This window comes from Microlunatus parietis (assembly GCF_013407955.1).
GTDB classification, from domain to species: domain Bacteria; phylum Actinomycetota; class Actinomycetes; order Propionibacteriales; family Propionibacteriaceae; genus Microlunatus; species Microlunatus parietis.
In genome coordinates this window covers 6716638-6774308 of the sequence record NZ_JACCBU010000001.1, presented here as the reverse complement: position 1 = coordinate 6774308, position 57671 = coordinate 6716638, and the positions used below count along the sequence as shown (strand labels likewise).

The 57671-nt window shown below is 70.7% G+C and carries 51 protein-coding genes and 1 pseudogene (1 of these 52 running past the window's edge); 29 read left to right on the top strand and 23 right to left on the bottom strand.

Translation table 11 applies throughout. The features are described 5' to 3' along the window. Positions 1–11: 11 nt before the first annotated feature. The 7 genes from BKA15_RS32560 (at position 12) to BKA15_RS32530 (ending at position 8432) form a co-directional block, all read left to right on the top strand. Positions 12–2417: an ATP-binding cassette domain-containing protein gene (locus tag BKA15_RS32560; RefSeq protein WP_179757786.1), complete on the top strand. Its 2406-nt coding sequence runs from the start codon at positions 12–14 to the stop codon at positions 2415–2417. Positions 2418–2677: 260 nt separating this feature from the next. Next, complete coding sequence (locus tag BKA15_RS32555) at positions 2678–5437, top strand: FtsK/SpoIIIE domain-containing protein (RefSeq protein ID WP_246322473.1); 2760 nt, start codon at positions 2678–2680, stop codon at positions 5435–5437. Next, positions 5434–6192: a hypothetical protein gene (locus BKA15_RS32550; protein WP_179757785.1), complete on the top strand. Its 759-nt coding sequence runs from the start codon at positions 5434–5436 to the stop codon at positions 6190–6192. Before BKA15_RS32555 ends, BKA15_RS32550 begins: the two co-directional genes overlap by 4 nt. 2 nt (positions 6193–6194) lie before the next feature. After that, a complete protein-coding gene (locus BKA15_RS32545) occupies positions 6195–6455 on the top strand; it encodes a hypothetical protein (RefSeq protein ID WP_179757784.1) in 261 nt (86 codons plus the stop codon). Between the two features lie 13 nt (positions 6456–6468). Continuing rightward, a complete protein-coding gene (locus BKA15_RS32540) occupies positions 6469–6732 on the top strand; it encodes a hypothetical protein (RefSeq protein WP_179757783.1) in 264 nt (87 codons plus the stop codon). After that, positions 6732–7943: a hypothetical protein gene (locus BKA15_RS32535; protein WP_179757782.1), complete on the top strand. Its 1212-nt coding sequence runs from the start codon at positions 6732–6734 to the stop codon at positions 7941–7943. The genes BKA15_RS32540 and BKA15_RS32535 overlap by 1 nt, the downstream gene beginning before the upstream one ends. 15 nt (positions 7944–7958) lie before the next feature. Beyond that, the gene (locus BKA15_RS32530; protein WP_179757781.1) at positions 7959–8432 is read left to right on the top strand and encodes a hypothetical protein; all 474 of its coding nucleotides are present in this window, start codon (positions 7959–7961) and stop codon (positions 8430–8432) included. A gap of 1522 nt (positions 8433–9954) precedes the next feature. On the opposite strand, the gene BKA15_RS32525 is transcribed toward BKA15_RS32530, so the two are convergent. The 4 genes from BKA15_RS32525 to BKA15_RS32510 all read right to left on the bottom strand — a co-directional run bounded on the left by BKA15_RS32525 (position 9955) and on the right by BKA15_RS32510 (position 18298). Then, a complete protein-coding gene (locus tag BKA15_RS32525; protein ID WP_179757780.1) occupies positions 9955–10818 on the bottom strand; it encodes a class I SAM-dependent methyltransferase in 864 nt (287 codons plus the stop codon). 400 nt (positions 10819–11218) lie between these two features. Then, complete coding sequence (locus tag BKA15_RS32520) at positions 11219–14575, bottom strand: ATP-dependent DNA helicase (RefSeq protein ID WP_312879603.1); 3357 nt, start codon at positions 14573–14575, stop codon at positions 11219–11221. Further along, a complete protein-coding gene (locus BKA15_RS32515; RefSeq protein WP_179757779.1) occupies positions 14572–17871 on the bottom strand; it encodes an ATP-dependent helicase in 3300 nt (1099 codons plus the stop codon). The genes BKA15_RS32520 and BKA15_RS32515 overlap by 4 nt, the downstream gene beginning before the upstream one ends. A 79-nt stretch (positions 17872–17950) precedes the next feature. Then, positions 17951–18298 carry a VOC family protein gene (locus BKA15_RS32510; RefSeq protein ID WP_179757778.1) on the bottom strand — a complete coding sequence of 116 codons (348 nt, stop codon included), beginning with the start codon at positions 18296–18298 and terminating at the stop codon, positions 17951–17953. 152 nt (positions 18299–18450) lie between these two features. On the opposite strand from BKA15_RS32510, the gene BKA15_RS32505 reads away from it, so the two are divergent. Further along, positions 18451–18675, top strand: a complete 225-nt coding sequence (locus BKA15_RS32505; protein ID WP_179757777.1) for a hypothetical protein — start codon at positions 18451–18453, stop codon at positions 18673–18675. Between the two features lie 265 nt (positions 18676–18940). Here the strand turns inward: BKA15_RS32505 and BKA15_RS32500 are convergent, their stop codons facing one another. From BKA15_RS32500 to BKA15_RS32485, 4 genes are read right to left on the bottom strand one after another with little or no spacing between them, the layout of a single operon-like run. Beyond that, a complete protein-coding gene (locus tag BKA15_RS32500) occupies positions 18941–19483 on the bottom strand; it encodes a histidine phosphatase family protein (RefSeq protein ID WP_179757776.1) in 543 nt (180 codons plus the stop codon). Positions 19484–19486: 3 nt separating this feature from the next. Beyond that, complete coding sequence (locus BKA15_RS32495; protein WP_179757775.1) at positions 19487–20284, bottom strand: carbon-nitrogen hydrolase family protein; 798 nt, start codon at positions 20282–20284, stop codon at positions 19487–19489. 9 nt (positions 20285–20293) lie between these two features. After that, positions 20294–21478 (bottom strand): phosphoserine phosphatase SerB, encoded by a 1185-nt coding sequence (gene serB / locus BKA15_RS32490; protein WP_179757774.1) that lies wholly within the window; start codon positions 21476–21478, stop codon positions 20294–20296. Next, on the bottom strand, positions 21475–22206 hold the full coding sequence (locus tag BKA15_RS32485) for a pirin family protein (protein WP_312879602.1): 732 nt from the start codon (positions 22204–22206) through the stop codon (positions 21475–21477). The genes serB and BKA15_RS32485 overlap by 4 nt, the downstream gene beginning before the upstream one ends. A gap of 213 nt (positions 22207–22419) precedes the next feature. Between BKA15_RS32485 and BKA15_RS32480 the strand changes: the two genes are divergently transcribed. Together BKA15_RS32480 and BKA15_RS32475 are read left to right on the top strand one after the other, a co-directional pair. Further along, complete coding sequence (locus BKA15_RS32480; protein WP_312879601.1) at positions 22420–22779, top strand: MGMT family protein; 360 nt, start codon at positions 22420–22422, stop codon at positions 22777–22779. Positions 22780–22996: 217 nt separating this feature from the next. Next, complete coding sequence (locus BKA15_RS32475) at positions 22997–23200, top strand: cold-shock protein (RefSeq protein ID WP_179757772.1); 204 nt, start codon at positions 22997–22999, stop codon at positions 23198–23200. A gap of 93 nt (positions 23201–23293) precedes the next feature. Here the strand turns inward: BKA15_RS32475 and moeZ are convergent, their stop codons facing one another. Then, positions 23294–24466, bottom strand: coding sequence for an adenylyltransferase/sulfurtransferase MoeZ (gene moeZ / locus BKA15_RS32470; protein ID WP_179757771.1), 1173 nt, complete (start codon positions 24464–24466; stop codon positions 23294–23296). A 155-nt stretch (positions 24467–24621) separates the two neighbouring features. On the opposite strand from moeZ, the gene BKA15_RS32465 reads away from it, so the two are divergent. Next, positions 24622–25227, top strand: a complete 606-nt coding sequence (locus BKA15_RS32465; protein ID WP_246322472.1) for a TetR/AcrR family transcriptional regulator — start codon at positions 24622–24624, stop codon at positions 25225–25227. A 122-nt stretch (positions 25228–25349) separates the two neighbouring features. On the opposite strand, the gene BKA15_RS32460 is transcribed toward BKA15_RS32465, so the two are convergent. Further along, the gene (locus BKA15_RS32460; RefSeq protein WP_179757769.1) at positions 25350–26024 is read right to left on the bottom strand and encodes a hypothetical protein; all 675 of its coding nucleotides are present in this window, start codon (positions 26022–26024) and stop codon (positions 25350–25352) included. 180 nt (positions 26025–26204) lie between these two features. Here BKA15_RS32460 and BKA15_RS32455 point away from each other — a divergent pair, with 180 nt between their 5' ends. Then, positions 26205–27446, top strand: a complete 1242-nt coding sequence (locus BKA15_RS32455; RefSeq protein WP_179755998.1) for an IS30 family transposase — start codon at positions 26205–26207, stop codon at positions 27444–27446. 254 nt (positions 27447–27700) lie between these two features. Here the strand turns inward: BKA15_RS32455 and BKA15_RS32450 are convergent, their stop codons facing one another. The 3 genes from BKA15_RS32450 to BKA15_RS32440 are packed head-to-tail and all read right to left on the bottom strand — an operon-like array spanning position 27701 to position 28988. Then, positions 27701–28162 carry a pyridoxamine 5'-phosphate oxidase family protein gene (locus BKA15_RS32450; RefSeq protein WP_179757768.1) on the bottom strand — a complete coding sequence of 154 codons (462 nt, stop codon included), beginning with the start codon at positions 28160–28162 and terminating at the stop codon, positions 27701–27703. After that, the gene (locus tag BKA15_RS32445; RefSeq protein WP_179757767.1) at positions 28159–28653 is read right to left on the bottom strand and encodes an SRPBCC family protein; all 495 of its coding nucleotides are present in this window, start codon (positions 28651–28653) and stop codon (positions 28159–28161) included. Before BKA15_RS32445 ends, BKA15_RS32450 begins: the two co-directional genes overlap by 4 nt. A gap of 2 nt (positions 28654–28655) precedes the next feature. Beyond that, positions 28656–28988 carry an ArsR/SmtB family transcription factor gene (locus BKA15_RS32440; protein ID WP_179757766.1) on the bottom strand — a complete coding sequence of 111 codons (333 nt, stop codon included), beginning with the start codon at positions 28986–28988 and terminating at the stop codon, positions 28656–28658. Positions 28989–29011: 23 nt separating this feature from the next. Here BKA15_RS32440 and BKA15_RS36090 point away from each other — a divergent pair. From BKA15_RS36090 to BKA15_RS35140, 3 genes and pseudogenes are all read left to right on the top strand, one after another. Continuing rightward, positions 29012–29194, top strand: a pseudogene (locus BKA15_RS36090) (mycothiol transferase); the annotation flags it as partial. A gap of 85 nt (positions 29195–29279) precedes the next feature. Then, a complete protein-coding gene (locus BKA15_RS36085) occupies positions 29280–29459 on the top strand; it encodes a mycothiol transferase (protein ID WP_312879600.1) in 180 nt (59 codons plus the stop codon). Between the two features lie 43 nt (positions 29460–29502). After that, positions 29503–30444, top strand: a complete 942-nt coding sequence (locus BKA15_RS35140) for a GNAT family N-acetyltransferase (RefSeq protein ID WP_218871671.1) — start codon at positions 29503–29505, stop codon at positions 30442–30444. A gap of 4 nt (positions 30445–30448) precedes the next feature. Here BKA15_RS35140 and BKA15_RS32420 read toward each other — a convergent pair whose 3' ends face one another. Beyond that, entirely contained in the window at positions 30449–31246 is a 798-nt protein-coding gene (locus tag BKA15_RS32420) for a Rossmann-like domain-containing protein (RefSeq protein ID WP_179757765.1), read from the bottom strand. An 86-nt stretch (positions 31247–31332) separates the two neighbouring features. Beyond that, positions 31333–32460, bottom strand: a complete 1128-nt coding sequence (locus tag BKA15_RS32415; RefSeq protein WP_312879599.1) for a pyridoxal-phosphate dependent enzyme — start codon at positions 32458–32460, stop codon at positions 31333–31335. 164 nt (positions 32461–32624) lie between these two features. Between BKA15_RS32415 and BKA15_RS32410 the strand changes: the two genes are divergently transcribed. The 11 genes from BKA15_RS32410 (at position 32625) to BKA15_RS32360 (ending at position 45899) form a co-directional block, all read left to right on the top strand. Continuing rightward, the gene (locus tag BKA15_RS32410; RefSeq protein WP_179757764.1) at positions 32625–33878 is read left to right on the top strand and encodes a toxic anion resistance protein; all 1254 of its coding nucleotides are present in this window, start codon (positions 32625–32627) and stop codon (positions 33876–33878) included. A 5-nt stretch (positions 33879–33883) separates the two neighbouring features. Next, positions 33884–34438 (top strand): hypothetical protein, encoded by a 555-nt coding sequence (locus tag BKA15_RS32405; protein WP_179757763.1) that lies wholly within the window; start codon positions 33884–33886, stop codon positions 34436–34438. Positions 34439–34445: 7 nt separating this feature from the next. Then, positions 34446–36185, top strand: a complete 1740-nt coding sequence (locus BKA15_RS32400) for an AAA family ATPase (protein ID WP_179757762.1) — start codon at positions 34446–34448, stop codon at positions 36183–36185. Continuing rightward, positions 36182–37519 carry a GlnX family signal transduction membrane protein gene (locus tag BKA15_RS32395; RefSeq protein WP_179757761.1) on the top strand — a complete coding sequence of 446 codons (1338 nt, stop codon included), beginning with the start codon at positions 36182–36184 and terminating at the stop codon, positions 37517–37519. The genes BKA15_RS32400 and BKA15_RS32395 overlap by 4 nt, the downstream gene beginning before the upstream one ends. Further along, on the top strand, positions 37516–38493 hold the full coding sequence (locus BKA15_RS32390; protein ID WP_179757760.1) for a glutamate ABC transporter substrate-binding protein: 978 nt from the start codon (positions 37516–37518) through the stop codon (positions 38491–38493). The genes BKA15_RS32395 and BKA15_RS32390 overlap by 4 nt, the downstream gene beginning before the upstream one ends. Further along, positions 38490–39686 (top strand): hypothetical protein, encoded by a 1197-nt coding sequence (locus BKA15_RS32385; RefSeq protein ID WP_179757759.1) that lies wholly within the window; start codon positions 38490–38492, stop codon positions 39684–39686. The genes BKA15_RS32390 and BKA15_RS32385 overlap by 4 nt, the downstream gene beginning before the upstream one ends. After that, positions 39683–42139: a serine/threonine-protein kinase gene (locus tag BKA15_RS32380; RefSeq protein ID WP_179757758.1), complete on the top strand. Its 2457-nt coding sequence runs from the start codon at positions 39683–39685 to the stop codon at positions 42137–42139. Before BKA15_RS32385 ends, BKA15_RS32380 begins: the two co-directional genes overlap by 4 nt. 89 nt (positions 42140–42228) lie before the next feature. Beyond that, on the top strand, positions 42229–43335 hold the full coding sequence (locus BKA15_RS32375) for a PP2C family protein-serine/threonine phosphatase (RefSeq protein WP_312879598.1): 1107 nt from the start codon (positions 42229–42231) through the stop codon (positions 43333–43335). Positions 43336–43461: 126 nt separating this feature from the next. Beyond that, a complete protein-coding gene (locus tag BKA15_RS32370) occupies positions 43462–44739 on the top strand; it encodes a vWA domain-containing protein (RefSeq protein ID WP_179757756.1) in 1278 nt (425 codons plus the stop codon). A 4-nt stretch (positions 44740–44743) separates the two neighbouring features. Then, positions 44744–45565, top strand: coding sequence for a double zinc ribbon and FHA domain-containing protein (locus BKA15_RS32365; RefSeq protein ID WP_179757755.1), 822 nt, complete (start codon positions 44744–44746; stop codon positions 45563–45565). Between the two features lie 109 nt (positions 45566–45674). After that, the gene (locus BKA15_RS32360; RefSeq protein ID WP_179757754.1) at positions 45675–45899 is read left to right on the top strand and encodes a DUF3107 domain-containing protein; all 225 of its coding nucleotides are present in this window, start codon (positions 45675–45677) and stop codon (positions 45897–45899) included. A gap of 962 nt (positions 45900–46861) precedes the next feature. On the opposite strand, the gene BKA15_RS32355 is transcribed toward BKA15_RS32360, so the two are convergent. Genes BKA15_RS32355 through BKA15_RS32340 form a run of 4 tightly spaced genes read right to left on the bottom strand, consistent with a single transcriptional unit; the run spans position 46862 to position 51261 of the window. Then, the gene (locus BKA15_RS32355) at positions 46862–48079 is read right to left on the bottom strand and encodes an ABC transporter permease (protein WP_179757753.1); all 1218 of its coding nucleotides are present in this window, start codon (positions 48077–48079) and stop codon (positions 46862–46864) included. Continuing rightward, positions 48076–48804 carry an ABC transporter ATP-binding protein gene (locus BKA15_RS32350; RefSeq protein ID WP_179757752.1) on the bottom strand — a complete coding sequence of 243 codons (729 nt, stop codon included), beginning with the start codon at positions 48802–48804 and terminating at the stop codon, positions 48076–48078. Before BKA15_RS32350 ends, BKA15_RS32355 begins: the two co-directional genes overlap by 4 nt. Then, positions 48801–50267, bottom strand: coding sequence for a peptidoglycan-binding protein (locus BKA15_RS32345; RefSeq protein WP_179757751.1), 1467 nt, complete (start codon positions 50265–50267; stop codon positions 48801–48803). The genes BKA15_RS32350 and BKA15_RS32345 overlap by 4 nt, the downstream gene beginning before the upstream one ends. Before the next feature lies 1 nt (position 50268). After that, positions 50269–51261, bottom strand: a complete 993-nt coding sequence (locus BKA15_RS32340) for a hypothetical protein (protein WP_179757750.1) — start codon at positions 51259–51261, stop codon at positions 50269–50271. Between the two features lie 145 nt (positions 51262–51406). Between BKA15_RS32340 and BKA15_RS32335 the strand changes: the two genes are divergently transcribed. Then, positions 51407–52066, top strand: a complete 660-nt coding sequence (locus tag BKA15_RS32335) for a response regulator transcription factor (RefSeq protein ID WP_179757749.1) — start codon at positions 51407–51409, stop codon at positions 52064–52066. A gap of 5 nt (positions 52067–52071) precedes the next feature. Beyond that, positions 52072–53370, top strand: a complete 1299-nt coding sequence (locus BKA15_RS32330; protein ID WP_179757748.1) for a sensor histidine kinase — start codon at positions 52072–52074, stop codon at positions 53368–53370. Here BKA15_RS32330 and BKA15_RS32325 read toward each other — a convergent pair. Then, positions 53254–53934 carry a ferritin-like fold-containing protein gene (locus BKA15_RS32325; protein WP_179757747.1) on the bottom strand — a complete coding sequence of 227 codons (681 nt, stop codon included), beginning with the start codon at positions 53932–53934 and terminating at the stop codon, positions 53254–53256. The two genes, BKA15_RS32330 and BKA15_RS32325, sit on opposite strands and share 117 nt — an antisense overlap. A 130-nt stretch (positions 53935–54064) precedes the next feature. Here BKA15_RS32325 and BKA15_RS32320 point away from each other — a divergent pair, with 130 nt between their 5' ends. Then, positions 54065–55675 carry a DEAD/DEAH box helicase gene (locus tag BKA15_RS32320; RefSeq protein WP_179757746.1) on the top strand — a complete coding sequence of 537 codons (1611 nt, stop codon included), beginning with the start codon at positions 54065–54067 and terminating at the stop codon, positions 55673–55675. A gap of 225 nt (positions 55676–55900) precedes the next feature. On the opposite strand, the gene BKA15_RS32315 is transcribed toward BKA15_RS32320, so the two are convergent. The 3 genes from BKA15_RS32315 to BKA15_RS32305 all read right to left on the bottom strand — a co-directional run. Next, the gene (locus BKA15_RS32315; protein ID WP_179757745.1) at positions 55901–56305 is read right to left on the bottom strand and encodes an NUDIX hydrolase; all 405 of its coding nucleotides are present in this window, start codon (positions 56303–56305) and stop codon (positions 55901–55903) included. 29 nt (positions 56306–56334) lie between these two features. Next, on the bottom strand, positions 56335–56763 hold the full coding sequence (locus tag BKA15_RS32310; protein WP_179757744.1) for an NUDIX hydrolase: 429 nt from the start codon (positions 56761–56763) through the stop codon (positions 56335–56337). 157 nt (positions 56764–56920) lie between these two features. Beyond that, positions 56921–57671: the 3' portion of an ABC transporter permease gene (locus tag BKA15_RS32305; protein WP_179757743.1), read on the bottom strand. Its footprint extends 122 nt past the window's final position; only the last 751 of its 873 coding nucleotides appear in the window; its start codon lies off the right edge, out of view; the stop codon is at positions 56921–56923.

Sequence of the window (57671 nt, the reverse complement as noted above, 5' to 3'; positions counted from 1 at the left end):
ATGGAGACCCGATGAGCACGGCCACCAGGACCCGGAAGCAGACCGCCCGCAAGGAGACTCCGGACCGGCACCCGGCGGACAGCCATGATCTGATCCGCGTCCACGGCGCCCGGGAGAACAACCTCAAGGACGTCGACCTGGAGATCCCGAAGCGCCGGCTGACCGCGTTCACCGGAGTCTCCGGGTCCGGCAAGAGTTCCCTGGTCTTCAACACGATCGCGGCCGAGTCGCAGCGGATGATCAACGAGACCTACAGCACGTTCGTGCAGGGGTTCATGCCGACGCTGGCCCGGCCCGAGGTGGACGTACTGGACGGGCTGACCACGGCGATCATCGTCGATCAGGAACGGATGGGCGCCAACCCGCGCTCGACGGTCGGCACCGCCACCGACGCCGATGCAATGCTGCGGATCCTGTTCAGCCGGCTCGGCAAGCCGCACATCGGGTCCCCGAAGGCGTACTCCTTCAACGTGGCTTCGATCAGCGGGGCCGGCGCGGTGAACTTCGAGAAAGGCGGCCGCACCGTCAAGGAGCGCCGCGATTTCAAGATCATCGGCGGCATGTGCCCGCGCTGCGAGGGCGTCGGCCGGGTGTCCGACTTCGATCTCAGCCAGCTCTACGACGACACCTTGTCGCTGAACGAGGGCGCGCTGCTGGTGCCGAACCACACCGGGGACAGCTGGTACGGCACCATCTACAAGAACTCCGGCTTCCTCGACGCGGACAAGCCGATCCGCAAGTACACCAAGAAGGAGCTGGAAACCCTGCTCTACAAGGAGCAGACGCGGATCAAGGTGAACGGGGTCAACGTCTGGTTCATGGGCCTGATCCCGCGGATCCAGCAGTCCATGCTGTCCAAGGAGCGGGAGGGCATGCAGCCGCACATCCGTGAGTTCGTGGACCGGGCGATCACGTTCCAGACCTGCCCCGACTGCGACGGCTCCCGGCTGAGCGAACTGGCCCGGTCGTCCAAGATCAAGAAGATCAGCATCGCGGCCGCCTGCGCGATGGAGATCAGCGAGCTCGCGGACTGGGTGCGCGGGTTGAAGGAACCGTCGGTCGCGCCGCTGCTGACGAAGCTGCAGGAGACCCTGGACTCGTTCGTCGAGATCGGCCTCGGCTACCTCTCGCTGAACCGCTCCTCCGGCACGCTGTCCGGCGGCGAGGCGCAGCGGACGAAGATGATCAGGCATCTCGGCTCGTCGCTGACCGACGTCACGTACGTCTTCGACGAGCCGACCATCGGCATGCATCCGCACGACATCCAGCGGATGAACAACCTGCTGATCCGCCTTCGGGACAAGGGAAACACGGTCCTCGTCGTCGAGCACAAGCCGGAGGCGATCGCGATCGCCGACCATGTTGTCGATCTTGGTCCGGGCGCCGGCTCGGCGGGCGGCGAGATCGTCTTCGAGGGTACGGTCGACGATCTGCGCAAGAGTGACACCCTGACCGGCCGGCATCTGGACGACCGGGCATCGGTCAAGGGATCGGTCCGGTCGGCCAAGGAGGTCCTCGAGGTACGCGGAGCGAACGCCAACAACCTGCGCGATGTCGACGTCGACATCCCGCTCGGAGTGCTGTGCGTGATCACCGGCGTCGCCGGCTCGGGCAAGAGTTCCTTGATCAACGGCTCCGTGTCCGGCCGGGACGGTGTGGTGACGATCGACCAGAGCGCGATCCGCGGCTCCCGGCGGAGTAACCCGGCCACGTACAGCGGGCTGCTGGAACCGATCCGGAAGGCGTTCGCCAAGGAGAACGGCGTCAAGCCGGCCCTGTTCAGCGCGAACTCCGAGGGCGCCTGTCCCACCTGCAACGGCGCCGGCGTGATCTACACCGACCTGGCGATCATGGCCGGTGTCTCGACCGTCTGCGAGGAGTGCGACGGCAAGCGGTATCAGGCCGAAGTGCTGGAGTACAAGCTCGGCGGCAAGGACATCAGCGAGGTGCTCGCCCTGTCCGTCACCGACGCGGCCGAGTTCTTCGCGACCGGACCCGGCGCGACGCCCGCCGCGCAGAAGATCCTGGACCGCCTCGCCGACGTCGGCCTCGGCTACCTCACCCTCGGCCAGCCGCTGACCACCCTGTCCGGCGGCGAACGGCAGCGGCTCAAGCTGGCCACGCAGATGGGTGAGAAGGGCGGTGTCTATGTCCTGGACGAGCCGACCACCGGCCTGCACCTGGCCGACGTCGAGCAACTGCTCGGGCTGCTGGACCGCCTCGTCGACGCCGGCAAGTCGGTGATCGTCATCGAACACCACCAGGCCGTCATGGCGCACGCCGACTGGATCATCGACCTCGGCCCCGGCGCCGGCAACCAGGGCGGCACGATCGTCTTCGAGGGCACCCCGGCCGACCTGGTCGCCGGCCGGTCCACCCTGACCGGCGAGCACCTCGCCGACTACGTCGGCGCCTAGTTCCGAACGCATCCGCGACCGCTCCACGCATCCGCGGCTGTTGCAACGGTCGCAGATGCGTGCAACGGTCGCGGATGCGTGGGGCCGTCGCGGACGGGTGCGTGGTCGCGGATGCGTGGGGCGGTCGCGGACGGGTGCGTGGTCGCGGACGCCTACCGCGGCCGACTCCGACCTGCTGTCATTCCCGGCCGGTATGCTCAGGCGTTCGTACGGCACCCCGGCCGAGGGACCTGGGGACGCGGGCACGGAAGGGTCACTCGATGCGCTTTGGACCGATGGAGTGGTTTGCGGGCAGCACCCTCCAGGCCCGACTGCGCGGACTCGGTGTGCTCGCCGGCCAGGTGGCTCAGCAGGCCCGCCAGGTCGCCGACGACGAGCACCGCTCAGCGCTGGACCGGGAGGCTGCGGCCCGCCACTCGATCGAGTCGGCCTCGGCCGGCGACGCGCTGATCCGGCAGGCCATGATCGATGCGGCCCGGACGGCTGCGCCGACCATCGACGAGGCGGTACGCCAGCTGGCGCCCGGCCTGGCCTCGCTGGCCCCGGAAGCACCGGCCTGGCGCAGCCCGGAGTCCGTCGGAGGCCGTACCGCCGAATGGGTGCGGGTCGGCCACTTCGCGCTGCCGGGCGAGCGGGCGCTGCCGGTGATCGCCCCGTTGCTCGGCACCAGCGGCTGGTCGGTGATCGCCGACCAGGCGGGCTCGGCCCACCGGCTGCTCAGCTCGGTCGCGGTCCGGCTGCTCGCGGCGGCCCAGCCGTGGCTGGTTCGGATCGACACCTACGATCCGCAGTTGACCGGAGCGATGGGCGTGTTGCGGTCGGTCAGCAGCGAACATCCGGACCTGCTGCCGCGACCGGTCCGAGCCCCGGCCGACCTGCGCACCGCGGTGGACGGGCTGATCGACGTCTCCGCCGCCCGGGCCGCCCGGCTCGCCGAGACCGGCTTCGCCACGTTCGGCGCGATGATGGCGGCGCAGGGCTGGAACCTCGATCCGTACCGGGTGCTGTTGATCTTGGACTATCCGGCCGGGATCGACGAGGCGATGCAGCAGGACCTCTTGCGGCTGGCCCGCACCGGCGCCGGCCGCGGGATCACGTTCCTGGTCGGCTGCGACACCACGGTCACGCCGGAGCGCGGCGTCGATCCGTACGAACTGATCGACCTGTTGTCCCCGGTCGAGATCCGCGGCGACGCGATCTCACTGAACTGGCTGCCGGACGTGCCGGTACGGATCGACGCCGACCTGGACGCCGCGACGACCGCCGGAATCGCCGAGTCGATCATCGGGCTCGCGACCAGGGCCGAGCTGCCGGTCGCACCGTTCGAGAACACGCTGCCCGGGCCGACGCCGTGGTGGCAACCGGTGGACGACGAGCTGCGGACTGTGGTCGGTCTGGACGACCGGGACCAGGTGGAGCTGCGGCTGCGCACGGGCAACCCGGCCCTGCCGCACGTGCTGATCGGTGGCGCGGTCGGGCAGGGCAAGTCCAACCTGCTGCTGGTGCTCATCCACGGGCTGGCGGCTCGCTACGCGCCGTCCGACCTCGAGATGCAGCTGCTCGATTTCAAGCACGGGCTGGAGTTCTCGGCGCTCGGACCCGGTCGGGACCGGGAGTTCTGGCTGCCGCACGCCCGGGTGCTCGGCGTGCACAGCGACCGGACGTTCGGGCTCGCCGTGCTGCGGCACGTGACCGAGGAGATGACCCGGCGCAGTGATCAGTTCAAGCAACGCGGCGTGACCGATCTCTCCGACTACCCGCCGGAGCCGGACCGGCCACCGCGGATCCTGCTGGTGCTGGACGAGTTCCAGGTGATGTTGGAGGACGACGACGACATCGCCGAGGAGGCCGCCCGGCTGCTGGAGCGGCTGGCCCGGCTGGGCCGTGCCTACGGCGTGCATCTGGTACTCGCGACACAGACGCTGGACGGGATGAGCCGGCTGGCCACCCGGCGGGGCTCGATCTTCGGCCAGGTGCCGATCCGGATCGCCCTGAAGACGACCTCCGCCGACTCACAGGCGATCCTGCGCGAGGGGAACCGCGCCGCCGGGCTGCTCCGGTTCCGCGGCCAGGCGGTGCTGAACCAGAACTTCGGCGATCCGGACGACAACCGGCAGATCCTGGTCACGTTCGCCGACAAGCCCAAGCTCGCCGAGCTGCGGCGGCAGTTGTTCGCCAAGGCCGGCCCGGCGGTACGGCCGCCGCGCATCTTCCACGTCGGCGAGCCGGCCCGGCTGCTCGACCTGGCCGCGGCGCCGCAGCCTGCCGCCGGTGCCGGGGTCGCCGCCTGGGCCGGGATGCCGATCGCGGTGACCGAGCAGCCGGTGACGATCGACGTACGACCGGAGCCGGGCGCCGGCGTGGTGGTGCTCGGCGACGGACCGGCCGACGCCTGGGGCGTGCTGAGCGGGCTGGCCGTCTCCTCGGCGCTCGCCGAAGCCGGCCGCCGGCCGGAGTTCGTGATCATGGACGCGGTCGCCGGCGATCCGGAGCTTGATCAACATCGGCAGGCCTTGATCAACGTCCTGACCGGGCTCGGCTGCGGGGTCGAGGTGGTCCAGGGTCCGGCCAAGATCATCGATGCGATCTTCGAGCTGCGGACCAGGCTCCGGGAGGGCCGGGTCAACCAGCCCAGCCACCTGCTCGCGTACGGACTGCACGCCGTGCCCCGGATGGCGGTCCAGCTTCCCGGTGCGTTCGTCAGCCCGAAGGACGCGCTGCAGGAGATCGTCCGGGAAGGCCCGGCGAGCGGCCTGATCACGTTCGGCTGGTGGAACCGGCTGCCGGTCGCGACCTCACAGCTCAGCTACACCAGGGCCGACGTGAGTGCCGCGGTGTTCCTGCGCCATCCTCAGGACGGCGTCCGCAGCGTCTGCGGTCCGCGGGCCCGGTGGGGTTCGGAGCCGTACCGGGCGCTGGTCTGGGACGGGATCAACCCGGAACCGATCCAGGTGGTGCCGTTCGCGCCGCTGACCTCCGCCGACGCGGACCACTTGGTGCGACGATGGGCGGCGTCATGAACGAACCGTACGATGCCGAAACGCACGGGCGCCTGTATGCCGAGAGCCTGACCCGGATCATCCGGGCCGGAGAGCGGGAGCGGGACCGACAGCACCGCGACGCGACCGGTCACCGGCTCGAGCTGGACGGCGCGGAGACGGCCGCGGCGAGCGCCGGCCGCCGGCGTGAGCAGCTGCGGCAGAACGCCGACGAGCTCGAGCAGTTCGCCGCCGACCTCCTCGCCCGGGCCCAGCTGCCCGTCGAGGGCGAGCGGATGGTGCTCGAACCGCCCGTGATCACCACGACCGCGGAAGCCGAGACCGCGATCCGCCGGATCGCCGACGAGATCGCCGTGACGGCCGAGGAGGTGATCCGCGAGCGGGAGGACCGGACCCGGAAGCTGCGCCTCGCGATCGTGATCGCCAGCTGGATCGTGCTGCCGGGAAGTCAGCTGCTCTGGGCCGTGCTGTCGTCGGGCAGCTGGTTCAACGGCATCGTCGGCGCGGCGCCGATCCTGCTGGCCATGTTGGCCGCGCGCAAGGCCGGGCTGGAGCTCGGTCAGGCGATCACCGGGCTCGCGGTCATCGCGGCGTTTGTGCTGTCGTTCCTGATCGGCGGATCGTTCCTGTCGACCCTGCTGATCCTCTTCCTGATCGTGGCCGGGATCGTCGCGGTGATCAAGATGCCGCGAGACTGGGTCCTGAGGCGCCGTCTGGCCGCGCAGAACCGTACGAATCCCGGCGGAACCGAACCCTGGAACGAAAGTGAGGTCTGAACTTGTCCGATCTCGAACAACTGAAGCAGGCGCTGTACGAGGTGGCGTCGTCGGCCAGGCAGACCGCCGGCGGGCTCGGCGACTTCAAGCAGAACTTCAGCCAGCACTCGGCCCGGATCGAGTCCTTGATCTCCGGCACGTCCACCGGCGCCGACCGGCAACTGGTCGAGCTCCTGGACGGTGCGAACAAGGCGATCGAGGCGGCTGCCCAGGCCCTGGACGCCGCGGCCTCCGGCGCCACGGGTTACGCCGACCAGATCTGACCCGCCGCAGCCCGTGGACCTCGAACCGGAGCTGACGGCTCTGGCCGCCGAAGCCCGTGGGATGGCCGGCCGGGTGGCCGCCTCGACGCCGGACCTGACCGGACTCGGCGACCGGGTCGCCCAGGTCCTCGGCGGCACCGTCCGGCGCTCCGACATCGCGATGGCCGGCCTGATCGATGGGACGTCGGGCCGGCTCAACGAGGCCGTGGCCGCATTGGCCGAGGCGGCGGCGAGGGCGGACGCGGAACTCGCCGCCCGCGCCCGGGGCGGTTCCTGATGGCGTCGTCCGACCTGCAGTCGATCATCGACGACCTGTCCGGCCTGCTGGCCCGAACACCCGCGCTGACCCAGGACTGGGCAGCCGTCGCCCGCTGGTGCGAGCACAAGATCGACGTGCTGTCGGCCCGGTCCGGCGAACCCGGCCTCGGCCCGATCCTCGCCGCCCTGGAACAGGCCGCCGTCGCGCTGCACCAAGCGATCGGCGACCACAGCTCGGGCCACCCGGGACTCGCCGAGGTGCACCGGGTCGGCACCTGGTGGATCGCGGAGACGCAAGCCACCGGCATCCCGCAGACCGGCGCTCCCCCGGCGCACTGGAGTCCCGGCGGATCCGGCTCGACCGAAGGCCCATCCGGAACCGCGGGTCCCGCAGGTCCGGCGGTGCAGCCCGGCCCGCCGGCGCCGCAGTTCCGGCTGAGTCGGGTCGTCACCCGCCCCGGCGGCTTCTCGGCCCCGAGCGGCGGCTATCTCACCGCCGAGGACCTGGTCACCAGCTTCGACCCGGCCAAAGACGCCAACCTGCCGCAGGTGACCCACGAGGACGCGACGAAGTATCTGGACGCGCACCGCGCCGACCGTCCCTGGCTCGACTTCACCGCGAACCCGCACCCCGACCTCGACCATCCAGATGTCCTCCGAGCCCTGGTCGCGATCGACCAGGGCGGCGGCCACGCCCTGTCCCGCCACGAGGGTTTCGCCGCGAGCGGTGACCGGCTGAGTCTCCGAGTCGCCGCGCTCGAGGATCCAGCCCAGACCGATCCGGCCAAACGACGTGCGGGTGTCGACGCCTTCAAGGCCGGGCGCCTGTCGCACGTCTGTCAGACCAGGGCCACCGCGATCACCGACCCGATCGCGTTCCTGACTGCGTATATTCACGCAACCAAACATCCGGACGTGCGCGCGATCCTGGATTCCGGTGTAGTACGTGGTACTCGTCCTTGGGTGGTTCTCCCCGTGCTGGATCTGCTCGGCGCCAACGGTCATCGATTCTGCGCCGGTGTTCAACTCGAATCCGACAACGGTGACCTCAAGCTTGCACGAGCACGCCGGGTTCGGTGGATCAAGTCTGGGCGCCCAGCCGGAGATTCGACTCAACCGGAACCAACCACGTCGCGAATCCCGGACTTCTCCGGAGCGGATGTCGTGATCGCGCTTGGTGTAGGCGCCAAGGGCAAGGCCGAAATCCGCACGCTTTATGTCGACCTATGAAGGAGGAGTGAGACTGTGAGGTTCAGAGACCGACCATGGGTCAACGGAAACCCCGATGAGATCGAGTACGGCTGGCTCTACCGCATCTTGGAGAACTATCTCAACCCGGAGATCAACGACTTCGAGGAGTTGCAAGGTTTCGTTCAGTCTGGTGATCCCCTATCGAATGTCTTCAAACGACAGCTACGGGATGCGATGGAGGGTTTCAACGACGGGATCGAAGAGAATATTGGCTCCATAACAGCCTTTGACGACGGATCTGGGATGCTCTACCTGCGCCGCCTGTGGCGCGACCTCTACCCCGGGGAGCCCGTGCCTGGTGGCGACGACGAGTTCCGCGAAACCCTGCGCCGGACCATTCTCCAGGACCTGGATGAACTGCCGGAAATGCTGATCCACTACATCGACTTCGACCTACCGGATTTCCGCCCAGCCGCCCGCGCCCTCTGGGAACGCCACTTCCCCGACGAACCCGTACCGCAATCCTGAACGTCGGCACGCGCACGTCGACTCTGACGTCAACGACGCCGAATCGGGATTTCAACCTGTTCCGGATTCGGGACACTCGGTTGCTGGTCCGTGACTTCATCGAGCGGACGCGTTGACCGGCGGAATCGTTCGAAATCGGGGTCAACGCGTCCACTCAGTGATGGGCCGGTCGGGCGGACTGCCCGCGCGGCTGGTCGAGCCGTCGAGGCGACCACCTGCGGTGAATTTCAGGGTGGAACTGCGACAGCCGAAATCTCAGAGGATGACGCCCGCGGCCCGCATTCTGCAATAGGCTCGTTCGGCGTTAGGAATCGACACAGTCGGTGTTCGAACCGGGCCCGCCATTCGCGGGTGAAGGTGGGTGGGTCCGCGGTATCCGCGTTCGGTCAAGGATCGCGTGGACCGTTTCGGCGGTCTCGGGAAGGTCCGGCATCCGGCCGTGGGTGACCCGGACGATCCGGTATCGGGCGGCCTCGTGTCGTGCAATGTCGCGACTCCATTGCATCGGGTCGGTCCGGTGCTGGTCTCCGTCCTACTCGACGATGATCATCAACTCTTCGAGGCGAGGTCCATCCCGGTCGATCGGCACGTCGACGCCGATCCTCCGATTACGGGCGGGCTCCGGGAGACCGGCCGACGTGAGCAGCAGCCGCAGTTCGTTCCCTCGGCGAAATCGACCCCGGTCCGGGTCGGCGCAGCCGCACGCCGGGCCAGGCGGCCCGCGACCCGACGCCCGCTCGGCCCGATCCCGGAGCCGGTCCGAAACCGCCCGTCCGAACCCGGACCAGCCAGTCCGCCGGAGCCACGGCGGCCACGGGATCGCGGTCGGCGCAGGCGGCGAGCCAGGCCGTCGGCCGCCGGCAACCGGGCGACTCAATCGTCTTCGAGGGCACCCCGGCCGACCTCGTCGCCGGCCGCTCGACCCTCTCGCCGACGACGTCGACGCCCAACTCCGAACGCATCCGCGACCGCTCCACGCATCCGCGACTGTTGCAACCGTCGCGCATGCGTGGGGCGGTCGCGGATGAGTGCGTGGTCGCGGGTGCGTGACGTGGCCGCGGATGTGGTGGGGGTCGCGGATGCGGGGAGGTTCGCGGACGTGAGGTGGTCGCGGACGCCCGGACGGTCCCAGATGGGTGAGGCGGTCGCGGACGCCCGGACGGTCCCAGATGGGTGAGGCGGTCGCGGACGCCCGGACGGTCCCAGTGGGTGAGGCGGTCGCGGATGCACGGACGATCGCGAAAACACGAGGCGGTCGCGGATGCGGCGGCGGTCGCGGACACCCGGGGTCCCAGATGGGTAGGGCGGTCGCGGACGCCCGGACGATCGCGAAAACACGAAGCGGTCCCAGATGGGTCGGGCGGTCGCGGACGCCCGGACGATCGCGAATGCACGAAGCGGTCGCGAATGCACGAGGCGGTCGCTGATGCGGCGACGGGCGCGAATGCGCGGACGATCGCGAATGCGGGCCGGTGGCGAGCCGGGGTCGCTCGTGGACGGGTCGCGGTTCGGCGAACTGCGGTTACGCTGCTCCGGTGATCGGGTGTGCGACGGAGTAGAAGTAGCCGAGGTCTTCGGGGTAGCGGCCGTCCGGGTGCCGGGCCAGGAGGCGTTGGCGCAGGTCGGCTTCGAAGTCGGCGGCGTTCGGGCCGAGGGCGCGGCGGGTCGAGTTCGAACGCGAATAGACGTGGCCGATCACTTCGTCCAGCGTGCGTTCCCGGGCCACGACGAAGGAGCGGTGGCTGACGCGGTAGCCCTCCTCGACCAGCAGGTCCTCGTGGGAAACCTTTCGCTGATCGGGCGGGCTCTGGTCGGAGGTCGGAGTGGCCGGCGGATTCGACTGGTGCCAGTCCCGGATCGCCGTCCGGACCACGGATTCCCAGTCGGGCAGGGGCTCGCCCGGGATCCGTCCGGAGCCCATGATCACCAGCGCTCCGCCGGGCCGCAGCCAGCCCCGTGCCGACCGGGCGACGGCTCGCCGGTCGAGGCGGTGGAAGGCGTTGGCGACGGTGATCAACTCCAGATCACCGTCGGTGATCGAGAGTCGTTCCGCGCTGCTGCAGGTCCAGCGGATCTCGACCCCGGCCCGGGCCGCTTCCGCCGCGCCGACCTTGATCATGTCCGGCTCCTGGTCGACGGCCCACACCGTACGGAACCGCCGTGCCATCGGGATCGCCACCTGGCCGGTACCGCAGGCCAGGTCCAGCAGGACCCCGTCGCCCGTCGCGCCGGCCACGCCGACGATCTCGTCCAGCATCGCGTCGGGGTAGCCGTCGCGATAGCGCGCGTAGTCCTCCCCCGCACCGGCGAAGAGATCGGGAGCGAACTCCGGACGCAACGGGAACTCCGGCCGTGGGCGGGTGGGTTCGGCGTCCGCGGTGGTCATCGTCGAAGTCTAGGTTGGTGCTGTGACCGAGGCAGAGGAGGTTCTCGCGGTCGTTCGGCTTCGGGCGGAGGCGCTCGCGGCCGTGATCCCGACCAGTTGCGGGAGCTGATGCACGAAGAGTGTCGCTGGACCTCCTAGGCCGAGCTCGTGCTGGACCGGGACGACTACGTACGGCGCAACACCACAACAGTCAGTTGGGCCGCGCAATCGATCGAGTGGCCGGTGGTCCGCGTCGTCGGTGACTGCGCCGTGGTGACCGGAACGGTGGTCGACCTCGTCATGGACGAGACCGGCCAGCCGGCCGCTGGTGCCTGCTGGCCGGGCACGCCGGTCCCCGGTTCGACGCGGCGCCCGGACCGGGAACGGCGTGAGCTGACCAGCGATCCGCGGAAGCATCGAGTCAGCCCCTGGCGTCTCCGGCGAGGAGGCGTTCCAGTTCCGGGCGGCCGGGGAGGTCGGCGGGGTGTTGCAGGCGGTCGTCGCGTACGTAATAGAAGGCCGCGTCCACCCGATCGAGGGGAAGGCTGGTGAGTTCGGCCCACGCGACCCGGCAGATCGCCAGCTGCAGCGGGTCGGCGTCACCGATCCGGCTGGTCTTCCAGTCCAGGACCTGGAACCGCGGGCCGGTCTCGTCGTCGAGGCGATATACGGCGTCGATCCGGCCGCGGATCAGCCGGCCGCCGAGCAGCAGGGTGAACGGCGCCTCCAGCGCGTACGGGATCACGGCGCCGAACCGGCCGCCGGCGAACCGCTGGCACAGCTCGCGCAGCTCGTCGTCGTCCGCGGCGCCGCTGTCAGCGCGGTCGGGCAGGTCGTCCGGGTCGATCAGCGGCAGCTGGCCGACGCCGCCGGTGCGCAGGGTGCCGGAGAAGTGCTGTTCGACCCACTGGTGGAAGCGGGTGCCGAACCGGGCCGCCCGTGACGGCGGGCGTGGCATCGGTCGGGCCAGGTCGGCGGCGAACCCGGAGGGGTCGGCGTTCAGCCGCAGCACGGCCGACGCCGACAGGGTCTCCGGCAGCCGCACCGAACGGTCCGGGGTCCGGGCCGCCCGCTGCTCGGCCAGCAGCCGTTCGATGTCGTCGTCCCAGGCCGCGACGATCTCTTCGTGATCAAGGAGCAGCGGCTCGGTCGACCCGTCGTAAGTCCCGCTTTGTGCCTTCCGCTCCCGGCCCTCGGCCACAGCCGCAGCGGCCGTCCGGCGGCGGCGCAGCGCATCCGGATCGTACGGCTTCGGCCACGGCTGCGGAGCCGCGGCGACAACCAGCGGATTCGCCTCGCCGGGCGGCGGCGCCTCGGCCACCAGCTCGCCCTGCCGGGCCGCCTCCGCCATGATCGTCTGCAGATAGGTCGAGATCACCCGTGGCTTGATCAACTCGGCTCGCCACCAGTGGCCGGACCCGATCAGCAGCTGCTTGGCCCGGGTCGCCGCCACGTAGGCCAGCCGGTCCTCGGACAGCAACTGCTGCTCGGTGAGCTGCCGCTTGTAGTTCCCCATCGCCGAGTTCGTCGTGTCGGCGAGCTGCGGGATCGCGTCGGCGTCGCCGCGCAGGTCGGCCGGCAGCACGGCCGGGTTGGTCACCCAGTTGTCGGTCACCCGGTCGCTCGGGAACGTCCCCTTCACCAACGCAGGAAGGAAAACGACCTCCCATTCGAGCCCCTTCGCCTTGTGCACGGTGAGCAGCTTGACCGCCTCGCGGTCGGTCGGCACCGCCTGGTCGAGCCCGTTTCCTTGATCGATCTCGGCCTGCAGGTACGCCAGCAGACCGGACAGCGAGGCCTCGCCGTCGACGTCCACGTAGTCCGCCACCGCGTCGAGGAACGCCCCGAGTTGATCACGGCGGGCGGACCGGGCGAACTCCGGCGTCGCGGTCAGTTCGACGTCCAGGCCGAGGATGTTGATCACCCGGCGGACCAGGTCGAGCACCGGCTCCTCGGCATGCCGGCGCAGGTACGCCAGCTCGCCGGACAACTGGCGGAACCGGGTCAGCGCCGCCGCCGAGTAGCCGGGGTTGCCGTCCGACCCGAACCGCGGCTCGGCACCGTCCGGCCGGGATCCCGGCTCGTCGTACGGGCCCTCCAGGGCATCCAGCAGGCTGACCACGTCGGTCGGATCCACGTCGGCGACGGCGAGCTCGAGCGACGCCACCAGGTCGTCCCCGTCGTCGGCACCGGAATGATCATGGTCGCGGGCCAGCGCCCTGGCCCGCCGGCCGAGCAGAGCAAGATCACGAGGCCCCACGTTCCACCGCGGCCCGGTGAGCAGCCGGATCAGGTCCGGGTTGGCCGTCACATCGTCGACCGCCCGCAGGGTGGCGATCACGTCGGCGATCTCGGGCAGGTTCAGCAGGCCGCCGAGGCCGACGATCTCGACCGGGATGTCCCGGCTGGTCAGCTCGGCGTAGATCGGCCCGATGTCGGCATTGCGGCGGGTCAGGATCGCGATGTCGGCCCAGGCCTGCACCTGCTGCTCGGACCTGATCATGATCACCTGGTCGGCGATCCAGCGGACCTCCTCCGGCCAGGACTCGAACGTCGCCGCCCGCACCGTGCCCGGCCCCGCGCTCTCCGGTGCCTGCAGCAGGCCCATCCCCTGCGCCGCGTCCTCCGCTCCGGGCAGGGTCTCGGCCCGCAGCGGGCGGCTGAGCACGTTGGCCACGTCGAGGATCGTGTGGCCGCTGCGCCGGTTCACAGTCAGTGCGTAGCGGGGACTGCGCTGGCCCTTGACGGTACGGAACTCGCCGGCGAACTGCAGGATGTTGCTCGCCGCGGCGCCGCGCCAGCCGTAGATCGCCTGGAACGGGTCACCGACCGCGGTGATCGGGTGACCGAGCCCTTCGCTCGGCGTACGCCCCGAGAACAGGCCGCGGAGCATGATCGCCTGCGCCGCCGACGTGTCCTGGTACTCGTCCAGCAGCACCACCTTGAAGGCGGACCGCAAGGACGCCGACACCTGCGGCACCTCGGCCGCGAGCCGGGCCGCGATCGCCATCTGGTCGGCGAACTCGACCACGCCGAGGTGGCGCTTCAGTTCCTGGTAGTCGCGGACCAGGCTGGCCAGTTCGAGCCGTTCCTCGGTGGCGATCATGGCCCGCTTCACGTCCGCGTACACATTGCCGCGGTTGTTCAGCGGAGCGGACGCGAACCCGGTCAGCACGTCCCGGGCGTGCCGGTCCAGCTGCCCCGCGTCGACCAGGTGCTGCTGCAGGTCCGCATCCAGCCGGAGCACCCGGTCGGTCACGGTGCCCGGCCGCAGCCGGGAGATGTACTCGAACGGACCCGCGGCCGCCCGCACCACCCGCGACGCCAGCCGGTACCGGGTCGCGCCGCTGATCATGGTCGGATCGGAGTCGACGCCGATCCGCAGGCCGTGTTCGGACACCAGCCGGGCCGCGAACGCGTCGTAGGTCATGATCAACTGCTCGCCCGACTCGTCGATCCCGCGATCACTCACCACGCCGGCCCGGACCAGCGCCGTCCGGACCCGGTCGGACAGCTCGGCGGCGGCCTTGCGGGTGAAGGTCAGCCCGAGCACCTCCTCCGGGCGGACGGCGCCGATGCCGACCAGCCAGACCACCCGCGCCGCCATCACCGTCGTCTTCCCGGACCCGGCGCCGGCGATGATCACGCTCGGCTCGAGTGGCGCGGTGATCGCGGCCAGTTGCTGGTCGGAGAACCGGATGCCGAGCGCCTCGATCAGGTCGTCGGTGCCCTCGAACCGGCGCGCCGACGCCACCGGGCGGAGCGCGTGAACCGTCACGGGATCACCCGCTGGCCGCCGGACTGGGCCGGGCAGCTGCCGGCGAACGGGCAGTACCGGCAGGACCCGTTGACCGTCGCGTGGAAGGTCTCGGTACGGATCGTGCGGGCCGCCCGGAGCAGCCGCCGGTGCACCCAGGTCGGTTGGCCGGCCAGTTCCGGATCGTCCTCGGGTTCCGGGTCGGCGACCGGGAACGGTACGTCGTCGAGGGAGGCCTGCTGGAACACCTTGGGCAACTCGGCGCCGTCCGCCAGCCGCAGATAGACCAATTCCGCACCGGCCGGGCGGGCGTTCGGGCCGGCCACCTCGGCGAACGCGCCCTGCGCCACGGCCAGCTGGTAGGCCCCGAGTTGATCTTGCAGGGCTACGTCGACCGCGGCCGGCTGGGACCGGCCGGTCTTGAAGTCGATGATCCGGATCCGACCGTCGGGATCCCGCTCCACCCGGTCGGCGACGCCGGTCAGCCGGACCCGGTCCGGACCAAGATCAACTTCGGTCGCGAACTCGACCTCGGTGCCGAGCAGCTGCTGCCCGGTCCGGTACTGCTGCCAGGCGGCGAACCGTTCCAGCGCCGATTCGGCCTCGACACGTTCGGTCGCGGACAGCCACTTGGCGTCGAAGTCGAGCTGGTCCCACACGGTTTCCAGGTGGTCCGACAGGCGGTCCGGGTCGATGCCCTCCCGGGCGCCGTGCTCGGCCAGGACGTGGATCACCGAGCCGAAACCGGCGGCCGAGCCGCGGGCCTGCTCGGCCTGCGCGCGCCGGGACAGGAACCACTGCCGCGGGCAGGCCAGCGCCGAGGCGAGCTGGCTGCCGGACAGCTGGATCGGCGCGTCCGGCGCGACGACCGGCGGAACTTTCGACGGGCCGGGGTCGTCCGGGCCTGGCCCTTCGACAGGCTCAGGGGGCGTCTCGTCGGTGTCGCTGAGCGGGAGCATGCCCCACCAGCGCTGCGGGTCGGCGGCCGGCACCAAGGGCCGGCCGTCGTCGTCGCGGGCGTCCGCCAGTCGGGCCAGCCGGAGCGCGGCCTGCTCGCGGAGCACCGGCGGCAGGTCGGCGTTGACGCTGGCGGCGCGGAGCTCGCCGACCAGGGCCGGCAGGGTCAGCGGCCGGCGCGGCCGGCCGGGCAGATCCCGTACGGTCACGCCGAGTTCGGACAGGAACCGCGACGGCTGGTCGCCCTCCCCCTCGGTGCCGGCGACCGCGGTGATCACCAGCCGGTTCCGGGCCCGGGTGCAGGCGACGTAGAACAGCCGCCGCTCCTCGGCGATCCGGATCGCGGTCGGCACGTCGTCGGCCAACCCGTGCCGGGACAGCCGGTCGGGTTCGAGCAGCGAGCCGCGGCGCCGGACGTCGGGCCAGACGCCTTCCTGCACGCCGGCGACCACGACGAGCGGCCACTCCAGTCCCTTGGACCGGTGCGCTGTCAGCACCCGTACGGCCTCGCCGCGGAGGTCCGCTTCGCGCAGGGTGTCGGCCGGGATCTGCTGGCCCTCGACCTCGGCCAGGAACCCGGTCACGCCGCGCAGCCCGACCACGTCCTCGGACCGGCCGGCCACGTCGAACAGGGCACAGATCGCGTCCAGGTCCCGGTCGGCGCGGCGGGCCGGCTCACCACCGCCGGACGCCTCGCGGCGCAGCTTGTCCGGCCAGCCGGTGCCGGTCCAGAGCAGCCAGAGCGCCTCCTCGGCCGAGCCGCCGTCCATGATCAACTTCTCGCAGTCGATCAGCAGCGCGGCCAGGCCGGCGGCCCGGTCGCGTTCCGGGGCGGCCGGCAGTTCGGCCAGCAGGTCGGGCTCGGTGACCGCCCGGGCGATCAACTCCGGCGACAGCCGGGGCAGGCCGGCGCCGGCCAGCTCGGCCCGTTCGGCGGACCGCAGCGCCCGGCCGAGCCGGCGCAGGCCGAGGCTGTCCAGGCCGCCGAGCGGCGAGGTGAGCAGGGTCTGGGCCTGTTCCTGGTCGATCCGGCGGCCGGTCGCGGCGACCTGCAGGGCCAGCAGCAGCGGCCGTACCGCGAGCTCGGCGGACAGCGGGATCTCGTCGCCGGCCACCTCGATCGGGATGCCGGCCGCGCTGAGCGCGCGGCTGAGCGTGGGGATGCTGCGCCGGCCGGACCGGACCAGCACCGCCATCTCGGACCAGCGGACCCCGTCCCGCAGGTGGGCGCTGCGCAGGATGTCGGCGATGTGTTCGGCCTCCGCGCCGGTGCTGGCGCAGGTGAACACGTCGATCCGGCCGGGCGGCAGGCCCGCCGTCGGCTCGGGGTTCCGATAGCTGGCGTACACCTCGGGCGGGAGCGGCCGCGGCAGTCCCATCCGGTCGGCCAGGTTGCGGCTGACCGACAGCAGCGCCTTGCCGAACCGCCGGGTCCGGCCGAGCGCGATCACCGGCGCCCGCTCGCCCGACGCGGTCGGGAACGCGTCGCCGAAGTCGAGGATGCCGCGCGCCTCGGCGCCCCGGAACGCGTAGATCGACTGGTCCGGGTCGCCCACCGCGACGACGTCCCGGCCGTCGCCGGCGATGGCCTGCAGCAGCCGGACCTGGGACGGGTCGGTGTCCTGGTACTCGTCGACGAAGACGGCCCGCAGCTCGGACCGTACGGTGTCGCGGATCACCGGGTCGGCGAGCAGGATCCGGCACCGGTGCACCAGCTCGGCGTAGTCCATCACCCGTTCCGAGTCGAGCACGTCAAGATATTCGTCGAAGAACTGGCCGACGCTCACCCACTCCGGCCGGCCGGCCGCCTCGCCCGCGTCGATCACGTCCTCCGGATCCATCCCCAGCTGCCGGGCCTTGGCCAGCACCGACCGCACCTCGGCCGCGAAGCCGCGGGTCGGGAACGCCGCCGCCAGGCTCGCCGGCCAGTCCGCCCGGCCGGTCTCCGGACTGCCCTCGAGGATCTCCCGGACCCGGAACTCCTGCTCCGGCGCGGTGAGCAGCCGGATCGTCTGGCCGGACCGGTCGACGGCGGAGAACCGCCGGATCAGCGCGTAGCAGAAGGAGTGGAAGGTCATCGCCAGCGGCGTCGCGACCGACCGGCCGAGCCGGGCCGCGATCCGGGTCCGCAACTCAGCGGCGGCGCGGCGCGAGAACGTCAGCACCAAGATCGACTCCGGACGCATCCCGCGCCGCTCGATCCGGTCCACCACGGACTCGACCAGGGTCGTCGTCTTCCCGGTGCCCGGTCCGGCCAGCACCAGCAGCGGCCCGCCCGGATGATCGACGACCCGTTGCTGGGTCGGATCCAGCTCCGGCATCGGTGCCGCCGGCCGCGGAGTGCGGATCAGCTGATACATGGTGTCCTTCGTCGTCCACAGGTCGACGGTAGTGCACCAGACGCCACCGACAGTGATGCCACCCCGGCACTGTGCCGTCTCAGGCTTGGACGAACCCGAGTTCGTTGCCGTCGGGGTCGCGGATGGTGAACTTCCTTGTTCCGTACGGAGTGCTGAAGAGCGGTTCGACGATGTCGGTCTGCTCGGTAAGCCGGGCCCACCAGCCGTCGACGTCATCGACCTCGAAGTTGAACCGGGCGCCCGTCGGCGCGGGCGTGAACTCGGCGATGGCGAACCGGACCGGGCCGAGCTCGAAGTGCGCGTAGGTCGGCCGGTCGTCGGGCCAATGCCCGCTGGCCGGGACGGCAAGCAGGTCCTCGTACCAGCGAATCGCCTCGGCGAGATTGCGTACGTTCACCCGCACGTGAGTGAGCCGTGGTGGATTCATGCCGACGATTCGATCATGTCTGCGCACGTCCGTCATGCCTCGCGGCCCGTGTGACCGGTGGCAACGAACCGCGATGGGTCAGGGCCGAAGCCGACTCGCCAACACGGCGAGCAGCAGGACGAGCACCGCGCCGCGGTCGTCAGCAGGCCGAGGTGGTGCAGGCCGTCGCTGCTCAGGTCGCGTTCGAAGATCAGCCCGATCATCGCGGTGGCGAGGATCGCGCCGAGGTAGCGGAAGGTCTGGAACAGGCCGCCCGCCGAGGCGGTCCGGTCGGCCGGGGCCGCGTCGTACAGCGCGGTCTGCAGGCCCAGGTCGAGGTGATCACTCAGCGGCCCGAGGACCTCCTCCGATCAGCACTGGCGCGCCTCGAAACCTGATCCGGAAGCGACCGGTAGTCCTGGCGGCCCACTGTGCAGCCGCCTTCCCGATGTCGCTTTTCCTCCACGGGCGACTACCACATCGCGATTGCCACGCGGAAACGCTTCGCCCGTGGAGGAATTCCGACACCGGGCCACCCGCTCAGACCTGCTCCGGTCCACTCAAAACGCCGCACTCCTCACCCGCTCGGTGACCAGCCCGCCGACAGGCGTGATTGGCGACCGAGCCCGGCCACGAGGAGCTATCGCCGGTCCGAGCATCCAGCTAGGACAGGACGTACTTCCAGCCCGGGCGCCAGCGGAACTCCTCGACGGCGAGCTCGTCCAGGCTGACCGACTCGGTCCGGCGGCGCAGGGCCCAGCGGGTCGCGATGTGGCCGACCATGACGACCGTGCCGCCGGGGAAGAGGTCGCACAGATCGTTCAGGGCCCGGTCGACCCGGTCCAGGGCGGCCAGCCAACTCTCCCCGCCGGGATAGGGATTGCGCAGGAACCGGCCGATCGCAGGCCCGTGCACCTGCTCCTTCGGCGCGCCGCCGAGCAGGCCGTAGTGGCACTCGCGCAACCGCCAGTCGTAGAAGACCGGTACGTCGAGCGCGGCGCAGCCGAGGGCGACGGTCTGCCGGACCCGCGCCAGGTCGGAGCCGACGACGGCGTCCGGGGCCCGGTCCCGGATCCGCTCCCCCAGGTCGCCGGCCTGCCGCCGGCCGAGTTCGGAGAGTTCGCCGGGCAGCCAGCCGGTGGCCCGGCCGGCCTCGTTGTCCGTGGTCGTCGCGTGCGTCTCGTACAGAATCGTCAGGGCGGCCATCGGTCAGCCCAACCGACGGTTGGCCAGCACCGGCAGCTGATCCCGGATCGGACCGATGGTGTCCGGGTCGAGGTCGGCGACCAGCAGCTCCGGGGCGATCCCGGCCTCGGCGATCACGGCCCCGTTCGGGCCGACGACCAGGCTGCCGCCGACCCCCGTCGGCGCACTGCCCACGGTCTCGATCCCGAGCGTGCTCGGGTCGGCCTGGCCGCAGGCCGCGACGAACGTCGTCGAGTCCAGCGCCCGGGCCCGGACCAGCAGCCGCCACTGATCGAGCTTGCCGGGGCCGGCACCCCAGGACGCCGGCACCATGATCAACTGCGCGCCACGGTCGGCGAGCCGGGTGAACAGTTCCGGGAACCGCAGGTCGTAACAGATCGCACAGCCGATCCGGAGTCCGGCCAACTCGACCACCACCAGGTCCTGCCCCGGGGCGACGGTCCGCGACTCGGTGAAGCCGAACGCGTCGAACAGATGCACCTTGTCGTAGCGGGCGTCGACGTCCGGGCCGGTGATCAACAACGTGTTGGTCACCCGCCCGTCGCCCGTCGGCGTGAACATCCCGGCCGCGACGGTGATCCCGGCCTCGCGCGCGATCTCCCGGACCCGGGTCGCCCACGGGCCGTCCAGCGGTTCGGCGACCTCGGCCAGCGACCGGCCGAAGCACCGCATCGTCGCCTCCGGGAAGATCACCAGGCTCGCCCCGGCGGCGGCCGCCGCAGCCGTCTGTTCGGCCACCAGGTCGAGGTTGCGGGCGGGGTCGGGTCCGCTGACGAGTTGGGCGAGGGCGATCCGCGTCACCCGGCGATCCTACGCATCCTGGATCACGTCTTCGCGCCTGATCCCGAGCATGAAGAGGATCGCGTCCAGATGCGGTACGGACACGGTGGCGTCGGCCTGCTCCCGGACCACCGGCTTGGCGTTGAACGCGATCCCGAGACCGGCCGCGGCCAGCATGTCGAGATCGTTGGCGCCGTCGCCGACCGCGACCGTCTGCGAGGTTGGTACGCCCTCCAGCTCGGCGATCCGGGCCAGCAGCCGCGCCTTCTCCGGCCGGTCGACGATCGGGCCGAGCAGCTCGCCGGTGATCACGCCGTCGCTGATCTCCAGCGTGTTCGCGAACGCATGATCAAGACCGAGCTCGGCCTTCAGCCCGTCGGTGAACTGGGTGAAGCCGCCGCTCACCACGGCCACCGCATAGCCCAACCGGTGCAGCGTCGTGACGAACGTCCGGGCGCCCGGGGTCAGCGTGATCCGGGCCCGGGCCCGCTCGATCGCGGCCAGGTCCAGCCCCTTGAGCAGCCGCACCCTCGCCCGCAGCGACTGCTCGAAGTCGAGTTCGCCGGCCATCGCGCGACTCGTGATCGCCGCGACCTGATCACCGCAGCCGGCCTCGTCCGCGAGTAGTTCGATCACCTCGTTGGTGATCAAGGTCGAGTCCACGTCGAGCACCACCAGCCGCTTGGCCCGGCGCTCCAGGCCGTCCGCCTGGACGGCCAGGTCGACCCCGGTGCGCTGGGCGACGCCGACCAGCCGTCGGCGCAGGTCCTCAGGCCGTTCGGTGATCACGACGAGTTCGTACGCGATCACCGGCTCGGTCGCCAGCCGGAAGATCCGGTCGATCGTGCCGTCGTGCTCGGCGACCGCATCGGCCACCTCGGCCAGGCTGTCCGGCCCGACCCGCGATCCGAGGACGGTGATCACGTGCCGGCGCCGGCCGGCCCGGGCCGAACGGGCCTCGACCCGTTCGAAGTCGATCTTGAGCTCGCAGGTGAACGCCCAGTAGAGGACGTCCTTGATCACCCGATCGGCGGCACTGTCCAGCCGGACCAGCACGTCCAGGGTGAGCCGCTCCCGGACCACCAGCTGTTCCATGTCGTCCACCTCGGCGCCGGCCTCGGCCAACAGCCGGAGCAGGTCCCGGGTCAGCCCCGGCCGGTCCCGGCCGGTGACCCGGATCAGCAGCGGCGGTTCCGGCGTGATCGGTGAGTTCATGCGGCCAGCTCCCAGACCAGCAGCTCGGCGTCCTCGACCCCGGTCAGCCGCAGCCCGCCGTGCCCGCGCAGCCGTACCGCATCGCCGGCGGTGAGCCGGCCCACCGACTCCAGGTCGGCCACGCCGTCCACCACGCTGACGTGCAGCAGCGGCCCCTCCGGCAGGATCCGGGTGATCCCGGCCGCGGCGCGGACCGCCCAGAGGGTCGAGCCGACCGAACCGATGGTGATCACCGCATCGGGGTGGCTGCCGGAGGCCACCGGCACCCAGTCCGTGTCCAGGTCGGCCGGGTCCAGCTCGCGCTGCTGATAGGAGGGCTCGGCACCGGACTCGTCCGGCCGGACCCACATCTGCCAGAAGTGCACCGGCGTCTCGGGCTGCTCGGTGTCGATCCGGTACGCGTCGTTGCGCTCGGAGTGGACGATGCCGGAGCCGGCGCTCAGCCGCTGCGCCAGGCCGCGGTGCACGACGCCGGTGTTGCCGCGTGAGTCGGTGTGCACCAGCGAGCCGGACAGCACCCAGGTGACGATCTCGGAGTCCAGGTGCGGGTGCGGGTCGTACCCGGTGCCGGAGGCGACGACGTCCTCGTTGACCACCAGCAACGCGCCGAAGCCGACGTTGTCCGGGTCGTAGTGCTCGCCGAACGAGAACGAGTGCCGAGTCGTCGCCCAGTCGGTCCGGGTGACGAACCGGTCCGCCCCGCGGCGCAGGTCGATCCTGGTATCCACACCCGCCAGTATTCCGGTCGCCATCCCGTGGCCGGAGCCTAGCCTCGATCCGTGGACGGGCGCCGTAGCGAGCGGCGTCAGCGGGGTGCGATGGCGGTGTCGCCGGCGCGAGGGCGGTCTGGGCTGACCATTGAGCGTCGGCGACGCCGCCAGCGTGCCGCTCTGGGGCCGCGCAGTAGGCGCCCGTCCACGGATCGGGGCTAGGGTCGTGCGGTGGACAGCAGGACGGGTGGCCGCATCGTGGACGAGGAGTTCATCGAACTCGTGCTGAGCGCCGTCGAGGCGATCCCACCCGGCCGCGTCGCCAGCTACGGCGACATCGCCGAACTGATCGGCCGCGGCGGTCCCCGCCAGGTCGGCTGGGTGATGTCGCACCACGGCGCCGCCGTCCCGTGGTGGCGAGTGGTCCGGGCCGACGGCCGGCCCGCCGACGGCCACGAGACGCGCGCATTGCGAGAGCTCCTGGCCGAGGGCGCCCCGCTGCGCGGCGAGCGGGTCCGGATGGCCGAGGCCCGGATTTCGGAAGATCAACTCGGGCCCTGGCGGGACGCAACATTCGCGGCCCTGCCCTGATCCGGGCCGCCGGCGAGGCGGCGCGACGCGCGGGGGCGGGAGGGGTTCACACACCCACGGGCTTTGTGCAAGGCTATTGCCGCTGTTGCAAGTGGTCTGTGTCGTGGTTAGCGCTACGCCCCCAGAACTATTGCGGTGGGCGTTGGATCACTCTGGCGCCCAGGCAGCAATCGGAGCCGTGAGGTGCGGCTGCGAAGGCACATGCTAGGAGAGGTTCATGGCGCAGGGAACCGTCAAGTGGTTCAATGCCGAAAAAGGCTACGGATTCATTGCTGTTGACGGCGGCGGTCCGGACGTATTCGTGCACTACAGTGCAATTGAGTCGACCGGCTTCCGGACCCTCGATGAGGGGCAGCGGGTCGAGTTCGAGACCACGCAGGGGCCGAAGGGCCCGCAGGCCGACCGGGTCCACACGGTCTGATCACTCGTTGTTGATCTAGGGACAAGATCGAAGAAAACCCCCCGTACGGTCATCGTACGGGGGGTTCTTTTCCGTGCCCTGTCGAAAGGGTGATCAATAAGCCGGCTGGGCCGGGTCGATCTGGCTGACCCAGGCGCTCACGCCGCCACCGACGTGCACCGCATCGGCGAGTCCGGCGCCGTGCACGATCGCCAGGCATTCCGCGGACCGCGTACCGGCCTTGCAGTACAGCACGACCTGCTTGTCCTGCGGGAGTTTCCCGAGCGCGGAGCCGTTCTGGAAGTCGCCCTTGGGGATCAGGACCGAGCCGGGGATCTTGTTGATCTCCCGCTCCACCGCCTCCCGGACGTCGATCAGCTCGAAGTCGCGCTTGCCGGACTCACGGTCGGCCAGCCACTCCTCCAACTGCTTCACGGTGATCGTGTTGCCGGCCGCGGCATCGGCTGCCTCGTCCGTGATCGCGCCACAGAAGTCATCGTAGTCGATCAAGCCCGTGATCGGTTCGCCGTTCGGGTCCTTGCGCAGCTTGAGCGTCTTGTAGCTCATCTCCAGCGCGTCGTACACCATCAGCCGGCCGATCAACGGATCACCGATCCCGGTGATCAACTTGATCGCCTCGGTGACCATGATCGAACCGATCGACGCGCAGAGGACCCCGAGCACGCCACCCTCGGCGCACGACGGCACCATTCCGGGCGGCGGCGGCGAGGGATAGAGATCACGGTATTGCGGACCATGATCAGCCCAGAACACGCTGACCTGTCCCTCGAACCGGAAGATCGAGCCCCAGACGTACGGCTTGTGCGAAAGGACGGCCGCGTCGTTGACCAGATAACGGGTCGCGAAATTGTCGGTGCCGTCGACGATCAGATCGTAATCGGCGAAGATCTCCAGCACATTGTCGTTGTCCAGCCGGGTGTCGTGCACGATGACGTTCACCAGCGGATTGACCTCGGCGATCGACTCCTTGGCCGACAATGCCTTCGACTTCCCGATGTCGGACTGGCCGTGGATGATCTGCCGTTGCAGATTCGATTCGTCCACGGTGTCGAATTCGACGATACCGAGCGTGCCGACGCCGGCCGCGGCCAGATAGAGCAGCGCCGGGCTGCCCAGTCCGCCGGCGCCGATCACCAGCACCTTGGCGTTCTTCAGCCGCTTCTGACCGTCCATCCCGACGTCGGGAATGATCAGGTGCCGGCTGTAGCGGCGTACTTCCTCGGTGGTCAGGTCGGCGGCCGGTTCGACCAGCGGCGGTAGGGCCACGATTCCTCCTGGATCGACTGCTGTTTGACGCGCGTGCTCGGTGGGCGGAGTCCAACCTACGACGGCTCGACCGGGCATCCGGCGCAACGCCGTACGGTGGACACCTATTCCGGGATCCGGACTGACACTGGCTACTCACCGGTAACATGTCGGCCATGGCCAGCTCCCGCGTCCTCCGCCTCCCCCGCGACCAACGGCGGGCGCAGCTGCTGCAGGCGGCGATCGACGTATTCACGGCGAAGGGCTATCACGCCGCCGCGATGGACGACATCGCCGACGCGGCGGGCGTCTCCAAACCCGTGCTCTACCAGCACTTCGGCTCCAAGCTGGACCTCTATCTCGCCGTCCTGGACGCCAGCTGCGACCGCCTGACCACAGAGGTCGAGCAGGCACTCGCCTCGACCGAGGACAACGCGGAGCGGGTCAGCGCCACCATGGACGCCTACTTCGACTACGTCGCGCGGGCCACCGGCGAGTTCCGGTTCGTCTTCGAGTCCGACCTGACCGACGATCGGGTCCAGGACCGGATCAACGCCGCCCAGGAGGAGATCGCCGACGCCGTCGCCGGCGTGATCACCGAGGACACCGGCCTGTCCCTCGACCAGGCGAAGCTGCTCGCGATCTCGCTGGTCGGCCTGGCCCAGGTGAGCGCCCGCTACTGGCTCAACGCCGGGCCGGGCCGGCTCGACCTGACCGAGGCGAAGCAGCTTGCCAGCACCCTGGCCTGGCGCGGCATCGCCGGCTTCCCGCGGACCGGCTGACCCACTGCTGGGCGGGGAGAAAATGCACCTCGGAATCCCTTGCAGGGAAAGAAAATAGCCCCGGCCGTTTGATCTGTCGCGAGGACTACAGGGACGGTTCCGGGGCGTTCGCCGCGGCGATCCTAACAGGCTTCGACCCCCGGGCGCGAGGCGACCACCGCCGGCACTTCGGTACGGTCGCGGATCCACCGCTCGAGCCGCGGATCCAGGTAGCGGGCCAGCAGGGTCAGGTCGGCGTGCCGGCGTTCGACCGGCAGGTCCAGCAGTTGATGGTGGTGCCCGATCCGGTTGCGCAGTTCGCGCAGCGACGTCACCAGATCGCCGATGGTGTCCTGCCGCCGGTCCGGCGCACCGGGGAACGCCGCGGCCAGGTCCGGCCAGAGGAACATCTGCCGCCGCGAGACCAGCTGGTGCCAGAGCCCGAGCTCGGTCTCGGAGATGATCTGGTCGGGCGTGACGGGCTTGCGGCGCCGTTGGACGGTCTCCCGGGCGCGATGGATGTCGAGGTACGGCTGCGCGTGCCGGCCGCCCGGCAGCCGGCCCTTGCCCAGCTCGCGGGTCGGGTCGTCCAGCCAGTGCCCGGGGCGCTCCCGCCGGGCGTGCCGCTCCTGCATCCGGCCGTCGAGAGCGTTCCGCAGGGCCACCTCGACGTGGCCGAGGTCGACCCAGAGCGCGGCCGCCAGCCGGGCGTTCCAGTGATAGAGCGCTCCTGCCAGCGCCGGATCACCGCCACCCGCCGTCAGGTACGCCTGCAATCGCGCCGATCCGAAATGGCGACGATAGAACGATTCGGACACGGCGACTCCGGCATGTCGTGGCTGCGGGTGGCGCGGGCCGGACCGCCGACCCACGCCTCCAGCATGCCGGACCGCCTTCCGGCGCCGGATCCGGGCACCCGGTGTCGCGAAAGCTCCACGGGCCGAACACCGGCGCGGCGGGCTCAGACGGTCGTCGCAACAACGATCTTGGAGGTTGTTGTGGCGGTCGATGCTGGTTTGCGGGCGCGGGTGTTGGAGTTGGTGGCGGCGGGCGAGTCGTGCTCGGAGGCGGCGCGCCGGGTCGGTGTTAACCGGCGGAGCGCGATGCGGTGGGCCAATCTGGCGGGCATGGAGTTGCAGCCGGGTCGGATCGGTGGGATCCCTGGGGTCAGTGCGTTTCGGCGGTCGCCGCGGTCGCGGCAGCCGCGGGTGCTGCCCGAGGGTGACTATCTGGATGAGAACGGCCGATTGACGCTGGCCGGGCGGGTGGTGATCGCGATCCGGCTCCGGGAACGCCAGCGGCATGCTGCGATCGCCCGAGAGCTGGGGGTGCACCGGTCGACGGTGAAGCGTGAGGTCGAGGCCGGCAGCGTGGACGGTCGTTACCGGTGCAAGATCGCTCAGCGGCGGGCCGACGAGCGGCGGCGGCGGCCGAAGTCGGACCGGGTCAAGCTCAGGCCCGGGACTGAACTGTGGGACGAGGTGATCGCCCGGTTGAACGCCAAGCAGTCACCCGAGCAGATCGCCGGCAGGCTGGCCCGAGACTTCGCCGGGCGTGACGCTATGCAGGTGAGCCACGAAACGATCTACCAGGCCCTCTACGTCCAGGGCGCCGGAGCGTTGCGGCACGAGCTGGCCGTGGAGAAGGCGTTGCGGTCGGGCCGGACCAGCCGCCGTCCCCGGTCCAAGCTCGGGCCGCGGTCCAACCGGTCCTGGATCGGCGAGGCCAAGATCACGGCCCGACCAGCCGAGGCCGCTGACCGGGCCGTGCCCGGCCACTGGGAAGGCGATCTGATCATCGGCGGTGACCAGCGCTCGGCCCTGATCACCCTGTTCGAACGCAACACCCGGTTCTGCCTGATCAGCCGCATCACCGTCCACGACGCCGCCACCGTGACCGACCGGCTCACCGAGATGGCCGCCCGGCTCCCCGCAGCGTTGTGGCGATCGTTGACCTGGGACCAGGGCGTGGAAATGGCCGAACATGCCCGGTTCACCATCGCCACCGGCTGCCCCGTGTTCTTCTGCGATCCCCACTCGCCCTGGCAACGCCCGACCAACGAGAACGGCAACGGACTGATCCGAGAATTCTTCCCCAAAGGCACCGACTTCACCAAGATCACCGACCAGCAAGTCGCCGAAGTCGAGCGCCTGCTCAACACACGCCCCCGCAAAGTCTTGAACTACCAGACCCCCGCTGAGAAGCTTGATCAACTACTCACTGTTGCGACAGCAGCTTGAATCCGCCCGCCGATGGCAACGATGAACCACCCAAGTCGAGGAGCTTTCGCGACACCACCAACCGCGGTCCACGTCGCCGTCCCGCGCGACCCGAAACCGCTCGGCGGCCCCAGACCCGAGCGAACTCCGAACCCGCATCAACGCGAGCCCTTCCCGCCGGCCGCCAACCCACCGAACGGACCCAAAGGGCAAGCCTCGGCGCGATTCCGCTGCCATTTCCGTTCGATCCGATCCGGAACTCATCGAGGACTGAGTCAGTGGACCCAGGTCCCGTCGCGCATCACGGTCCGGTTGGTGAACTCGTGGAAGCCGTTCCAGACCTGGGCGCGGCGCGGCCGGAAGCGGAGGTAGATCAGTCCCGGCATGACCCTGGGGTCGTGCGACACCCTGGCGAAGGCCTCGGCGAGGTCCGGCTCCAGCTCGCCCACCGGAACCAGCGCAACCGTTCCGTCGATCATGGTCACGTCGTCGTGGTCGCCGACCGCCACCCGGGCCGCAGCGTTGACCCGGAGGTTGGCCACGGTCGGGCTTGCCTCGAAGGTGGCCATGATCAGCTGGGCGCCGTCCCAGACATAGTTGACCGGGATCAGGTGCGGGCCAGCCACGCCGCCGGTGGCCAGCCACAGTTCGTACCGGTTCCGCAGCTGAGCCTGAGCGTGCTCCCGGCGCTGCGTGGTGGACCGGGGCGCAGGTGGGGCCGGCCTGAGCTGGGTCATTCGCGCGCTCCGGCGACGGCCAGGTCGGCGTAGCGCTGCAGGTAGAGCGGCCAGCCACCCGGGCCGGCGACCCCGTCCCGCTCGCTCGGCCAGCCGTCGCCGTGCCGGTCGAGGTGGCGGTGTTCCAGGGCAACGCGGGTCCGCGCGTCGCCCACGCCAACGAAGCTGACCTCGACCTCGCTGCACCTGGCCGGGTCGGTCTCGACCTCCCAGCGCGGCGTGATGTCCCAGCTGATCACGAACAGAGCCGGCGGCTCGAACTCGAGCACCCGCGCCCAACGGCAGGTGGAGCCGTCCTCGCCGCGGTCGTACACGGCACCACCGACCCGCGGCTCGAAGACGGTCTCGGCGATCGGCACGCCGAGCAGGTTGTGCTCGCGCGGTTTGATCTTGTCGAACTGCTCGGTGAAGAGCGCGAACGCCCGGTCGGCCGGAAGGTCGACGACGACCTCCTGCCGGACCACGGTGTCGGTGGAGATGCTGCTGCTCATGATCAAGTTCCCTTCTGCGATGTTGAGCGCGCCTCGGCGTCGGCCAGGCGCTTGAAGTTGGCCAGGGCACCGGACCAGAACCGGTCCAGGTCGGCCCTGAGTTGGCGCAGTCCGTCCGGTCGGACCTGATAGATCCGCCGAGTGCCCTCCGGCCGGACGTCCACCAACTCCGCCTCGAGCAGCACCTTCAGGTGCTGCGACACGGCCGGACGACTGATCGGCAGGTCCCGGGCGAGCTCGGCCACCGACAACGGTTGCTCGGTCAGCCGCTCGAAGACCCGCCGCCGGCTCGGATCGCCGAGCGCGGTCCAGCCGTCCATTTGGTAAGTCGTCACGAACGGTAAGTTATCACTTACCGATGCGGTTGGGAAGACGTTCCGACCGCAGACTTGGCCCGGTGAGCGACGACCTGCACTTCTATCTCCAGTCGGCCCGCGAGGCCCTGCTCTGGAAGCTCGACGGCTTGCCCGAGTACGAGATTCGGCGGCCGTTGACGCCGACCGGGACCAATCTCCTCGGACTGATCAAGCACGCGACCTTCGTCGAGTCCGGCTACCTCGGCGACACCTTCGGCCGCCCGTCCGGCCTGCGCTTGCCCTGGCTGGGGCGGGCACGCGGTCGTCCGGGTGCTCGCCGACACCCAGCGCCATGCCGGCCACGCCGACATCCTGCGCGAATCCATCGACGGCGCCGTCGGCATGGACCGGGACAACGCCAGCCTGCCGAGCCAGGATCCGGCGTGGTGGCGGGACCGCTGGGCCAGGATCGAAGCGGCCGCGGTCGCCGCCTCGCACAGGTCTGCCTAGAAACGGAAGCCGTACGTCCGGAACTCGTTCTAGGGTCGGCAGCATGGAGTACGAGTTCAGCGGTGAAGTCGTCGAGTGGCGCGGGCCGTCGCCGTACCACTTCGTCCCGGTGCCCCACCGGCAAGCCTCCGAGATCAAGGCCGCGGCGAAGGCGGTCAGCTACGGCTGGGGCATGCTGCCGACCGAGGTCGCGATCGGAAGTACCCGCTGGAAGACCTCGCTCTATCAGAAGGACGACGGCTACTGGCTGCCGCTGCGGGACTCCGTCCGCAAGCCGCTTGGCCTCGGCCCGGGTGACCCGGTGCACGTCCGACTCACTCCGGATCTGAGCCCCCGGAAGCCAAGGCAACCGCCGGCACAGCGGCGGCGGCCTCCCCGGCCGGTGGGTTCACGGGAGCCGGTGACCGATGATCAACTACGGGTCGTACCGGCCAACGAGGCGTCCTGGGACGACCTGCGCGCGATCTTCGACACCGGCGGGGATCCCGGCCGCTGCTGGTGCCAACGGTTCCGGATGCTGCCGTTGGAGTCATGGGCATCGGAGGGCCCGGACGAGCTCGCCGCCCGGCTCCGCGACCAGACCGCCTGCGGCGACCGTACGGCCTCGGCGACGAGTGGCCTGGTCGGCTACCTCGACGGTGAACCGGTCGGCTGGTGCGCGGTTGCGCCCCGGTCGGACCATGCCCGGCTGCTGCGGGACTTCCGCATTCCCTGGCTGGGCCGCACCGAGGACAAGACCGACCCGACCGTCTTTGCCCTGACCTGCTTCGTCACCCGGGCCGGCTATCGGCGCCGGGGCATCAGCCGGATCCTCGCCCGCGCCGCGGTCGCCTTCGCCCGGGATCGCGGGGCGCGCGCCCTCGAGGGCTATCCGGACTTCGTCGACGGCGGCTTCGTCGGCACTCCTGCCACCTTCCTCGACGCCGGCTTCGCCGAGGTCAGCCGGCCCGGACCCCGCCGCGCCGTGATGCGGATCGACTTCTGACAGCTCAGTACAGATAGAGCGTCGTCTCGTCCGCGCTGAACTGGGAGTACGGGAACGGCTCCGCGGACAACCCCGCCAAGCCGTCGCCGAGGAACTCGCGGGCGACCGCCGAGCCGGTCTGGGCATAGATCAGCAGCGGTACGCCACGTTCCCGGCACCGGGCCAGGATCGTGTCGAAGCTGCCGTTGCCGAGCGTCATCCCGGTCGCCACGACCACGTCGGCGTTGTCGAGCACCTCCCCCATCCGCGGCGTCACCGGGTCGCCCCAGCGGCTCTGCTTGAGGTTGAGGTCGCAGAGCAGCGGTTCACCGCCGCGCTCGCGGATCGCCGCGACCAGCGGGTTGACCACTCCGATCAGCCCGACCCGGGCCCCGGCCGCGGCTGGCAGCAGCCCGGCTACGGCGGCGTCCCGGGCGGCGGCCCGGACCTCGGGCGTCCCGGCCGGCAGCACGACCGGCCGGGCCCTCTCGTCGGTCCGGTGCGGCCGCACCGAGCCGAGGTAGGCGTCCAGGACGGCGATCCGGAGCGGTTCCGGCCCGGCGGCCAGCAGGTCGGCCACCGAGCGGCCGGAGGCCTCCGCGCAGACTGCCGGGTCGATCGCGCCGGCCTCGAACGCGCAGCCGCCGAACGCGGCGCCGACCCGGGCCAGCAGATAGTGGTTGCGGTACGTCACGTCCTCGCCGGCCAGCCGGGTCCCGTGATGCAGCCAGAACACGCTGGTCACGTGTACCTCGGCTGGGTCCGGCCCGTGCCGCCCCGCCAGCACGTCCTTGATCAACTCGGCAATCGGACCCTCAGCCATGCGTTCCCCCGTACGCTCGTCGACTCGCCCCTGCCGACCATGCTGCCCGAGCACGGCCGGATCACGCGGCTCAGTTCATGATCATCTCAGGCCGCCCCGCCGGCCCGCGCCAGCCGTACCCGCTCGGCCAGTGGTCCGGTCCAGTCGGCCACCGACCAGGGCGGCGCCAGTTCGTCGGGCTGCCGGACCGCGAGCGGCGCCAGCCCGTCGATGGCCGGCACGTCCCGATGCCCGGCGTAGGCGGCGGCGACGTAGCGGTGCCCGGTGTCCGGCGCCAGGAAGACCACGGTCCGGCCGGGCTCGCGGCAGCGTTCCCAGCGCGACACCAGGTAGGCCGCGCCGGACGACAGCCCGGCGAAGATCGCCCCGTCCCGGAGCAGCCCGATCGCGCCGGCCCTGGCGTAGCTGAAGCCGACCCAGTGGATCCGGTGATAGAGCTCGTGCCGAACGTTCGCGAACTCGATCGAGCTGCCGATGCCCGCGATGATCATGTCCGGATCCTCGGTGTGCTCGGCGCCGAAGGTACGGCTGCCGAAGGGCTGGATCCCGATCGACAGCACCTCCCGGCCGGCCGCCCGCAACCCCTCCGCCATCGCACCGGTCGAGGCACCGGTGCCGATCCCGCCGACCAGCGTGACCGGCCCGGCCGGCAGCCGCCGGTGCAGCCCGGCCGCCACCTCCGCATAGCCGTGGTAGTGGATCGGGTCGTGGTACTGGCGCATCCAGTGATAGCGGGGATGCTCGGCCAGCAGCCGGGTGATCCGGTCCACCCGGCGGGCCTGGTCAAGCTTCAGGTCGCTGGACGGCGGCATCCGTTCCAGCGTCGCGCCGAGGATCTCCAGCTGGACCCCGAGCGTCTCCTCGACCGTGGCCGACCCGACGATGTGGCACCGCATTCCATACCGGTGGCAGGCCAGCGCCAGCGCCAGCGCGTAGATCCCGCTGGAACTGTCCACCAGGGTGTCGCCGCGGCGGATCCGGCCGGTGTCCAGCAGCTGCCGTACCGCACCGAGGGCCGATCTGACCTTCATCACCTCGAAGCGCAGGCAGACCAGGTCCGGCGCCAACCGCACCGGGTCGGGATCGGCCATCGCATCGGTGATGTGATCATGGATGCCCGCCGGGCCCCATTCATGATCATCGAGGTCCACGCCACCGTCCTTCTCAGAATCGTCCGCATCCGCTCTGCGCGCCGTCCCCCGAAGCTTGATCACCAGCCGGCTGCACCATCTTAATGACAATGGTTGTCATTCGCTCAAGTGGGTCCCGGAGAGAACCCGGGGAACCCGCCTGCTGATCCGCGTCTCCGGGTAGATTTGCACCGGAAATCCACGGCCCCGGTAGAACAGTGCGTCAGCGTTGAACGAGAGGAAGCTTGATGACCGACCCGACCCAGCCCGGCGCCGCAGCGCCAGCGCCGCTGACCCCGCCGGCCGGGCAGGCGTTGACGTTGACGCCGCCGGCCCCGGTCGCGCCGATCCAGCACACCGCGGCTCCGGCGATGGCGCCGAAGGTGGACGAGGCCCAGCTGCCCGAACTGAACGGGAAGGTGGACGGCTTCCTGGACGCGGTCCTGCAGGCGCAGCCGAAGTCTCCCGAGTTCGAGGCGCAGGCGGCCAACGTGCGGACGATGGGCGACGCCGACATCCGCCGGTCCGCGGAGTCCTCAAACCGGCTGCTGGAGAAGCCGGTCAAGTCGCTCCAGGAGGGCGCGCTCTCGGAGGGCTCCAAGGTCGGCAACACGCTGCTCGACCTCCGCCGCACCGTCGAGGAGCTGGACCCGAGCGGTGCCCAGGGAGCGAAGAAGTTCCTCGGCTTCCTGCCGTTCGGCGACAAGATCGTCGACTACTTCCGCAAGTACCAGGACGCCCAGTCGCACCTGAACGGCATCCTGCACAGCCTGCGCAACGGCCAGGACGAACTGGCCAAGGACAACGTCGCGCTGAACATGGAGAAGCAGCACCTGTGGGAGACCATGGGCCGGCTGAATTCGTACGTCTACATCGCCGAACGACTCGACGCCCGGCTGTCGGCCAAGATCGCCGAGCTCGAGATCTCCGACCCGGAACGGGCCAAGGCGCTCAACACCGATGTCCTCTTCTATGTCCGGCAGAAGCACCAGGACCTGCTCACCCAGCTCGCCGTGTCGATCCAGGGCTACCTGGCGATCGACGTGATCATCAAGAACAACATCGAGTTGATCAAGGGCGTGGACCGGGCCTCGACCACGACGGTCGCGGCGCTGCGGACCGCGGTGATCGTCGCGCAGGCGCTGAACAACCAGAAGCTCGTTCTTGATCAGATCTCGGCGCTGAACACCACCACGTCCGACCTGATCCAGCGGACCTCGGAGATGATGCGGGACAACTCGGCGCAGATCCAGCAGCAGGCCGCGTCGTCGACGATCGGGCTGCCGCAACTGCAGGCCGCGTTCCAGAACATCTACCAGACCATGGACTCGATCGATCAGTTCAAGGCCGGGGCGCTGGACTCGATGGCGCAGACCATCGGCGTACTGGAGAACGAGGTCGCCCAGTCGCGCAGCTACCTCGACCGGGTCTCGGCCGCCGACCAGCGGATCGCCGCCGGCAGTCTCGACATCGACGGGGGCGCCCCGGGTGGGGCGCGTTAGCGACGATGGGTATCCGGGACTGGTTCGGCCGGATCTTCGGCAGGGAGCCCGAGCCGCCGGAGCCCGAGGAGCAACGGCCGAGCGCACCGACCGCGCAGGACATCGAGGCGGCGCTGCAGCGGGTCGAGGAACTGGTGGCCGGCGGCGCCGTGCCGACGGTGGTCACGTCGCGGGTGCGCCGGGTCGCCAAGACCGTCCGGGAGACCATTCCGCGGCTGGCCAATCTCGGGATGGGCAGCCCGCAGGCGTACTCGGTGGTGGCGACCGCGACCGACTATCTGCCCGAGGCGCTCGGCGGCTATCTGCGGCTGCCCCGGGACTGGGCCGACTCGCGGCCGATCGAGAACGGCAAGACGTCGCTGATGCTGTTGATCGACCAGCTCGACCTGCTCGGCTCGACGATGGACAAGATCTTCGACGCGGTGGTCCGGGTCGACGCGGACGCCCTGATCGCGCACGGCCGGTTCCTCCAGGAGAAGTTCGGTACGCCGGGCACGGGACCCCGGCCGACCCGGCTGGAACCGCCGCCCGAACCGCGCAGCACGTTGGATCTGGGGTGAGCTGCCGATGAGCGATTCCGTCACCGACCCGGTGCCACCACTGGACCGGGCCCTGGAACGGCTGAGCAAGATCGCCGAGCGGTCCGGCCAGGACGCGGGCGAGGCCCGGGCCGAGGGCGAGGCGCTGGCCGCGGCGGTCGCCGAGTCGTCGCCGCGGGCCCACGTCGACTGGTCCCGGCGGACCGGCCGGGCGGAGCTGCCGGCCGACCAGCAGGCCCAGGCCTTCTTCGACGCGGCCTCGCGCGGCCGCAAGTGGCGGTCCGCGCCGACCCTGCTACTGAGCCGACTGGTCGCCGGCCGGTCGACCGAGGCGAGCGAGTACGCGGAGGCGCTGGCCGCCGTCACCGCGGCCGCCTGCGATCTCGGTGCCGGCGGCATGCGGGTGGTCGGCAATGCGTCGGTCGCCGCTTCCGTACAGCTGGGGGCGGTGCGGCCCAAGGCTCCGGTACCTTCTCCGCCGGACCCCGCCCCCACCGAGGCACCGGTGACGGAGCCGGCGACGGGACCGGTGAACCCGATCCTGAGCGCGCTCCGGCTGACCGGGACGAACCTGTCCGAGCTGGCCCAGCCGCTGCTCCGGCGGATGGAACAGCTGGACCGGCAGCGCAGCACGGGCTCGTCGCTCGACCTGCAGCCCGGTGACCCGCTGCTGCCCGTACTCCCCGATCCTTCGGCCGCCCAGCAGCCGGCCCCGGCCCAGCCTTCGGCGAATCCGACGACCGGCGCGGTCGCCCAGCCACAGACCGAGGCGGCGACCGAGGCCGCCGTCGCGACCGAGCCCGAGGAGGAGCCGAAGTCGCTGGACGAACTGCTCGCCGAACTGGACGAACTGACCGGCCTGGCCGAGGTGAAGTCCGAGATCCACCGCCAGGTCGCGATGCTCCGGATCGAAGGGCTGCGCAGCAAGGCGGGGCTGGGCTCGCCGACGATCACCCGGCACCTCGTCTTCGTCGGCAACCCCGGCACCGGCAAGACCACGGTGGCCCGGCTGGTCGGCGGCATCTACCGCGCGCTCGGCGTGCTCAGCAAGGGTCAACTGATCGAGGTCGACCGGTCCGAGCTGGTCGCCGGCTACCTCGGCCAGACCGCGATGAAGACCGCCGAGGTGGTCAAGTCGGCGATCGGCGGCGTGCTCTTCATCGACGAGGCGTACAGCCTGTCCGGTGATCAGAACGGCCCGCCGGACCAGTACGGCAAGGAGGCCATCGACACGCTGGTCAAGGAGATGGAGGACAACCGGGACGACCTGGTGCTGATCGTCGCCGGCTACCCGGAGCCGATGGCCGGCTTCATCTCCCGCAACCCGGGCCTGTCCAGTCGCTTCCGGACCACGATCGAGTTCGCCGACTACTCCGACGAGGAGTTGCTCGACATCTTCACCTCGATGGCCGAGGAGGCCGACTACGACGTCACCGACCGGTGCCGGAAACGGTTCGCGATGATCTTGGCGATCACGCCGCGCGGCCCGTCGTTCGGCAACGCCCGGTTCGCCCGGAACCATCTCGAGGCAGCGATCGGCCGGCACGCCTGGCGACTCCGCGACATCGACGAGCCGACCCTGGAACAGTTGCGCGCGCTGGAGCCGGAGGACTTGGACGACCACGCCGACGAGGAAGCCCCAACGCGCACTGAGCCTGTCGAAGTGCCAGGCCAGATCGACCCTTCGACAAGCTCAGGGAACGAAGGGACAAGCTCAGGGCACGAAGGCGGGTCGAGCGACGACCCGACCAAGGAGGACCAACGATGAGCCAGTCAGCCGCCGGCCCGCCCGCGGCCCAGTCGGCCACCGCCACCGCGCCGGCACCGGCGCCCGCCCCGGCCGGTCGGCCCGCGGTCGTCGTACCGGCCGGTCAGTCCGCGGTCGCCGTACCCACCTCGACGGAGCAGCCCAGCCTGACGCCGCGCCGGCTGCGCCAGCTGATGGTTGCCCTGGTCGTCGGCGCGCTGCTGTTCGGCGTGCTCGGCGCGGTCGGTCTCGGCCTGCAGGCGTACGCGCTCGGTAAGGCCGACGAGAACACGGCCCAGCTGATCCGGGTCCAGGAGATCCAGACGAACCTGCTCACCGCCGACGCGACCGCGACCAACGCGTTCCTGGTCGGCGGGCTCGAGCCGCCGGCGCAGCGGGAGACCTACGACAACGCGATCAGCACCGTGAACCGGCTGATCGTCGACGCCTCCGACGCGCAGCCGGCCGACGCCGAGGTGCTGCAGGCGCTGAACACCCAGGTCAACCTCTACACGGTGGCGATCGAGGAGGCCCGGGCCAACAACCGACAGGGCTTCCCGGTCGGCGCCCAGTACCTCCGCGAGGCCAGCGCCCAGCTCCGCACCGACGCGTTGCCGATCTTGGACAACCTGGTCGCCGCCAACACCGAGCGGGCCGACCGGGAGATGGCGGCAACCCATCCGCTGCTGTTCCAGATCGCCGGTGTGATGATCTTGATCGGGTACGTCCTCGCGATGATCTGGCTGGCCCGGCGGTTCAAGCGGACGATCAACGTCGGCGTCCTGATCGCCGGGATCACGCTGTTGCTGTCCTTGATCATCGGCGGCATCGTGGTCAGCGCCACCGGCAGCACGGTGAACGGCCTGCGCGGCGGCGACTTCACGAACGTCACCGCGGCTGCCGAGGCCCGGATCGAGGCCGGCGACGCCAAGTCCAACGAGAGCCTGACCTTGATCGCCCGCGGCAGCGGAGCCGCGTTCGAGAAGGCCTGGCAGGAGTCGTCGGCCGAGGTGGCGAACCAGCTGCAGGAGCTGCGGGTGGCCGACCTGACCCGGAGCTGGACCGCCTACAACGCGGTGCATGCCGAGATCAGGAAGCTCGACGACAACGGCAGCTGGGACGAGGCCGTCGCCGTGGCCACCGGCACCGGCGCGAACACCTCGAACCAGACGTTCAACGCGTTCGACGCCGCCCTCGCGACGTACATCTCCGACACCGCCCAGGACACCCGAAGCGGTCTCAACGGGCCCGGGGTCGCCTTGATCATCGGCGCCGGGTTGATCTTCGCCGGCGGCATCGTCGCCGCCGCGTTCGCCCGCCGCGGCGTGGCCGTCCGACTGAGGGAGTACCAATGATCACCGGGAGCCGGCTGGGCCGGCTGGCCGTCGCGGCCCTGAGCGGTCTGGCGATCATGATCGCCGCCGGCTGCGGCTACTCCGCAACCCAGCTGCCGCAGGGGACGCCGAGCGCGGCGCCGAGCACGGGGGCGCCGACCCAGGCGCCGCAGTGCAGCAACCCGCTCGCCTCGTACCAGCCGGAGGGCGCGCTGCCGAAGGCGGGCGCGATGCCGGCCGGCAGCACGATGAGCAAGATCGCCCAGCGCGGCCGGGTGATCGCCGGCGTTTCGGCCGACACCTACCTGCTCGGGTCCCGGAACCCGCTCACCGGCAAGATCGAGGGCTTCGACATCGACATGGTGAAGGCCGTCGCCAAGGCGATCTTCGGCGACGAGACCAAGTACGAGCTCCGGGTGATCACCGCGGCCGACCGGATCAAGGTGCTCACCGAGGGCGACGTCGACATCGTGGTCCGCAACATGACGATCAACTGCGACCGCTGGGAGCAGATCGCGTTCTCCACCGTCTACTACCAGTCGGGCCAGAAGATCCTTGTTCGCAAGGGATCCGACGCGACCACCCTGGCCGACCTCAAGGGCCAGAAGGTGTGCGCGCCGAACGGTACGTCGAGCATGCAGAACCTGGTCGAGCAGGCGCCGGACGCGATCCCGGTGCCGGCCGACAACCACACCGGCTGCCTGGTCCTGTTCCAGCGCGGCGAGGTGGACGCGATCACCGGTGACGACACGGTGCTGGCCGGGCTGGCCGCCCAGGATCCGTACGCGTTCGTACCGAAGCAGAAGGCGTTCACCGCCGAGCCGTACGGGATCGGGATCAACCCCAGCCAGGTCGACCTGGTCCGGTTCGTCAACGGCGTGCTCGACCAGATGCGCGGTGACGGCTCGTGGGCCAAGGCCTACGACCGCTGGCTCGCCGAACCACTCGGCCCGGCCCCGCAGCCGCCCAAGGCCACCTACGGCAGGACCCCGTGACGGTCGATCCCGCGCTGGCGGTGGGCGGCGCGCCGGCCGTCGCACCGCCCGCCCCCGGCCGGCTCGGCGAGCCGCTGCCGTTGTCCGCCGCGGCGAAGTATGTCGAGGCGCTCGGCCGCTGGCGGGACGCCCGTCGAATGGAGCTTGATCAACTCGACCGCGCGGCGTTGCAGGGAGCGGCCCAGCAGAGCGCCGGCGGCAGCATCGACGTGACCCACGACATCACGCTGTCGATGGCGCTCTGGAAGGCCGCCTCGGACCGGTACGAACTGCTCCGGGCCACCTGGGACGGCGGCCGGGCCGGCGAGGCGGAACGGGAACGGATGGCGACCCTGATCTGGGGCCGGCTGGACGCGACCGTCGACCCGAGCCTGCTGGCCCGCACCGGCAGCGCCGGCCTGGCCGTGTCGCTGCCGGAGGCGTGCCGGCTGTCCGACGCGCTGGCCGGGCAGCTGCGCGAGCGGCTGGCGCTGGAGACCTCCGGCCTCGAGGTGGCCGAACGGATCCGGCAGCTCCGGGTCCAGCTGGAACGGATCCGGGACCAGGTCGGCCTGGAGCCGGCCGGTGCCCGGCAGCAGCAACTGGCCGAGCAGCAGGCCCGGCTCGGCCGGCGGCTCAAGGAGATCGGCGAGAAGGCGGCCCGCGGCGGCGACGTCGGCGGCCTGCTCGGCCCGATCGAGATCGAGGTCGCGACGTTCGAGCGGGATCTGATCGTCGCGGCGGCGACCCGGCGCGAGGCCGGCGCCAAGGTCGACCAGGCGCGCGATCTGCTGGCCGAGTTGAGTGCCCGCGAACAGGCGCTGCGGACCATGGTCCGGCGCTGCGTCGAGACGGTCGACCCGTCCCCGCACTACGCCGTGCCGGAGGTGTCGGCGCTCGGCCCGGTGCCGAACACGCTGGCCCGGCTGGACCCGTTCCTGGAGCGGCTCGGCAAGGTGTCCCAGGCGATGAACGTGGTGGCGGACGCGTACACCGGCGCGTTGCGCGACCACGAGGAACTGGCCGGCCGGCTGGCGGCCTACCGGGCCAAGGCGACCAGCCTCGGCCACGCCGGGACGGCCGAGCTGCAGGAGGCGTACCGGTGGGCCGAGGGCGAACTGAACCGGCGCCCGGCCCGGCTCCGGATCGCCCGCCAGCTGGTCGAGCTGTATCAGAGCTATCTCGAGGTGCAGGCGCCGAGGAGGAGCGAATGACCCAAGGGACCCAGGCGACACCGTGTTCCCAGCCGGGATGTTCCGGCACGATCGTCGACGGCTACTGCGACGTCTGCGGCTCGCCGGGCGGCGTGATCGGCACCACGACGCTGCCGAGCGGCTGCACCCAGCCGGGCTGCAGCGGCACCTACGTCGACGGCTACTGCGACGTCTGCGGCGCGCCGGCCGACACCTCGGCCGCGGCACCCGCCACCGGCACCCCGGGCCCCGCGACCGGTCCCGCCGTTGATGACGGCGGCGGGATCGCCGACCCGGCCTGGACGCCGACCACTCCCCCGGTCAGCCCGCCGTCGGTGCCGAACCGCGGCAGCGGCGACGGTTCCGGCGCGGCCGGTGCCGCCGGGGTCGGCTCGACGATCACCCGCAGCTCCAGCCGGCTGGACTCGACCGCCCTCGGCTCCAAGCGGGCCCGCGGCAGCGGCTCCACCGCGACCCGGCGCACCCATTCCGGCTCGACCCGGCTCCGCGCCGCCCGGCTCGGCGCCGGCCTGACCCGGGTGCCGCCGGCGCCCAAGGTCGACGCGTCGACGGTGATCATGCGCAACCCGGAGGTGCCGGAGAACAAGCGCTCCTGCCCTTCCTGCGGCGCGCCGGTCGGCCGCTCCCGGGACGGCCGGCCGGGCCGTACCGAAGGCTTCTGTGCCAAGTGCCGCAACCCGTTCTCGTTCACCCCGAAGCTGCAGCCGGGCGAACTGGTCGCCAACCAGTACGAGGTCGCCGGCTGCCTCGCCCACGGCGGCCTCGGCTGGATCTACCTGGCCCGGGACAAGAACGTGTCGAATCGCTGGGTGGTCCTCAAGGGCCTACTGAACAGCGGCGACAAGGACGCCCAACAGGCCGCGATCAGCGAGCGCCAGTTCCTGGCCCAGGTGCAGCATCCGTTGATCTTGGAGATCTACAACTTCGTCGAACACGACGGCGCCGGCTACAGCGTGATGGAGTACGTCGGCGGCTCGTCGCTGAAGGACATCCTCAAGCAGCGGATGCGGGCCAACGGCGGCGACTACGACCCGCTGCCGGTGGACCAGGCGATCGCGTACATCCTCGAGGTGCTGCCGGCCTTCCAATATCTTCATGATCATGGACTGGTCTACTGCGACTTCAAGCCGGACAACCTGATCCAGATCGGCGACGCGATCAAGCTGATCGACCTCGGCGGCGTGCGCCGGATCGACGACGAGGAGTCGGCGATCTACGGCACGGTCGGCTACCAGGCGCCCGAGGTCGCCGAGGTCGGCACGTCGGTCGCCTCCGACATCTACACGATCGGCCGGACGCTGACCGTGTTGATCACCGAGTTCCGCGGCTACCAGACCGCGTACGTGAACCGACTGCCCGAGGTGCAGAGCACGCCGGTGTTCCAGCAGCACGACTCGCTGTACCGGCTGCTGGCCAAGGCCTGCGCGCCGGACCCGGCGGACCGGTTCGCGACCGTCGACGAACTCCGGGTCCAGCTGCTCGGCGTACTCCGCGAGGTGGTGGCCGCCAAGACCGAGGGCACCGCGCTCACCTCGGCTCCCTCGATGCTGTTCGAGACGCCGGCGATCACCGGCGACCGGCTGGAGTGGCACGAACTGCCGCATCTCCGCCAGGACACCACCGATCCGCAGTACCCGTGGCTGGCCAACCTCGCCGTCGAGGATCCGGGCGCGCGGCTGCAGGCGCTCGAGCTGGCCCCGGGCGACTCGGCCGAGGTGCGGCTGGCCCGGGCCCGGGCGGCACTGCAGCTGAACGACTCGGCCCTGGTCGAGCGGTACACCAACGAGATGCTCACCGAGGACCCGTGGGAGTGGCGGGCGCTCTGGATCAGCGGCCTGTCCGCCCTGCAGCAGCAGGACTTCCCGTCCGCGCAGGCGGCGTTCAACGCGGTCTACGGGCAGGTGCCCGGCGAGCTGGCGCCCAAGCTGGCGCTGGCGGCGGCGTGCGAGGAGGACGCGTACGACATCGCCGAGGTGCTCTACCAGGTCTGTGCCAGCACCGACGCCAACTATCTCGGCCCGGCCGCGTTCGGGTTGGCCCGGATCCGGGTCCGGGTCCGCGGCGACGTGACCGGCGCGGTGCAGGCGCTGGACCTGATCCCGTCCACCAGCCACGGCTACACCGAGGCGCGCCGGCAGCGTGCCGAACTGCTCTACCAGCACGGCTCCGACCTGAGCTCGCTGGCCGCGGCCGCCGACAGCCTGCGCGGCGTCCGGATCGACCGGCGCGAGCGGTCCCAACTGACCGCGATGATCTTGGTGAAGGCGCTCGACCTGGTCCAGAACGGTGCCGAGTCGACCGTCCGGATCGGCGACATCCCGGCGGACCCCAAGTCCCTGCGCGACGGGCTCGAGACCGCCTATCGTGATCTCGCGCGGTCGGCCCCCGATGAGCCGACCCGGTATCGCCTGGTCGACGAAGCCAACCGTGTACGGAGGTGGAGCCTGCAATGAGCCTGGAGCCCGAGACAAGCTCAGTCGAATCTGATGCGCCCGCGGCAGCCGGCTCGCAGACCTGTCCCAATCCCGACTGCCGAGCCGAGGTGCCCGCCGATGCCTCGTACTGCGAGGTGTGCGGGGCCGAACTGAGCCCGACCGCGGCGCCCGCCGAGGCCGGCGACTCCGGGGAGGAACTGCCGATCACGCTGTCCCGGTCGATCCGGGCCGAGCAGACCGACGAGCCCGTCGTCGCCCCGCCCCGTACCTGCAAGGAATGCGGCGGTGAGATCGGCGCCGACGACTACTGCCAGACCTGCGGTACGAAGGCGCCGCGGGAACGTGATCATTACACCGAGCAGCCGGCGCCGTGGGTCGCGGCCGTCTGCGACCGCGGGATCCGGCACCACCGCAACGAGGACGCCTCGGCGATCGCCGCCGACCCGGAGCCGGGCTCGCGGGCCGTCCTCGTGGTCTGCGACGGCGTGTCGACCTCGCCCAACTCCGACGTGGCCAGCCTGGCCGCGGCGCGGGCGGCGCGGGACGTCCTGGAGGCCCATCGCGCCGCCGGGATGGGGACGCTGGAGAGCCGGGCCGCGGCCCTGACCCAGGCCCTGCAGGCGGCCGCGGTCCAGGCCAACGCCGCCGTGCTGGACGCGTCGGCGGAGCTGGAGGCCGAGGCCAAGGCGCGTGCCGCCGAGCAGGGCGGTACGGAGGACGGCGCCGCACCGGAACCGACCGAACCGATCAACACGCCGTCCTGCACGTTCGTCGCGGCCGTCGTGGAACCGGATCTGATCATGGTCGGCAACGTCGGCGACAGCCGGGCCTACTGGATTCCTGATCTTGGGCACGGTGAACCGCAGCAGCTGAGCGTCGACGACTCGGTGGCCCAGGCCCGGATCGACATGGGGGTGCCGCGGGAGCAGGCCGAGAACGGGCCGCAGGCGCACGCGATCACGAAGTGGTTCGGCCGCGACTCGCCGGACGTGATGCCGCGCACCGCCAAGGTGACCGTCACCGGCCCGGGCTGGGTGCTGGTCTGCTCGGACGGGCTGTGGAACTACGCGTCCGAGGCGACCGACCTGCAGAAGCTGGTCGGCGAGCTGGCGATCACCGAGCCGTTGCCGCTGGCCGAGGCGCTGGTCGCCTGGGCCAACGAACAGGGCGGCAAGGACAACATCACCGTCGCCCTCGCTCGCCGTACCGCTTGATCTTGATCTTGATCCGATCCCTGAGCTTGTCGAAGGGCCTGATCCCGTCGAAGGGGCTTGCGGCCACCGGAGCCGGCGGGACGGCATACTGTGAGACCGACCACTCAACCGACGATGGGGAGCCTGATGGCTGAGTTTTCCGCCGCTGTGTACCAGAACGAATTCCTGCCCGACGGCGGCACCGACGTGAACGCGATCGTCACCGTCACCTGCACCGGCGCGGGCCAGGCCGGGCAGAGCGGCGGCGCGGCGGGCGAGATCATCATCGTCGACACGTCCGGGTCGATGGGGACGACCAACATGAACGCGGCCAAGGTCGCCGCGGCCGCCGCGATCGACCAGATCATCGACGGGACCTGGTTCGCGGTGGTGGCCGGGAACCATCAGGCCTACCTGGCGTACCCGCCGGTGCGGACCGGCGCCGGCATGGTCCAGATGGATGCCGGTACGCGAGCGGCGGCGCACCAGGCGGTGGGCGACTTCACCTCCGAGGGCGGCACCGCCATGGGGACCTGGCTGACCCTGGCCGGGCGGCTGTTCGACTCGGTGCCCGGGCTGGCCCAGAAGCACGCCATCCTGCTCACCGACGGCGAGAACCACAACGAGCTGCCGGAGCAGCTGACCGCGGCCATCCACAACGTGACCGGCAAGTTCCAGTGCGATTGCCGCGGCGTCGGGATCGACTGGCAGGTCGCCGAGGTGCGCCGGATCGCGCAGGCCCTGCTCGGCACCGTCGACATCATCCCGCAGCCGGAGCAGATGGCCGACGTGTTCGCCGAGCTGATGCAGGCGGCGATGGGCCGCGGCGTGGCCGACGCGCAGCTGCGGGTCTGGTCGCCGCAGGGTGCGCAGGTGCAGTTCGTCCGGCAGGTGTCGCCGCAGCTGGAGGACCTGACCCACCGCCGGACCGACGTGAATCCGCTGACGGGGGCGTACCCGACCGGGGCGTGGGGCGACGAGTCCCGCGACTACCACGTCGGGATCCGGCTCGCCGCGAAGGCGGTCGGCCAGGAGCAGCTGGCGGCGCGGGTGCAGCTGGCGCTCGGCGACGAGGTCGTGGCGCAGGGCCTGGTCAAGGCGCGCTGGTCCAACGACGACGCGCTGACCACCCGGATCGACCCGGCGGTCGCCCACTACACCGGGCAGACCGAGCTGGCCGACGCGATCAAGGTCGGGCTGGAGGCGAAGGCCGCCGGCGACGACGCGACGGCGACCGCGAAGCTCGGCCGGGCGGTCCAGCTGGCCGCGCAGACCGGGAACGACGAGGCGACCTCGCGGCTGCGGAAGGTCGTCGACATCGACGACGTGGAGACCGGTACCGTCCGGTTGAAGCGGTCGGTGGACAAGGCCGACGAGATGGCGCTGGACACCGCCTCCACCAAGACGACCAGGATCAAGGGCTGATTCCATGACTGTCACCTGCCCGGACGGGCACGTCTCCACCTCCGACGACTACTGCGACGTCTGTGGCGCGCCGATCGTCGCGTCCGGCGGAGCCGAGGCCACCCCGGCACCGGCCCAGCCGGCGGCGTCCTCGGGCACGCCGGCGAGCGGTACGTCGGCCCCGGCCACGGAGGTGGAATGCCCGAACTGCTCGGTGCCGAACCCGCCGGAGGCCTTGTTCTGCGAGGCGTGCGGGTACGACTTCACCACCGGCACCATGCCGCGGACCGCCGAGCCGGGCGACTCCGGCGGCACCGGTGGCGAGAGCGGCGAGGGCGGCTCGGGTGACGGCGATGATCAAGCCGGGCTCGGTGATCAAGGCGGTACGGCGTCGACCGGTCCGGCCGGGCCGGATGATCAACAGGCCGCGGGATCGTTCGACTGGGTCGCCGAGGTCTGGATCGACCCGGACTGGTACGCGGCCCAGCAGAGCCCGGACCCGCTCCCCTCCGCCGGACCGCCCGAGATCGTACCGCTGCGCGCGAAGTCGATCTTGATCGGCCGTACTTCGCGGAGCCGGAACATCCATCCCGACCTGCCCTGCGAGAACGACACCGGCGTCAGCCGCCGGCAGTCCCAGCTGACCACCGACGGCACGCGCTGGTGGGTCGAGGACCTCGACTCCAGCAACGGGACGTTCGTCGGTTCGGCCAGCGGCCCGCTGCCGGAGCAGCCGATCCCGGTCGGACCGAAGCACGAACTGGACAGCGACGACCGGATCTACCTCGGCGCCTGGACCCGGATCGTGATCCGCGAGGCGACCGAGGACGAGAAGACCGCCGGCTGACGTACTCCGCCTTCGGCGAACAGGCTCCCGACGCGGTGATCAACTGTGGCACCGTTGACGGTACGGTGTCCCACCCGGGCAGTGTCTGGCAGAGGGTTCAGGAGGAAGCGTGGAGATCAAGGTCGGCATCAAGCAGGTCACGCGGGAGATCGTGGTGGACACGAACGCGTCGGCCGACGACGTCGCGGAAGCCTTCACCAAGGCCCTGAGCGACGACGGCCTGCTCACCCTCACCGACACGTACGGCCGCAAGGTCCTCATCCCCGCCGCCGCCGTCGGCTACCTCGACCTCGGCGAGGAGAACGCCCGCCCCGTAGGCTTCGGCGCCGTCTAACCCCGGTCCCACCCCCAAGAAACTCCGCCGACCGGTCACAAAAGCAGCGCTTTTGACGGCGTGACGCTGCTGTTGTGCCCGGTCGATCGTGAAGCGGGGTGGGGTGATTCTCCGGGTACGAGCCCGGCAGCCGCGCGGACACCGAGCGGGAGCAGCGCAACCGTGTGCGCCGATCGAACGAGGGCTGCGGTTTCGTCGAGTGGTGAGATATCGACGCGAAAGTCGTGGCGGGACGTCGTTAAGTCGCAACTCGATCTCATTGGCGGCATCGATGTCGGCGATTCGGTCCTTGACGATCCGGTCTTCCGGCTAAGCCTGACAACTGATCCGTAGCGATCCTCCCCGCCCACGCATCGCGTCCCGAGTCTCTTCCACGCCGAACCGATTCCGGGCCGGTCTCACCGACAACGTGACGACCGTCGCCCTGCCTCACCCGATTCTGCTCCCTGCCGGCGTCTTCTCGGCCCGATCCTCGTCACACCCCCAACGCCCTCCTCATCCCGACCCCGCGCCGCTGCACTCGACCCCGTACTCTCCCGATCCCATGCACACCCGACCCCTGCACACCCCGACCCCTGCACACCCCACCCCGCTGCACCCGACCCTGCTCGCCCGATTGCCTGCACCCCGACGCCCGGCTCACCCCGACCGCCCGGCCTGACCCGACGGCCGTCTCATCGACGCCTTACCGTTCCCGCCCGAACCCCGACTGCGTCCCGAACCCTTCGCGACGAAACCTCCAGTGCAGTGCCGGCCGCACTCCGCACGACCCCCATCCACAGCTCCCGGGCCGACCGCCCGCTCGCTCCTCCGCCTCCTGTCCGCCGTTCCTCCGCAGCCTGCCCGCCTCCCGATCACCACCCATCCCCGAATCGACCGGGCACAAGTGCAGCGACACGCCGCCCCCTTCGACAAGCTCAGGACAGGCGCCACGGCTGCTTTTGTGCCCGGTCGGCGGAAGGTTATTCGGCTTGGCGGAGGGCGGCCATGGGTTCGATGGCCGCCGCCTTGAGGGCCGGATAGGCGCCGGCGGCGAGGCCGATCACCGCGCCGAGGATCGGCGCCAGGACGGGGAGGGCCGGGTGCAGGACCGGGGTCCACTGCTGGGCCAGCGAGACGACCAAGATCACCAGGATCGAGAAGGCGGTGCCGATCAGGCCGCCGACGCCGCCGAGCAGGCCGCTCTCGGCGAGGAACTGGGCGGCGATGTGCCTGCGCCGGGCGCCGAGGGCCCGGCGCAGGCCGATCTCGCCCGACCGTTCCATCACCGACAGCAGGGTCACGTTGGCGATGCCGATGCCGCCGACGACCAGGGCTACGGCCCCGAAGGCGAGCAGCAGCGTGTTCAGGTCGGCCTGGACGTCGGAGCCCAGGCTGCCCGGCGGGGGCGGCGCGGTCACCCGGACCTGGGTCGGATCGTTCGGCGACGCCGCGATGGCGGCCTGCCCGGCCACCTGCTGCGCCGCGCCGAGTACGGTCTTGACCTCGACCTGCTCCGGAGCGTCCAGCCCGTAGCGGTCGACCGCCACCTGGTACGGAATGATCACCGAGTCCAACAGTTCCGGCCGGCTGCCGGCATCGCCGACGATCCCGATCACCGAGTACGGATGATCACCGATGAAGATCACCGGGCGCTGGTCGACCCGGGTGATGCCGAGCCGTTCCGCGGCCCGGGACCCGAGCACCACCACCGGATCGGCCCGCCGGTCATGGCCGGCGTCGAAGGAGCGACCGACGGAGATCGAGCCACCCGCCGCGCGCAGCAGGTCGGCGCTGGTGGCGTACACGTCGAGATCGATCTGCTCGGAACCGGCCGGGTCATTGAGCAGTACGCCGCTTACGGTCTGATCACCGATGTCGACCTCGCTGATCGTGCCGGCCGCGACCACCCCGGCCAGCCGGGCGATCCGCTCGGCGACATCGGCGGCCAGCTGCGGCGCCGAGCCGTCGGCCATCCCGAAGCCGCTGTCGGCCGGCCGGACCACCACCCGGGTCGCCGCCGCCGCGTCGAACTTCTCGGCGATCTGCCCGCCGGCGGTCTGGCCGAGGCCGATCGTGGCCACCAGCGCGCCGATCCCGATCACGGTGCCGATCATGGTCAGCAGTAGCCGGGCCGGCCGCGACCCGATGCCGAGGATCGCCTCGTCCAGCAGGTCTCCCGGTCTGATCATGGACTTCATGAGCGCTCCTCCAGGACCGGTTCCAGTCGGCCGTCGATCATCCGGACCCGGCGGTCGGCCCGCCGGCTGACCTGGTCGTCGTGGGTGATCACGGCCAGAGTGAGCCCGTCGGCGTGCAGGTCGTCGAACAGTTCCAGGACGCCGGACGCGTTGGCCCGGTCCAGGTTGCCGGTCGGCTCGTCGGCGAGCAGCAGCGACGGCCGGCCGGCCAGCGCCCGGGCGATCGCCACCCGCTGCCGCTCCCCGCCGGACAGCGTGCGCGGGGTGAACTCGCGCCGGTGGTCCAGCCCGACCCGGTCGAGTGCCTCCACGGCCCGCTCCCGCCGCTGCCGCCGCGGTACGCCCTGATAGAGCATCGACAGCATCACGTTGTCCAGCACGGTCCGGCTCGGCAGCAGGTGGAAGGCCTGGAAGACGAAGCCGATCCGGCTCCCCCGGACCGCTGAACGACGCCGCTCCGGCAGCGCCGACACGTCCTCGCCGTCCAGCCGGTACGTTCCTCCGCTCGGCAGATCGAGCAGCCCGAGCAGATGCAGCAGGGTCGACTTCCCGGAGCCGGACGGGCCGACGATCGAGACGTACTCGCCGGAGCGGATGATCAAGTCGACGCCGCGGACCGCGTGCACCTCGGGCGAACCCGGAAAGGATCGGGTGAGTCCGTCCAGCTCGACCACGATCTCCCGTTCCGGCGCAGGGATCTCCCGCTCCGGCGCAGCGATGATCATCGGCCGACCACCACCAGACTGCCCTCGGTCAGCGTGTCCGGCCCCTCCTCGACATCCTTGCCGTCGGCTCCGACCGGGTGCACCTCGGTCTGCCCGTCGGCGGTCAGGCCGGTCCGGACCGGCTGCATCCGGGTGCCGCCCTCGGCGGTCTGCACCTCCACCTGGGTCGCCCCATCGGCCGTCGAGAACAGCGCCGCCGACGGCACCGACAGGACCTCCCCGTCGCTGTTGCCGACCGACACGGTGACCTTCACGTTGGCGCCGCGCAGGTCGGCCGCCTGCTTCGCCGTGATCTTGTCCGGGGCCAACGTGATCTTCCGGCCGTGCTCGTCGCCGTCCTCGATCTTGGTGATCTTCGCCGGGATCTCCGTACCGTCGGGAAGTTCCAGGGTCGCCTTCATGCCCTTCTTCAGCAGCTCAGCCTCGGCCGCGGTCACGGCGGCCACCACCCTCGGCTCGGTGCCCGCGACGGTCATCACCGAACCGGAGACGGCGGCACCGAGCTTGGCCGAGACTTCGTCGGCCCGGCGCGGCAGCTTGGGCAGCACCACGACCTCGCTCTGCGGCAGCGGTGTCGCGGCCGCGGCCGCCGCCTCGGCCAGATCCTCCTCGGCGTCCTCGACGTCCTCCTCGGCCTGGTCCACCGCTTCCCGTTCCGCGTCGCCCTCATACTTCGCCAGCATCTCCTTCAACTGGGCCTTGGCGATCGCCAGCTGGTTCTCCGCGGCGTCGATCGCGGCCTCGTCCTTGGGCTGCTGCTGCTTCGCCTTCGCCAGTTGGGCCCGGGCCTGGTCGACCTGGCCCTCGGCGGACAGCCGCTCGGAGCGCTTCGGGCCCTTCTTGATCTCCGCGAACGTCTTCTTCGCCGAGGTCAGTTTGGCCTTCGCCGACGCCAGCCGTTCCTTGGCCGACTTCTCGGCAGCGGCCTTGTCACCGGCCGGCTCCGGCGGCTCGTAACCAAGATCACGATAGAGCTCGGCCACCGCGTCGGCGGTGTCGCTGTCGTACGTCCCGTCGGCCTCACCCGGGTCGTAGCCGAGCCGCTCCAGGGCCCGCTGCAACTGCTTGACGTCCGCGCCTTCGCTGCCCGGCTGCAAGGTCCGGTAGTTCGGGGTCGAGCCGGCCAGTGCGATCACCGGCCGCCCGGACACCTCCAAGATCACCATGCCCTCGTCGATCATGGTGCCGACCTTGGGCACCTTGCCGGTGATCACGCCCGCTCCCCCGCTGCCCGGCGCGATCGTGATCTTGGTCGTGTCGTTGAACCCGACGTCGCCGCGCGTCACCACGGTCGACGTCAGCGGTCCCTTGATCACCGGGACGGTGACCGGTCCGGCCGACGGCGGCGCCAGCTCCGCCGCCCGATCGGCCGGCGACTTGAGGAACTGCGCCGCAACGAAGCCACCGCCGGCGGCCAGCACCGCGGTCAGCGACACCGCGGCGACGAGTCGTCGTGCCGACACGTCACCGCCCCTGGTTGATCAGGTCGCGGTACCGCTCCAGCTCGGCGCGGTGTTCCTCGATGAACCGCTGCTCGAGTTCCCGCCGTACGTTCTCGTACGTCCCTGTGTAGTCCTTGCGGCAGTCGACATCGGCCAGCGCCAACTTGATCTCCGCGGCCCGCAGCTCGGCCACCTTCTCCGGGTCGGGTGCCTTCGCCTCGCCCTGAGCCGGCCGCGCCATGGTCACCGAGCCGCCGCCGTTCTCGCCCTCCTGGTACTTCCAGCCGTTCAGGTCGGCCCACTTCTTCTGGATCGACTGCTCCGGCTCGTTGATCTTGCTGAAGCCGCCGAACCCGGCGCCGGCCAGGCAGCCGGCCCAGTCGGCCACCAGCGGCGTGATCCGTGGATCGGACTGGACCTGATCGTCCAGCTTCGCCATCGCCTCGAACAGGCCCTGGAACTCCTCGAAGTCGATCGGCTTCGCGTCCGGGAAGACCTCCTGCTGCGCCTTGCCGTAACAGCCCGAGTCCTCCCCCGGCTGCCCCATCGGCATCCCGCCGCCGCCGACCGTGCGGGACATGCCACCGCCCTTGCCGTGCAGCGCCTTCAGGTACGCCTCGCGCTGCTTCTCGGTCATCTTGTCCAGCCGGTCCATGTTCGGATCGTCCTGTTCCTCCATCGGCTGTTCGTCACGGGTGCTGATGCCGTAGCCGTACTTCTCGACCCACCCGCGATCGGTCAGGTTCGGCCCCATCGGCTCGTCGGGCTGTTCCACCGCGGGCCGCGGCGTGTAGTCGAAGCCCTGGTCCTTCATGCAGCGGGCCACGGCCTCCTCGATCTTCTGCTGATCGGCCATCGACTTCTGCTGGTCCACCGGAGGATTGAGGTACGCATCCAGGGGGCGACTGGTCGGATCCCCGCCCGGATCCGGGCTTGAGGTGGGCCCGGAGCAGGCGGCGACGAGCGCCAGCGCGCACGCCGCGACAGCCGCTCGGGCCAGGTGCGTGACCTTCATGGTGATCTCCTCGATCGTTCGTGTCGGTTCGGTGCGACCAGGTCTATCCGTGGGCCGGTTAGGCGGCGGTTCGGCCGCAGCTAACCCCGGGCTAACCGGGCCGGTGGCATCCTGGGAACGCTTCCGAGGAAAGGGGACGGCGCGGATGCGGATCCTGATCGTCGAGGACGAGACCGACCTCGCCGAGACGCTGACGACCGGGCTGCGCGGCGAGGGCTTCACCGTCGACGCGGTGCACGACGGCGACGCCGCGCTGACCTTCCTCGGTGATCATGATGTCGACGTCGTGCTGCTGGACCGGGACCTGCCGGCCCTCTCCGGCGACGCCGTCTGCCGGGCCCTGGCCGCGATCGGTCATCCGGCCCGGATCCTCATGCTGACCGCCGCCGGTACGTTGTCGGACCGGGTCACCGGACTCGACCTGGGGGCCGACGACTACCTGGCCAAGCCGTTCGCCTACCTGGAACTGCTGGCCCGGATCCGCGCCCTCGGCCGGCGCGGCGGCGGCTCGGTCGCCGCGGCGATCCTGGAACACTCCGGGGTCCGGTTGGACCCGGCCCGCCGGCTGGCCGAGCGGGACGGCAAGCCGCTCCGGCTGACCCCGAAGGAGCTCGGCGTGCTGCAGGTGCTGCTGGAGTCGGCCGGTGGTGTGGTCACGCCGGCCGAGCTGCTGGACCAGGTCTGGACCGACGACGGCGAACGGTCCCGCAGCGTGGTCAAGGTCGTGGTGCACGCACTGCGCCGCAAACTCGGCGAGCCCTCGGTGATCATCACCGAGTCCGGGCTCGGCTACCGGATGGGATGATGATCATGGGCCTGCGCTTCCGTACCCGCTTGACGATCATGATCACCGGCCTGGTCGCCCTGACCGGCCTGCTGCTGCTCGGCATCGAGTACGTGATCATCACCCAGCTGTTCCGCGTCTCGCTCGCGGTCGCCGGGCAGTCCGCGCCGACGCAGGTCTACCCGGCCGATCCGTACGAAACCCAGTCCTTCCAGACGACCAGCCGGCTCGCGGTCGAGTCCGAGCTGGCGAACACGGTGCTGGGCGGATTGATGCCCTGGTCGGTGCTGGCGCTGATCGGGTGCACGGCGCTTTCCGCGGCGCTGTCGTACCTGCTGGCGGGGCGGGCCGTCGGCCGGATCACCGAGGTGACGACGATGGCGCGGGACCTGTCCACCCGGGACCTGCACCGCCGGCTGTCGCTGCCCGGACCCCGGGACGAGATCAAGGAACTGGGCGACACGTTCGACGCGATGCTGGACCGGCTGGAGGCGGCGTTCACCGCCCAGCAGCGGTTCGTCGCGAACGCCTCGCACGAGCTGCGGACCCCGCTCACGGTCAGCCGGACCGCGCTGGAGATCCCACTCGCGCAGGGCCGGGTGCCGGCCACCATGGAGGGTTCGGTACGGACCGCGCTGAAGGCCGGCCGGCAGAGCGAGCGGTTGATCAACGCCTTGCTGGCGCTGACCCGGACCGACGACGTGGCGATCAAGGTCGAGCCGGAGGATCTGTCGGCGATCGTCGACGACGCGGTGTTCGACCTGGCCGAGCAGGCCGAGCGGGCCGGCGTGACCATGATCAACCGGCAGCCGGCCGGGCTGGTCGTCGAGGCCAACCAGACCATGCTCGGCCAGGCGGTGAGCAACCTGATCGACAACGCGATCACGCACAACGCCGACGGCGGGACAGTCTGGATCGACGCCGCGCGGGTCGGCGACACCGTCGAACTCAAGATCGAAAACACCGGCGTCCTGCTCGCCGGGCACACCGTCGAACTGCTGCGGGAACCGTTCTACCGCGGTACGGAGACCAGGCTGGCCGCGGCCCGCGGCCGGGCCGGCCGCAATGTCGGGTTGGGGCTGTCCATCGTCAACTCGATCGTCGCCCGGCACGGCGGGACGCTCGAGCTGGCAGCCCGCAGCGGCGGCGGCCTGATCGCGGTCCTGAAACTTCCCGCCGGAGCCGGGCCGGCACCGCAGCCGAAGGGGTCAGGCCTGCAGGCCGAGCCGCGCCATCCGGGCCGTGTGCCGCTCGACCAGCCGGGTGAACATCCGGCTGATCGCCGCCAGATCAAGGCCGGGGCGATCGACCGTGCCGGTCAATAGGCTGGTCAGCGCGTCCCGGTCGGCGGCCACCCGCTGCGCCTGGCTCAGCGCCTCGCCGACCAGCCGGCGGCCCCACAGCGCCAGCCGGCCGGCCACCCGCCGGTCGGCCCGGATCGCTTCCGTCACGCGGGTCACCACGTACTCGGCCTGCAGTTCGTTGGCCAGCACCTCGTTGACCAGGGCCCGGGTGTCCGCGTCGACGAAGGCGGCCACCTCGCGGTAGAAGTCCGCGGCGAACCCGTCGCCCACGTACGTCTTGAGCAGGCCCTCCAGCCAGTCCTTCGGCGCCGTGTGGGCGTGGAACGCGTCGAACGGGGCGTGGAACGGCCGCATCGCCGTCATCACGTCGCTGCCGAGGTCGGTCAGCCGGACCGCGACCCGGTCGAAGTGGTCCATCTGCCGAGCCGCGAGCTGGGCGATCTCCACCTTGTCCGCGAGCGTCGGCGCGGTCCGCGCGTCCTCGGCCAGCCGCTCGAACGCCGTCAGCGCGCCGTACCCCAGCACACCCAGCAGGTCGACGGCCCCGGCGAGATATTCCGGGTCGGACGGTACGGCGGCGGTCATGGCAGTAGTCTGCCCGGTCGCGCCGGATTCGCGGGTTCGCTAGGTGGGCGGGTTACAATGCCACCTGGTGCGGGGTTTGTGCGCCCTGCCGTACCGGCGACATCGTGCGCCGGAGCCGAGAGGCTCCCCGATGCTGCTGCCGGACCGCCGTACCACGAAGACTTACACGAAATCGCAGACTGACAAAGGGAAGATCCTGACGAACGAGACGCTAGCGGAGAACGCGCCCCAGACCGGAACAACACCGTCCGGCGGACCGCAGACCGACCACCCAGAACCGATCGCCGAGCAGACCTTCGCCGACCTCGGCGTGATGCCGGCCATCACCGAGGCCCTGGGCAAGGTCGGCATCACCCATCCCTTCCCGATCCAGGCGATGGCGCTGCCGATCGCCCTGACCGGGTCCGACCTGATCGGTCAGGCCCGCACCGGCACCGGGAAGACCCTCGCGTTCGGCATCACGATGCTGCAGCGCGTCGTCGCGCCCGACGAGCGCGACTTCGAGGAACTGGCCAAGCCCGGCGCGCCGCAGGGCCTGGTCGTGGCGCCGACCCGCGAGCTCGCGGGCCAGGTCGCCAAGGATCTGACGACCGCCTCGACCAGCCGCAAGGTGCGCATCTGCACGGTGTACGGCGGTGTCGCGTACGAACCGCAGTTCGCCGCGCTGTCCGAGGGCGTCGAGATCGTGGTCGGTACGCCCGGGCGGCTGCTGGACCTGGTGGACCGGCGGGTGCTCGACCTGAGTCACATCAAGGTGATGGTGCTGGACGAGGCCGACGAGATGCTCGACCTGGGCTTCCTGCCCGACGTCGAGCGGATCCTGTCCAAGACCCCCGAACTGCGCCAGACGATGCTGTTCTCGGCGACCATGCCGAGCGCGATCGTCAACCTGGCCCGCCGGCACCTGCGGCACCCGGTGAACATCCGGGCCGAGGCGAGCGGCGAGGAGGCTACGGTCCCGACCACGGCCCAGTTCGTCTACCAGGCGCACGATCTGGACAAGCCGGAGGTGGTGGCCCGGATCCTGCAGGCCGAGAGCCGCAACCGGGTGATGATCTTCAGCCGGACCAAGCGCAGCGCGCAGCGGATCGCGGACGACCTCGTCGACCGCGGCTTCTCCGCTCGCCCGATCCACGGCGATCTTTCCCAGATCGCCCGCGAGAAGGCGCTCAAGCAGTTCCGCGGCGGCGGCGTCGACGTCCTGGTGGCGACCGATGTCGCGGCCCGCGGGATCGACGTCGAGGGCGTCAGCCACGTGATCAACTACGAGTGCCCGGACGACGAGAAGACCTACATCCACCGGATCGGCCGGACCGGCCGGGCCGGGGCGACCGGGGTCGCGATCACCTTCGTGGACTGGGCCGACCAGACCCGCTGGAAGGTGATCAACAACGCCCTTGGGCTGCCGTTCGAGCAGCCGCAGGAGACGTACTCGACCTCCGATCACCTCTTCCACGACCTCGGCATCGACCGGTCGGTCAAGGGTCGGGTCGGGCCGCCCAAGGACGACGACCGGCCCGCCCGCTCGGAACGTTCCGATCGCTCGGAGCGGTCCGACCGCTCGGAGCGCGGGGACCGTTCGGAGCGCGGCGATCGTTCCGAGCGTGGCGACCGCGGCGATCGCAGCGAGCGGCGGCGGGAGCGGAGCCCGGCGGCGGACCGCCCGCGCCGGTCCCGGACGCGGCGCCGGCTGCGCAACGGCGAGCCGGTCGAAGCGACCGCCAGCGACAGCGAGTCCTGACACCCCTCCCTCCATCCCCGCCGACCGGTCACAACAGCAGCGGTGGTGCCTGTCCTGAGCTTGTCGAAGGGACGGCGTGTCGCTGCAGAAGTGACTGATCGGTTCTGACGTACGGCGGCAGCGGGCGGCCGGTCCGAGGAGCGAGGCGGTGCAGGTCCACCGGGAGACGGGTGAGCGCACCTGAATCCCGGTACCGATTTCCGACCGTGCTGTCGCAGCGGCTGGTCAGTCGATCAGGTCACGCTCCACGAGGGTCCCCATCACCTCGCGGACCGCGCCGGTGACCCGGTCGCCGTCAGCGGTGGTGACCCAGGCGATCTCCTCGACCTCGCTGTGCGGCGCGATCTCGCCGTCGTGGCGCGCCGTGTAGGCGATGTAGGTCAGCAGGTCGTCCCGGCCGTCCCGGAACGGCAGATACGTGCCGACGTGGCTCACCGTGTCCGGCCGGATCGTCACGCCCAGTTCCTCGGTCACCTCACGAGCCAGCGTCTGCAGGTCCGACTCGCCCGGCTCACGGGCTCCGCCGGGCAGGTAGAACAGCGCCCGCCCCCGGTTCCGGCCGACCAGCAGTCGCCGGTCGACAATGTGCACCCCGGCCACCTTCTCCACACCGCTGTGCTTCGGAGTCATCGCCCGATCCTCCCCCACCGGCGCCGACTTCAGTCGATCAGGCCTCGCGCGACGAGGGTCGCCATCAGTTCGCGTTCGGCCTCGGTCACCCGGTCGCCGTCGGCGGACGTCACCCAGGCCAACTCCTCCACCTCGCTGTGCGGGGCGAGGTCGCCCTCGTGCTCGGCGGTGTACGCGATGAAGGTGATCAGGTCGTCGCGGCCGTCGCGGAACACCACGTAGGTCCCGACATGGCTGGCCGACTCGAGCCGGATCGTCGCGCCGAGTTCCTCGGCCACCTCGCGGGCCAGGGTCTGCAGGTCCGACTCCCCGTCCTCGCGGGCGCCGCCCGGCAGGTAGAACAACGTCCGCCCCTGGTTGCGGCCGACCAGCAACCGCCGGTCGACGATGTGTACCCAGCCGACCTTCTCCACACCGCTGTGCTTCGCCGCCGTCTGATCCAGCTGTCCCGAGGTCATGACGCCATCCTGCCCGGAATCCGTACCGCAACGGCCGTCTTTCTTCGGCTCCGGACCATCCGGGCCGTCCTCAGGGAGCCCTACCCCCGCTCGCCGACCGGTCAGTTCTGCAGCGACACGCCGACAAAACCGCTGCTTTGGTGACTGGTCGGCGGAATTAGGAGGAGACGTCCTTGCCGGAGAAGCGGGCCCAGGCGGCGAGCCAGAAGACCAGGGCGTAGCCGGCGGCGGTGAGCAGGCCGCGGCCGACGGAGTCGAAGGCCATCGGGTCTCGGAGCAGGTCGCCGAAGGCGGTCCACCAGTGGGTGAGCAGCCAGGGGTGGAGCCAGTCCAGTTGCGGGATGGTGTCGCAGACGAACATCACGACGTTGATCAACACCGTGGCGACGGTTGCGGCGATCGGCTGCTCGGTGAGCACCGAGACGAACAGCCCGATCGCTCCCAGGGCGGCGAAGCCGGCGGCGAGATAGCCGATGATGATCAACAACCGGCCCAGGCCCGCGGCGAAGCCGAGTTGAGTGCCGGAGAAGGTGATCATGGGACCGGTGCCGAACAAGATCACGCCGATCAGCACGCCGACGGCGGCGACGAGCAGGGTGGCGGCCAGCGCGAAGATCACGATCGAGGCGTATTTGATCAAGAGCAGCCGGGTCCGGCCGACCGGCACGGTGAGCAGGTAGCGCAGGGTGCCGAGGTTGGCCTCGCCGGCGATGGAGTCGCCGGCGATCGTCGCGACCGCCAGCGGCAGGAACAGCGGCAGCTCGATGGCCAGCGCCGCCAGGGCGACGAACAGGCCGCTCTGCGTGATCGAGGAGATGAAGTCCGGGCCGCCGCCGTCGCCGCCCCAGACCTTGACCGACACGGCGAGCAGGATCGGGACCGCGGCCAGCACCGCCATCCCGGCGATG

Bases quoted from the DNA above. Each gene is read 5' to 3' on its own strand.
- BKA15_RS32535 (WP_179757782.1), top strand. From the start codon at position 6,732: ATGGCGTCGTCCGACCTGCAGTCGATCATCGACGACCTGTCCGGCCTG.
- BKA15_RS32310 (WP_179757744.1), bottom strand. From the start codon at position 56,763: ATGACCTCGGGACAGCTGGATCAGACGGCGGCGAAGCACAGCGGTGTG.
- BKA15_RS32355 (WP_179757753.1), bottom strand. From the start codon at position 48,079: ATGAAGTCCATGATCAGACCGGGAGACCTGCTGGACGAGGCGATCCTC.
- BKA15_RS32560 (WP_179757786.1), top strand. From the start codon at position 12: ATGAGCACGGCCACCAGGACCCGGAAGCAGACCGCCCGCAAGGAGACT.
- BKA15_RS32510 (WP_179757778.1), bottom strand. From the start codon at position 18,298: ATGAATCCACCACGGCTCACTCACGTGCGGGTGAACGTACGCAATCTC.
- BKA15_RS32315 (WP_179757745.1), bottom strand. From the start codon at position 56,305: ATGACTCCGAAGCACAGCGGTGTGGAGAAGGTGGCCGGGGTGCACATT.
- BKA15_RS32445 (WP_179757767.1), bottom strand. From the start codon at position 28,653: ATGAGCAGCAGCATCTCCACCGACACCGTGGTCCGGCAGGAGGTCGTC.
- BKA15_RS32400 (WP_179757762.1), top strand. From the start codon at position 34,446: ATGAGCGATTCCGTCACCGACCCGGTGCCACCACTGGACCGGGCCCTG.
- BKA15_RS32555 (WP_246322473.1), top strand. From the start codon at position 2,678: ATGCGCTTTGGACCGATGGAGTGGTTTGCGGGCAGCACCCTCCAGGCC.
- BKA15_RS32475 (WP_179757772.1), top strand. From the start codon at position 22,997: ATGGCGCAGGGAACCGTCAAGTGGTTCAATGCCGAAAAAGGCTACGGA.
- BKA15_RS35140 (WP_218871671.1), top strand. From the start codon at position 29,503: ATGGAGTACGAGTTCAGCGGTGAAGTCGTCGAGTGGCGCGGGCCGTCG.
- BKA15_RS32350 (WP_179757752.1), bottom strand. From the start codon at position 48,804: ATGATCATCGCTGCGCCGGAGCGGGAGATCCCTGCGCCGGAACGGGAG.
- BKA15_RS32330 (WP_179757748.1), top strand. From the start codon at position 52,072: ATGGGCCTGCGCTTCCGTACCCGCTTGACGATCATGATCACCGGCCTG.
- BKA15_RS32370 (WP_179757756.1), top strand. From the start codon at position 43,462: ATGGCTGAGTTTTCCGCCGCTGTGTACCAGAACGAATTCCTGCCCGAC.
- BKA15_RS32320 (WP_179757746.1), top strand. From the start codon at position 54,065: ATGCTGCTGCCGGACCGCCGTACCACGAAGACTTACACGAAATCGCAG.
- BKA15_RS32405 (WP_179757763.1), top strand. From the start codon at position 33,884: ATGGGTATCCGGGACTGGTTCGGCCGGATCTTCGGCAGGGAGCCCGAG.
- serB (WP_179757774.1), bottom strand. From the start codon at position 21,478: ATGAACTCACCGATCACGCCGGAACCGCCGCTGCTGATCCGGGTCACC.
- BKA15_RS32550 (WP_179757785.1), top strand. From the start codon at position 5,434: ATGAACGAACCGTACGATGCCGAAACGCACGGGCGCCTGTATGCCGAG.
- BKA15_RS32380 (WP_179757758.1), top strand. From the start codon at position 39,683: ATGACCCAAGGGACCCAGGCGACACCGTGTTCCCAGCCGGGATGTTCC.
- BKA15_RS32465 (WP_246322472.1), top strand. From the start codon at position 24,622: ATGGCCAGCTCCCGCGTCCTCCGCCTCCCCCGCGACCAACGGCGGGCG.
- BKA15_RS32365 (WP_179757755.1), top strand. From the start codon at position 44,744: ATGACTGTCACCTGCCCGGACGGGCACGTCTCCACCTCCGACGACTAC.
- BKA15_RS32390 (WP_179757760.1), top strand. From the start codon at position 37,516: ATGATCACCGGGAGCCGGCTGGGCCGGCTGGCCGTCGCGGCCCTGAGC.
- BKA15_RS32525 (WP_179757780.1), bottom strand. From the start codon at position 10,818: ATGACCACCGCGGACGCCGAACCCACCCGCCCACGGCCGGAGTTCCCG.
- BKA15_RS32450 (WP_179757768.1), bottom strand. From the start codon at position 28,162: ATGACCCAGCTCAGGCCGGCCCCACCTGCGCCCCGGTCCACCACGCAG.
- BKA15_RS32395 (WP_179757761.1), top strand. From the start codon at position 36,182: ATGAGCCAGTCAGCCGCCGGCCCGCCCGCGGCCCAGTCGGCCACCGCC.
- BKA15_RS32325 (WP_179757747.1), bottom strand. From the start codon at position 53,934: ATGACCGCCGCCGTACCGTCCGACCCGGAATATCTCGCCGGGGCCGTC.
- BKA15_RS32410 (WP_179757764.1), top strand. From the start codon at position 32,625: ATGACCGACCCGACCCAGCCCGGCGCCGCAGCGCCAGCGCCGCTGACC.
- BKA15_RS32500 (WP_179757776.1), bottom strand. From the start codon at position 19,483: ATGGCCGCCCTGACGATTCTGTACGAGACGCACGCGACGACCACGGAC.
- BKA15_RS32515 (WP_179757779.1), bottom strand. From the start codon at position 17,871: ATGTATCAGCTGATCCGCACTCCGCGGCCGGCGGCACCGATGCCGGAG.
- BKA15_RS32420 (WP_179757765.1), bottom strand. From the start codon at position 31,246: ATGGCTGAGGGTCCGATTGCCGAGTTGATCAAGGACGTGCTGGCGGGG.
- BKA15_RS32335 (WP_179757749.1), top strand. From the start codon at position 51,407: ATGCGGATCCTGATCGTCGAGGACGAGACCGACCTCGCCGAGACGCTG.
- BKA15_RS32340 (WP_179757750.1), bottom strand. From the start codon at position 51,261: ATGAAGGTCACGCACCTGGCCCGAGCGGCTGTCGCGGCGTGCGCGCTG.